Below are 55,870 nucleotides of genomic sequence, written 5' to 3' on the forward strand. Positions count from 1 at the left end.
ACCTCGTCGTCGCTGACCACTCGTTTGGGTCTGCCCCTGACCCGTCGAAAGGTTTGCGAAAACGTCACTCTTGACACATCCACTACAGTCGGGGACGTGACTGTAGCACCTGAAGGTAGAAAAATGTTGCGCATTGAGAAACGAAATGCGCAGACCCCTATTGAAACGAAACCGCGTTGGATCCGTAACGCTGTAAAAACCGGTCCTGAGTATGAGGACATGAAGCAGAAGGTCAAGGGCGCCTCACTGCACACGGTGTGCCAGGAGGCTGGCTGCCCCAATATTCATGAGTGCTGGGAATCCCGTGAGGCGACGTTCTTGATCGGTGGCGCGAATTGCTCGCGGCGCTGTGATTTTTGCCAGATTAACTCCGCAAAACCAGAACCGTTAGACCGCGGTGAGCCGTTGCGTGTAGCCGAGTCCGTGCGTGAGATGAATCTGAATTACTCCACGATTACGGGCGTGACTCGTGATGACTTAGAGGATGAGGGCGCTTGGCTCTACGCAGAGGTTGTGCGCAAGATTCATGAGCTCAACCCGCACACCGGTGTGGAAAACCTCACCCCGGATTTCTCCGGTAAGCCGGATCTTCTGCAGGAAGTGTTTGAGGCTCGCCCTGAGGTGTTCGCTCACAACTTGGAGACGGTGCCGCGTATTTTTAAGCGCATCCGCCCGGCGTTCCGTTATGAGCGTTCCTTAGACGTAATCCGCCAGGCTCGTGACTTTGGCCTGATCACCAAGTCCAACCTGATTCTGGGTATGGGTGAAACACGTGAGGAGGTTATGGAGGCACTGCAGGACCTGGTTGATGCTGGCTGTGACATCATCACGATTACCCAGTATCTGCGCCCGGGCCCCATGTACCACCCGATTGAGCGTTGGGTAAAGCCTGAGGAGTTCATCGAATACCGCGATGCTGCCTACGAGATGGGCTTTGGCGCTGTTATGTCCGGCCCGCTGGTGCGTTCCTCGTACCGCGCAGGCAAGCTCTACGTAGAAGCAATGGAGCACCGAGGGCTTGAACTGCCGGAGAATTTGAAGCACTTGGCGGAGACGTCGCAAGGCGAAACTGCTCAAGAAGCCTCGACCCTGCTGGCGAAGTACGGGGAGAGCAAAGAGCACCCGGTGACCACCCGCTAACATGAGTCGCATGGCTAAAGAGGATTCGAAGGCTGCTGCTAAGGCAGCCAAGAAAGAAGCTCGCGCCGCGAAGCGCGCGAAAGGCAAGCAGACGCGTGGGCAGTTGATCCAAGCGTTCAACATCCAGCGCAAGCGGGATAAGTTGCTGATCCCGATCATGCTTGCGTGTGTGTTTGGTGTAGCGCTTGCGTTCTTCCTCCTTGGCTTGCTGTGGAACGGCCAGTGGTACATGCTGGTGCTGGGCCTGCTGCTCGGCGTGGTGCTGGCCATGTTCGTGTTCTCCCGTCGCCTTGAGGCCTCGATGTATGACGAGGTTGGTGACACCCCTGGTGCTGCCGGTTGGACGCTGGAGAACATGCGCAACACCATGGGCATTGTCTGGCTGACCCAGACGGGCGTGCAGGCAAACACGCACATGGACACGGTGCACCGCGTGGTGGGCAACCCCGGCGTGGTGCTGGTGGGTGAAGGCAACCCGAATCGCCTGAAATCTCTGATGGCGAAGGAGCACAGGCGCGTGGACCGTCTGCTTGCCGGTGTACCTATTTATGAGGTGTATGCCGGTGAGGGCGAGAACCAGGTGCGCGTGCGTGATTTGCAGAAGCACCTGCTGAAGCTGCCGAAGAACTACCAGAAGAATGACGTGTACGGGCTGGCTGCAAAGCTGGATGCGATGGATGCGCGTACCCGTGGCGGCAATATGCCGGGCTTGCCGGGTGGTCCGTTGCCTCGTCAAGCACAGAACATGGCGGGTATGAACCGCAAGATGCGTCGTATGCAGGAGCGCAAGGGCCGGTAAAAATACCCGCTGTGAGCCGTCATGGCCGTCATGGCTACTGACTCCCGCATTACTTTCGCCGCCGAGGCCAACACTGCGTTGCGCCTCGGCGTTTTAATGCTGTCTGCAGGCGCGGCAGCGCCAATTAACCCCTAGAGCCTGATCACGGTGGTGTTGGTTGCGCGATCGTGCATGCCGCGCCCGTCAGCGTCGACAAGAGCCGCGGGCAAAATGAAACCTGTCAAGATGGTGCGTACCGCAGCCCGCCAGAAGCCCACGGGTGCCTCCGCATCGACGCGGGCTACCCCCATGCCCAGCACCATCATCCCCGGGGTACGGGCGAAGAGCCAGCCAAACAGAATCCCCATGGCTATCCACAACAAGTAGGTCAGCGTGGCCCTGTCCCCAAGCGCGTCGGTTTGGGTGACCGCAAAGCTTGCAATGGCAAGACAGATCAGCCAATCGATCAAAACCGCCACCATGCGTCGCATCACGGACGCCTGTGAGCCAGAGCCGGTTTTCGGCATACCCAAAAATTCACCCGGATATGAGGGCACCGCGTCATCTTCGTACATGTCTCACACCCTAGCTGGCCGCCTTTTGTCTAAAATTGATAGCACTGTTTTACATCTGAAGGAGACACACGTGGGCTTCGAAAACATCGAAGACGTTCAAAAATTCATCCGCGACGAAGAAGTCGAGTTCATCGATGTTAGATTCACCGATGTTCCGGGAATCGAGCACCACTTCTCCATCCCCGCCTCCATGTTTGATGAAGATGTGATGGAGGAAGGCCTCGCATTCGACGGCTCTTCAATCCGTGGTTTCACCACCATCGAAGAATCCGACATGACGCTGATGCCGGATCTGGCAACGGCACGCCTGGACCTGTTCCGTGCGTCGAAGACGCTGAACATGAAGTTCTTTGTCAATGACCCATTCACGCACGAGGCGTTCTCGCGCGACCCGCGCAACGTGGCAAAGAAGGCCGAGGAGTACCTAGCATCCACCGGCATTGCAGATACCTGCAGCTTCGGCGCTGAGGCAGAGTTCTACCTCTTCGACAACATCCGCTATGAGGTTGAGGGCAACCGCGCCTTCTACGAAATCGATGCCGAAGAGGGCTGGTGGAACCGTGGCAACGAGGTTGAGCCAGACGGCGGCCCGAACCTGGGCTACAAGAACCGCTGGAAGGGCGGCTACTTCCCTGTCCCGCCGCACGACAAGACGGTGGAAGTGCGCGACGCGATGGTGCACAACCTGGCCAAGAGCGGCTTCAACATCGAGCGTTTCCACCGTGAGGTGGGCAACGGTGGCCAGCAGGAGATCAACTACCGCTTCAACACGCTGCTGCACGCGGCCGATGACCTGCAGGACTTCAAATACATTGTGAAGAACACCGCTACGCAGTTTGGCAAGACGGCAACGTTTATGCCCAAGCCGCTGGCTGGTGACAACGGCTCGGGCATGCACGCCCACCAGTCTTTGTGGAAGGACGGGGAGCCGCTGTTTTATGACGAGTCGGGTTACGGCGGCCTCTCCGACATCGCGCGCTGGTACATCGGCGGCATCCTGGAGCACGCCGGTGCAGTGTTGGCGTTTACCAACCCGACGCTGAACTCGTATCATCGTCTGGTGCCGGGCTTTGAGGCGCCGATCAACCTGGTGTACTCCCAGCGCAACCGCTCCGCGGCGATCCGTATCCCGATCACGGGCACGAACCCGAAGGCCAAGCGCATTGAGTTCCGCGCCCCGGACCCGAGCGGCAACCCGTACTTCGGCTTCGCAGCGATGATGCTCGCTGGCCTGGACGGCATTAAGAACCGTATTGAGCCGCACGCACCGGTGGACAAGGACCTCTACGAGCTGCCGCCGGAGGAGGCCAAGGACATCCCGCAGGCACCGACCTCGCTGGAGGCATCCCTGGCCGCGCTAGAGGCGGACCACGACTTCCTCACCGAGGGCGACGTGTTTACCGAAGACCTCATTGAGACCTACATCCGTTTGAAGGTTGACAATGAGATCGCCCCGGCGCGCCTGCGCCCGACTCCGCTGGAGTTCGAGCTCTACTTCGACTGCTAGAGCACTCGATGCGCACCTAGTACGCGCTAGGTGCGTAACTTTGTGCGTGCGGCGGCCGCTAGTTCATCATCGATAGTGGTGGCCGCCGTCGCGCGTATGCCTACAAGGCCCATGAGTACGGCGCTGGCAACGAGTGCGATGAGGATGCCGCGCCACTGCCCTGTTGCGTCGTAGGCGGCGCCAACCAGGATCGGGCCTGCGCCTGCCAAGAGGTAGCCGTACGGCTGCACAAACCCGGACAGTTTCGCCGTGACCACGTGTGATCGGCTCCGAGCCGGGATCAGCGCGATAGCGGTTGGGAAGCAAAATCCGCCGATGCCCAGGAGGAACGCCCAGAGGTAGGGCAGTTGGGCGTCGGTAAGCAAAAGCCCCAAATAACCTATTGCCGTGGCTGCGGCGAAGGTGACCACAAACGGGGTGAGTGTGCGGGCGCGGGCAATGAGCATTGGCATGACCAGCCCGCCGATCACATTCAGGCTGCCGAGAAGCGCCAACGCGATCGTGCCGGTTGTGGCTGACGCGCCGGCGTCGCGGTAGATCTGCGGCAGCCAGCCCATTTGGATATAGGCGTTCATGGACTGCAGGCCGAAAAACAGCAGGAGGAACCGTGCTGTTGGGGAGCGCCACAAAGCAACGTCGAGGGCCTGGTCGGGCTCGGCTGCGTTTGTGTTGTGCTGGGGTGCGTCGCTACCAACCTTGGCCACAACCACGATCCACACAACTACCTGCAGCGCCGCTGGCACAGCCCAGACGGCAAGTGCCCACTGCCAGGCACCGTTGCCGGAAAATGCGAGCGCACTTAAGGGGCCCACGGCGCCAGAGAGGCCGAGGAGGGCGCCGTACACCGTCATCAATGCCACGAGGTGGCGCCCACCGTGCTGCTTAATCCACGCCGGCAGCAACACGTTAGCCACCGCGATGCCGGCAACCACGAAGCCGGTGAGCACGATGAACACCGCCATCTGGCCCACCCAGGGCCGCACTGCCAACCCGATAAACGTGAACGCGGCGCCGATCGCAATGGTGCGGGTGAGGCCAAGCCGCATTGCAACTGGCACCGCACTTAGGCCCATCAGCGCGAACAGGAATCCGGGCATTGCCGTGATCAGACCCGCCTGCGAAGCACCTGCACCGAAAGCGGCAAGTGTTTCCTCCAACACCGGGCCTACCGAGGAAATACCGGCGCGCAGATTGATGGCCACCACAACAACTGCAGCGAACAACAGCGGTGCCGACAGCAGCGCCGCTGTGCTGCGGCACCGAGAAGCAGGACGCTGAGAAGTAGATCGCTTGGACGAGTTCTCCATTCGACCATTAGGCACCCAGATCACAAAAACGTCAACCTTTAACCAAACAAAGCGAGTACGGTACCGGTTATGTCCGAGAGGTACGGCAAGCTTCCCCCGCCTGGTCCGGCGTGGGGTGGCAGCTTGATGGGCACGTCTATCGTTGCCCGTTTGTTGGTTGAGGTGGGCATGCTGCCTTTGGCGGGCATGTTCGCCGTGATCGCCTGTGCCATCTTGGTTGTCCTTACGGCGGGGTTTGTACGGTACCGCAACCCTGCCTTCCAACGGACGACGTTGGCGGCGTGGGCTATGTACGCCATGGGCATCCTCGCGTTGGGCGATGCCCTTTCGGGACTCAGCGGCGAGCCTGTTTTCCGGATGATCGGCTTCTGGATCGGTGCGCCACTTGCCGTGGTGGTTTATCTAACGCAGCTGCGAGGCTTCCACGGCCCTCCGCAGTTCGCGTGGGGCTTGCCCCTTGTCGGGCCAATGGTTTCTGCTTCCACTGCGGGTGCACTATCCCGTAACTTCGGGCACTTTTACCAGGTCACCGGCACGGTGCTGTTTTGCATGACTATTTTCACTGCTGTGCCGCTCTTCGTCTACGTATATTGGTCATGCTGGCGCGGCCGAGTGCCGCTCGAAGGTGCGACATCCGCCACCGCGTGGGTGCCACTTGGCGTAGCAGGCCAGTCAACGACGGCGATCCAGCTCCTGCACCCGGGAAGCTTTTCCATTTGGTATGGATACGTGGCACTGATCATTGCCATCCCGTTGGCAGGCTTTGCCATGGTCGTGTTCTACCCGAATGTGGCCCGCTGGGTTGACTACTCCCCTGCGTGGTAGGCATGCACGTTTCCCACAGGCACGGTCAGCATGGGTAGCCACCAGGTTGCTCTCCTCAACGGCTCGCAGTGGCTCGACGTTGTGGCACTGAGCATCCCGGCACTCCTCATTGCGCACTGGGTGATCTGCGCGGCGCGCTTCGTCTCCTGGACGGTTGGCGAGCGCCAACCTACCTAAACCAGCACACTTAACACCCCAAAGTTTTCCCACACACCCCAAAGGGATTACCATACTGGCGTGACTGACAAGTTCCGCGAACTTCCCCCACCCGGCCCCGCATGGGGCGGCAGCCTCATGGGCACATCTATCGTTGCCCGCCTGCTGGTTGAAGAAGAGATGATGGTAGCCGCCGGCTGTTTCGCCGCGATCGCGTGCGTCATCCTGATCGTGCTTACCGCAGGGTTTCTTCGCTACCACTTTCCCCGGTTCGGGCAAACCACCATGGCTGCGTGGTCGATGTATTTCATCGGCATCCTCGCCTTGGGTGCGGCACTTTCGGGGCTAACCGGCAACGGCGTCTACCGCCTTATCGGCTTTTGGATCGGCGCGCCGCTGACCATCCTCACCTACACAATCCAGCTGAGGAGGTTCGAGGGCAAACCGCAGTTCACCTGGGGCCTGCCCCTTGTTGGCCCGATGATTTCCGCGTCTGTGGCTGGTTGGTTGGCTCGTGATTACGGCCAGTTCTACCACCTAGTCGGCACTGTGCTGTTCCTCATGTCAATCCTTACCGCGGTGCCCACGTTTGCCTACGTCTACTGGGCTGCATGGCACAAGCGTGTGGACCTTACGGGTGCCAACTCCGCCACCGCTTGGGTGCCGCTCGGCGTAGTTGGCCAGTCCACTACCGCGGTCCAGATCATGTACCCGGGAACGTTCTCAATATGGTACGGCTATGTGGCACTGACGTTGTCCATCCCTCTTGCCATCTGGGCGATGGTGCAGTTCTACCCCAACGTGGCGCGCTGGGTGGACTACTCGCCTGCCTGGTGGTCGTGCACCTTCCCCACCGGCACGGTCAGCATGGGCGGCCACCAAGTAGCCCAGGTCAACGGCTCGCACTGGCTCGACGTGGTTGCACTGAGCATCCCGGCACTCCTCATCCTGCACTGGACGTTGTGCTCCAGCAGATTTCTCACATGGGCTCTTGCTTCACGACGCCCAAGCGCACCCTCCGAGTAATAAATTGCCCAAAAAGTTGCTGTAATTACCCACACCAAGCTATTCTGGCTTTACAGATCCCCCCTCCAAGCTTCTCGTAAGATCAGCGAAATATGAGAGGGGGGCTTGTTATTCTAAGACGATGAATCGCCGGAAGCCTTTTCTTCCCATTCCCCGCCAACTAGATTTGCTCACCAGCCGGGGTCTGACGCTCCCCGATAGAGAAGCTGTAGCCAGTTTTTTAATGCAACACAATTATTACCGCTTTTCTGGCTACATGAGGTACTTCCAGGTTGCTCCTTCACACGGCAATGAAGACTTCGAACCCAATACTCACTGGGGCGACATAGTGGAGATTTACAGTGGAGATTTACAGTGGAGATTTACAACCTCGATGTTCAACTCCGTGCCCTGTTGTTTGAAGGCATTCACCTCGCAGAAATATCAGCGAGAACGGCTTTCGCATACAGCGAAGCGAATATCCATTCCCCTTACGAAGAGTATTTAGCTACTGATGCTTACAAGCGCCCTCCTAACCCAACCATAAAGGCAACCAACGAGCTGATACTCAGCGAGCTGCACCGCTCACGTGAGCCATATATCGCAAAGTTTCGGAAAGGCTGCACAGACGTAAACCAGTTGTGGACCGACGACGTCCCCGTATGGGCTGCAGTAGAAACCTTGTCTTTAGGGACACTGTCTAAAGCGATCAGCTTCCGCAATGATGGGAATGCTGTTTATCAAGGAACCTGCAAGGCCCTCGGGGTCGGGCAGCCATACTTGTCGCCGCAGTTGCGTTCTTTCACGTTCATAAGAAACAAATGTGCCCACTCCTCCCGTCTTTGGAACTGTTTCGTTGTCGATCCTCCTCGGGTGCCGGAGGGGGTAAAACGGCGCGCAGAAAGGTTGAACGGTTCGTACGCAGGAAACTCAGTGTTTGCTGTGATCGTTGCACTCGATTATTTCCTGTTCACCACCAAGCTGCGTGAAGGCTTCTTGAACGAGTATCTACAGTTAGCCAGTACTTCAGAGTTATTTAGCCAGGGTATTTCTCATCCGCGAGCTTCATAACCCAAAACCAGTAAGCCCCTGCCTACCGCGCGGTGACACGCTCAAGCACCACGGATTCACGGCGCGCGGGCGCTTCGGCACTGATGGTAAAGCCGTCGCGCAAGACTTCCAGGGAACGCTCGAAGCGGTACTCGTCGTCGGTATGCAGACTAAACAGCGGCTGGCCTGCGCGAACTTTGTCGCCCTTGACGGCGTGCAACTCAATGCCGGCACCGAACTGCACGGGATCTTGCCTGCGGGCACGCCCCGCCCCGAGGCGCCAGGACGCCACGCCAACGGACAACGCATCAAGCTCAGCGAGGTAACCGTCCGCATCCGCGGTCACGGTATGCGTGTGCGCGGCAGTGGGCAGCGCGGCATCCGGATCGCCACCCTGGGCGCGGATCATCTTCCTCCACGTGTCCATAGCGCGGCCGTCTTTCAACGCAGCGGCGGTATCGGCGTCGGGGACGCCGGCGGCCTTCAACATTTCGTCGGCAAGCGAAAGTGTTAGCTCCACAACATCATCGGGACCGCCGCCTGCTAAGACCTCGACTGCTTCTTCCACCTCAAGTGCGTTGCCCACCTTGCGGCCGAGTGGGGTGGACATGTCGGTGATCAGCGCAACCGTGTTCGTACCGGCATCAGTTCCCAGGTCAACCATGGTTTGGGCGAGATCGCGCGCGGCGTCAATATCCTTCATAAACGCACCAGTTCCCACCTTGACGTCTAGCACCAGGTTCGCAGTACCCTCGGCGATCTTCTTGCTCATGATGGAGCTTGCGATCAACGGGATGCAGTCCACAGTCGAAGTGATGTCTCGAAGCGCGTAAAGCTTCTTATCTGCCGGGGCAAGCCCGCTGCCTGCGGCACAAATGACGCAGCCGGGGTCTTCGAGAATCTCCATCATGCGCTCGTTGGATATCGCGGCCTGCCAGCCGGGGATGGATTCCAGCTTGTCCAGCGTGCCGCCGGTATGCCCCAACCCGCGTCCGGAAAGCTGCGGCACCGCCACGCCGAAGGTGGCCACCAGGGGCGCTAGCGGCAGGGTGATCTTGTCGCCCACGCCGCCGGTGGAGTGCTTGTCCGCGGTAACGCGCGTAAGTGAGGCAAAGCTCATCGTCTCGCCCGAGTTGATCATGGCCTGGGTCCACTGTGCGATCTCTTCACGGCTCATCCCGTTGAGAAAGATGGCCATGGCCAGGGCAGACATCTGTTCCTCGGCAACCACGCCGCGAGTGTACGCATCCACCACCCAGTCGACCTGCTCTTTGCTCAAGGGCTGGTTGTCGCGTTTGGTGCGGATGACATCGACGGCGTCAAAGCGCTCGGCCATGGTGAATTCCTTCTGGTTATGATTTCGGTGTCAATCCATCACGGTAGTAGAAAACCAGGTGTTCCCATGGCCACCTCCGCAGTCACTGACGCCCAGCTCATCCAGCAGGCCCGCAACGCGCAGGCCCGTGCGTACGCGCCGTACTCCAAGTTTCCGGTTGGCAGTGTGCTGCTGCTTGATAACGGCCACGTGGTCCCCGGCTGCAACCTTGAAAACGCCTCCTACGGTTTGAGCATGTGCGCCGAGCGCAACGCCGTCGCCGGCGCGATCGTGGGCTCTGGACCGCGTGGGGTTGCAGACGCCGGGTTCACCATCGAAGCCGTGGCCATTGTGGGCAAACCTGGCGAGCCGTGCTTCCCCTGCGGTGCGTGCCGCCAGGTACTTCGAGAGTTCGGCTGCAAGCGCGTGATTGTTGAAGACGGGGAGGGTTTACGCTCATTTAAATTCAGCGAGGAACTGTTGCCCTACTCGTTTGGCCCGGAATCGCTCTAGACTCCATTTCGCGCTCTAGCAGCGCAAACATGTGCGAAGCGCTGCTTAGCCTGCCCTATGGAAAGCTACCCTGACCTGCACAAAGGCAGCCTTTGCTTGCTTGTTCAGGGGTTTTATCCCGTGCACCATGGGGTGCATGACCGTTGTAGTTGAACCCATCATCGGCTCTCACGTCGCGCAGGAGCCGGCCACTCCACCGCAGCACGAGGCTGGTCTTGGTGAGCGCATGAACCGACTGCGCGCAGGTGTCTTAGGCGCCAACGACGGCATCGTGTCCACCGCCGCCGTGGTGGTGGGTGTTGCGGGTGCCACCGACAGCCTCTCCGCTATCGCCACCGCGGGTCTTGCCGCGGTTGTCGGTGGCGCGATCTCGATGGCGCTGGGCGAATACGTCTCCGTGTCCTCCCAACGCGACTCGGAGCGAGTCCAAGGTTTAGCCGATCACCACTTAGTCAACCCGTGGTCCGCCGCGATCGCCTCCTTCTTGGCGTTCCTGTTGGGTGCGGCGCTGCCGTTCGCTGCAGCTGTGCTCACCCCGGTGTCGGCTCGCGTGGTTGCGATCTTTGCTTTGACGCTGGTGTCCTTGTCGCTCACCGGCGCGCTGTCCGCCAAGCTCGGTGGCGCGGCTGTTGGGCGCTCCGTTGCGCGTGTGGTGCTCGGAGGCACGTTGGCACTTGGCGCTACCTTCCTTGTCGGCTCCCTGTTTGGCAGCCAGCTGTAGTCGCCTGTGTACTCCCGTTGTAAGCTTTTGGCATTTACCAAGCTTATTTTTAACGTGAGGGGTGCGTATGTCTTCGCCGTTTAATCCGAACCAGCAGCCACAGTTTGGGGGTCAGCCGCAGTTCGGACAGGGTCCTGGTCCCACTCAAGGTCCTGGCCAGCCGCAGTTCGGTGGTCAACCGCAATTCGGCGGTCAGCCACAGTTTGGTGGCCAGCCACAGTTCGGGCCCGGCCCAGTCCAGCAGTTTCCCGGTCAACCGTTCGGCCAGCCAGCACCGAAGCGTCGCGGCCCGGGCTGGCCAACCTGGTCCTACTTGGCGTTGACCGTTGCGTCGCTTCTGGGCAGCTTCCTGCCGGTGGCGGCGGTCGCTCTTGCATGGGAAGGTCTCGGCAGCGCGGCGCTGACGTTCAACTGGTGGGGCTCGATGTCCTATGAGGGCACCGGTTTCGGCACGATTGGCCAGGAGTACTTCGAAGAGGGGCTCGGCGGTCCTGATGCTGGCATGCTGATCGGGTCCATCGCCGTGATCTTGTTGTACGTCGGCGCCACGGTTGTTGGCTTTCTTGGCCGTGACAAGATTGCGGCGATTGTCGCAGCTGTCGCGGGTGGCACACAGTTGCTGACCACCATCGTGACCGCGTTCCAGATTGACGGCATGTACGGTTCCCTGGCCGCCGGCTGGTACCTGTGGTTGCTGTGCTCCCTGATTGGCCTGGGCATTGCCGTTTGGATGTTGGTGAAGGGCACGCGTCCGGCGCCTGCACCACAGTCACCGTTTGGGCAGCCGCAGCCAATGCCACAGCAGGGTCGGGGCTGGTAAAGATGAAGCGCTTTGGGGCTTTACTCTTGACGACGCTCACGTTAACCCTCACCACCGCCTGCACCAACAACGGCGGGGTGGACCTTGAGGCGCCGGTCTACGTCACTGTGGACAGTCTCGACGGCGCGAAGGTGACCATTACCAAGCATCAGCCGCTCGTCGTCCCCGTTGGCGAGAACCTAGATCCGGATGCGTGGACTGAGGGCAGCGTTGAAGACGAGACGATCGCAACCTTTGAATCCGGCCCGAGCTTCCGCGCGGTAGGCGTTGGCACCACCAGCGCCCAGCTGACCAACCCGGATACGGGTGAGGTCTACACCTTCACCCTGGTTGCGAAGTAGTCCGGTGAAGGAGCTAACGCTTCTTCAGCCCAAAGCGGGGGGTAAATGAGGTGGGGTGTTTGCGCTGCGCGGCGGCGTCTCCAATCACCAAACGCCACTTCGGGTCGGTCACCGGCATGTTTGAGATCGGGAACCAGCCGACCTCAGTGGACTCGTCATCGCCTACAACGGGTATTTGGTTCGGATCGTCGGCCTCACAACGAATCTGCACCGACATGTAGCTGGCCTTGTCCCCGTTGTCATGGGTCACGGGCCCAACGGTTCCCACGCCCAGCAGTGCAGCGGCGCTCACGCGCACTCCGGTCTCTTCCAGGACTTCGCGAACAGCCGCGTCATGTGGCTCCTCCCCCGGGTCCGCAATGCCGGTGACCGGCGTCCACTTACCGTTGTCGGCGCGCTTGACCAACAGCACCTCGGGGACGGCCCAGACGGAATTATCCGTTGAGTCTCGCAGCACCACCGCGGCCACTGCGGGCAGCCACATTAGGTCGGTGCCGATCTTGGCGCGTGTCTGAACAATGAACTCCGGGATTGGCATGGTTGCCAAGTGTAGACTTCCTGTCATCATGAGCACGAACAAACGCATCCCCACCCCGATTTTTGTCATCGGCTACGGAGCAATCGTGCTCACCCTCATCGTTGCCATGGCCATGCTGGTGAGCTACCGCGCGGACGCAGAGGCGGATGCAGAAGCGAATGCCGGCGCTGCAGACGGCAGCGCCGCAACCGGTACAGCAAGCACCACAACCACAACCGAGCAGGATCCGCGCCAGGCGTGGAACCCGCCGCTTCGAGACGAAGCGAATGTCCTGGCCAGCATCCGCCCCTACCTGATCACGGACGTGGAATCAGCCGTCGGCGAAACCGGAGTCATCGTGCGCGGAAAAGCCACGGAAACCGCGATGGCGTCCACGGCAGAGTTCACCGGGCACCTCTCACGCCTGCTGGAGCAAAACTGCCTGGACACACTTGTGCTGACCACCCCAAACAACATGCGCATCAGCTTTTTGGGATTCTGCTTCTCCACGCTGCCGCCGGCAAGCATTGAGAAATACACAACGTTTGCTGTAGACGAAGACGCGGACTCGCTAGCGTTTGTGAACTACAACAGCGCGGCTGGGGTTGAGGTGGCGTTGGGGTGGTTGGACGTGGCGTCGGCAAGCAAGCTGAGCGAACTGGAGCAGACCTGGAAGCGCCTACCTCTGGAGCCTGGCTTGGACCGACTGCGAACCAGTGCTTACACCGACGAGGAGGTTGCTGCCGGGCAGCGCGTGCGCGGCACATACATGGAGATTCGCCGCGGCGAGCTGTTTACCACGACTGAGTAACCCACGCCGGCTCCGGCACCACCGCATGAATCACGCCCATGAGCTGCTCAATGTTGGAGTAACTCATGCGCTTCGGGTTGTCCATCCCCTCAAAGCACTCCTCATCGGAGCGGCCCGCCTCAGTGCCGGAAACCACGCCAATGATCACGGCGCGGCCGTTGACTTCACTAAATACCGGCCCGCCGGAGTCCCCCGGGGAGACGCACACGCCCGCAATGTCGCCGAAGGTGGGCAGCTGCTCCTCCACCATGGTGTCTACAATCTGCACGCGCTGGGTCTCTAGGAACTCACCGCACGTATAACCCGTGGTCCCGCCTGTCTTGCAAACGTGGCCCGGGGCGGGAATGTCCTGCGCAATACCGGTTGGGATGGGATCACCCACAACCTCCATGGCGCGCTCCGGGTCAGTGATCTCAATGATGCCAATGTCAACGCGCTCCCCACCCGGGTTAAACAGACCGGAGTAAATGAACCGGCCGGCCTCGCGCTCATAATCGGAGGCAAACGTAGCGTTCGTCGGCCACACCAAATCCCCCTCGTGCCCGCAATGCCCAGCGGTCACGGCGTAGTTGCGGCCGTGGATATCACTGAAGGAAAACGCCACCGTGCACGACTGCGCGGTAAAACTCTCCCCCGGCGCCGGGTAATGGTCCGTGGTCTGAATCTTCGTGCCCGGCGCCCACACCGCGTACTCCGGCACCAACACCTGGTTCGCTGGCTGCTGCGGCTCACCTTCCGGGTGCTCCTCACCGGGTGGCGTGCGTACCTCTTCAAGCGCCTGGCGCTCCTGATCCGTAGGACTTGGCACTTTGGACGTGGTCACCCCCAACCACACCACGCCCGCAACCAGCGCTAGTACGGCGACGACGGCAAACAGCCACGCCACGCCCGGCCGGCGGTGTGTTTGTTGGGCAGGCTGAGGCGGGCCCTGCTCAGGAAACGCCCACGCAGGGCCCGCGCCAGTCTGATACTTCCGGGCAGCACCAAACTCGTCGCGCTGACCCGGTTCCTGCGGGTACGTGCTTACTGCCCCGCCTTGTCCTCGTTCTGCGCCTCTTGTTGCGCCCCTTGTTGCGCTTCAGCCTTCTCCTTCGCGGCCTCTTCCGCCTGAATCTTCAGGTCACGGATGAACTTCTCCGGATCAAACTCCGTGTACTGCTCCGGGCCTGCGAACTGCTCCTGTGCCATGGTTAGACCTCCGTCTTATTAATAGCGTTGGCAATGAACTGCTTGACCGCCTCGGTGTCATTGGGCAGGTCGGTGACGTGGCGCTCAGCGTCCATAATCCCCTTGAAGCGCTCCGGCACCCTCGGGTATTCCTCAATCGCTTCATAAATGGTGCGGCTGAACTTCACCGGCAGTGCGGTCTCCAGCACGATCACCGGGGTATCCAGCTTGTATTGCTGCGCAGCCGACACGCCATCAGCCGTGTGCGGGTCCACCACAATCCAGAAGTCTTCCTTCAGCTGGCGGATGATCTCCAAACGGTCCTCATGGGTAGAGGTGCCGGAGAGGAACCCAAACTCATCACGAATCCGTGCCATGACCTCCTCGCCTGCCGCACCGAAGTCATCAGCATTGAAGCCGCCGTCTTTGACCTTGGTGCCAAACAGCTCGGCGGTAAGCGTGGGGTTGCGCAGGGTGGCATCAAAAATCATGCGCTCAAAGTTCGAGGCCTTGGAGATGTCCATCGACGGCGAGGAGGTTGCAAACGTCTCGGCCGCAGAGCGCGGGCGGTACTCGCCGGTGACAAAGAACTCATCCAACACGTCATTTTCGTTGGTGGCCACGATCAGCTTGTCAATCGGCAGCCCCATCTGCTTGGCAATGTGGCCTGCGCACACATCACCAAAGTTGCCAGTTGGCACGCTGAACGAGACCTGCTGGTCATTGCTCTCCGTCACCTTCAGGTAGCTGGAGATGTAGTACACAATCTGCGCGAGCAAACGAGCCCAGTTAATGGAGTTGACCGCACCAATCGAGTACTTGGACTTAAACGCCGCATCCCCGTTGACTTCCTTGACCACATCCTGGCAGTCATCAAACACGCCATCGAGCGCGATGTTGAAAATGTTCGGGTCATCCAGACCAAACATTTGCGCCTGCTGGAACGGCGTCATGCGCCCCGCCGGGGTGAGCATGAACACGCGGATGCCGTCACGGCCACGCATGGCGTACTCCGCAGAAGAGCCCGTATCACCGGAGGTGGCGCCCAGGATGTTGATCTCCTCGCCGCGGCGGCCCAACTCAAACTCGAACAGCTCGCCGAGCAGCTGCATCGCCATGTCCTTAAACGCCGCGGTCGGACCCTCAGACAGGTGGGCGATGTAGAGCTTGTCATCCTCCAGGCACGTCACCGGCACGATCTCTTCGTGGGCGAACTTGCCCCCCTCGGTGGTGTACGCCTTCGCGGTGAGCTGCTCAATCACCTGCGGCGGAATATCGTCCACGTACAGCTTGAGCACCTCGGCAGCTAGCGCTGCATACCCCTTCTGTGCCAGCAGCGTGCGCCACTGATCAAGCGTGTCGCCGCTGATCTGCGGGTAAACAGCAGGCATGTACAACCCGCCGTCTGGGCTTAGGCCCTGCAGCAGGATGTCAGTAAACGAATGGGCAGTCGAGTGCGGGTCGCGCGTTGAGATGTAATCCACAACGCAACAGTCTACGTGGTGCTAGTGGCGCGGTGGCTCTTGACGGCCGGTGAGGATGTCCACCACGGAGCGAATCGCGGCGTCTCCAAGCGGCGGCAACGGACGATGCGCCGCAACTTCCGCCTCCGGCTCCTCCTTCGGCGCCGTGATCGCAGGCTCTACCTGCAGGGTGAGCGTCTCGCCCTCAAGCGCAAGCTTCGCATCGGGGGCCACACCAGCAACGCGGGCGGCCTCCACCAACGCCACCAGATCCGTGTAGGTAGCGTCAGCCAGATCAATCGTCATATTCACAGCCATGGCACAAGGCTACTCGTGCTCCAGTGAGGGCGCCTCGCCCCAGAACACCTCCTCCACCACACGGTGCGCGCGGCGGGTAATGCGCAGGTAATCCTCCAGAAACTGTTGCTGATCATCCGGGTCATAACCAGCCGATCCGGCGACCTGCGCCAGGTGCGGGCCCGGCGCGGGCAGCTGGTCCGTGCGCTTTCCGGACACCAAGACCAGCGCGTTTCGGGCGCGCGTGGCGGTCAGCCATGCGGTGCGCAGCGTCCGGGCTTGGGCGGCGGGGAGCACGTCCGGGTCGTCCAGCTCCGCCAGGTAGTCCAGCGCCTCAAGCGTGGAGGTGGTGTGCAGCTGCGGGTGCTTGTGCGCGTGCATCATGGTCAGAAGCTGCACGGTCCACTCCACGTCCGCCAGCGCCCCGCGTCCAAGTTTGGTGTGTACGGAACGATCAGCGTTGCGAGGCAGCCGTTCATCATCCACACGCGCCTTGATACGCCGGATTTCGCGCACGGCAGATGGCGGGGTGCCGCCATCCGGGTACCTAAACGCATCCGCCATGTGCAGGAAACGCTCGCCGACCTCCTCATCACCGGCGATCACGGTGGCGCGCAGCAGCGCCTGGTACTCCCAGACCTCGCCCCACTCGGTGTAATAGCGCTCATAGGAAGCAATCGTGCGCACGACAGGTCCCGAGCGCCCCTCAGGCCGCAGGCCCAGGTCCACCTCAAGCGGCGGATCGCCCGAGGGCTTGGACAGGCGCGCACGCATCTGCTCAATCATGCGGCTCGCCCACGCCAACGCCTCTTCCTCATTCGCGCCTTCAACAGGTTCGGCCACCGCCATCACGTCCGCATCCGAGCCGTAGCCCAGCTCCCCACCGCCAAGCCGGCCCATGCCGATAATGGCAATGCGCGCAGGCTCCGCACTCACGCCGCGCTCCGCAAGATCAGTACGGATCTCCGCCAACAGGGCGGCTTGCAGCACGGCGTCCCAAATAATGGTCAGCTCCAGGCACACCTGGCGCACCTCCATCAACCCCAACAGATCGGCCGAGGCGATACGCGCAAGCTCCGCGCGCCGCAACGAACGCGCCACACTCACCGCCTTGTCCGCATCGTCCTGGTAGCGCTTTGAGGCTGCAATGATCGCCTTCTTCACCTGGTCCGGTGCGGGTTCGATGAGGCGGGGGCCCGCGGAGCCGTCTCCAAGCAACTTGACCACTTCCGGCGCCGCAATGATCAGATCAGAGGTGTACGGCGAATTGCCCAGGATCTTCATCAGGCGCATGGACACCACGCCCTCATCACGCAGCATCCGCAAGAACCACGGCTTATCCTCCGCCGCCTCAGACAGCTTGCGATAGTTCAACAGGCCCGCGCCGGGATCCGCGGTGCTGGCCAGCCACGTCATCAACGTTGGCAGCAAAATCGCCTGCAGCTTCGCCTTGCGCGACGTGCCCTTCACCAGCGCCGCCAGGTGATCGTAAGCGCGCGCCGGGTGGCGGTACCCAAGGGCCGCCAGACGCGCCTTCACGTCTTCCGCCGACAGCGCCGCCTCGCCCACCGTCAGATCCACCACAGCGCCCAGCAGCGGCCGGTAGAACAGCCGCTCATGCAGGGTGGACACGGTGTCGCGGACGCGCTTCAGCTCAGCTTCCATCTCACCTATGGCACTTTTGCTTGTCGACGCCACAAACCCCGCCGACCTTGCCAACCACCGCATCCGGCGCTCATCATCAGCCTCCGGCAACTGGTGCGTGCGCTTAAACCGCTGCAACTGCAGCCGGTGCTCCAGCAGGCGCAAAAACTCATACGCACCAATCAGCGCCTTGGCGTCCTCGCGGCCCACGTAGCCGCCTTGAGAAAGTGCTTCGAGTGCGTCGATGGTGTTGCGGGTGTTGGGGGTGCGCAACGTGGCGTCGATACGCCCGTGCACCAACTGCAACAGCTGAACCGCAAACTCCACATCGCGCAGGCCCCCGTAGCCCAACTTCAGCTCGCGCGAACGCACCCCCTCCGGCACGTTATCCAGCACGCGGCGGCGCATGGCCTGGACGTCCTCAACGAAACTGTCGCGCTGGGACGCCTCCCACACCATCGGCCCCACCGCGTCCACATACTGCTGGCCAAGCTCCATATCCCCCGCCATCGGACGCGCTTTGAGCAGCGCCTGGAACTCCCACGTCTGCGCCCACCGCTTGTAATAGGTCACGTGCGAATCCAGCGTGCGCACCAACGCGCCCGCCTTTCCTTCAGGACGCAACCCCGCATCCACCTCAAAAAACGCCGCCGAACCAATCTTGATGAACTCGGATGCCACCCGCGTGATCTTCGTTGTCACCTCATCAGCCACAAAGATCACGTCCACGTCAGAGATGTAATTGAGCTCCCGCGCGCCACACTTACCCATGGCGATCACGGCCAGCGTCGCGTCCGGCTCCTCCTCGCCATACACCCGCTCAGTGGCAAGCGTCAGCGCGGCCTTTAACGCAGCATCCGCAATGTTCGTCAGCGCCTCCGTCACCGCGTGATACCCCAACGGCTCGCCTTCACCAAAGCCCTTAACCGCCGCAAACGTACCCGCCAAATCCTTGGCGGCCACCCGCATCACCAACGACCGATGCGCATTCTTCAACGCTTTTTCATCCGTGGCGGCCTTCGCCATGAACTCGTCCGCTTCCTGTGCGCTTGGCAGCGGCAGCGTCAGCGTGTCTAGAAGCTCAGGATGTGCAATCAAGTGATCCGCCAAGGCGGTGGACCCGCCCATGAGCGCGAAGAAGGGGGTACGTTGGGCGTCGTCAAGCAAAAGGCTCCTGCCGTTGGCGAAGCGATGCGCATTGTTTAAGGCAAGGTCAGGATCGGCGGCGCCTGCAAGCGTCCACAAGGAAGCCTCATCTTTTAGGCCAAGGGCTTCGAGGTCCTCGGCGGCGCGGCGGCTAGTCAGACCAAGTTTCGCGGGGCTGATCATAGATCCAACCCAGTCTCAATCTCCCACGGCGTGACCTGCGACTGATACTCATGCCACTCATCCCACTTCGTGCGCAAAAAGAACTCAAACACCTGCTCACCCAACACCTCCGCCATAAACTCAGAACGCTCAAGATGGCGAAGCGCCTGATCAAGAGAACCCGGCAAATCCCGATACCCCATCGCACGACGTTCACGACGCGTCAACGCAAACACATCATCACGCGCCGGCTCATCAAGCTCATACTCACCCTCAATACCCTTCAAACCCGCCGCCAACACCGCCGCAAACGCCAAATACGGATTACACGCCGAATCCAACGAACGGACCTCAATACGACGCGAATCCGCCTTATGCAGCCGATACGTAGGCACACGCACCATCGCCGAACGATTCGAAATACCCCACGTAGCAGCCGTCGGCGCCTCAGAACCAAACTGCAAACGCTTATACGAATTCACCCACTGATTCGTCACCGCCGAAATCTCCGGCGCGTGCTCAATAATCCCCGCAATAAACTGACGCCCCACCCGCGACATACTGATCTCATCATCCGGATCATGAAACGCATTCGTCTCACCCTCAAACAACGAGAAATGCGTATGCATCGCCGAACCATCCAAATGCGGGAAAGGCTTCGGCATAAACGTCGCATGCACACCCGTCGCCTCCGCCACCGTCTTCACGATGTACCGAAACGTGACCACATTATCCGCCATAGTCAACGCATCCGTATGCCGCAGATCAATCTCCTGCTGGCCCGGGCTCGCCTCATGGTGCGAAAACTCCGTAGTGATGCCCATGTACTCAAGCGCAGCAATCGCCTGCCTGCGCAACTTCGGCGCCTCATTACGCTTCGCCTGGTCGAAATACCCACCCTTATCCGCCGGCGTGATCTTATCCTCACCCGGCTTGACCACATAAAACTCAATCTCAGGACTTGCGAAAAACTCAAAGCCCATCTCACGCGCCGCATTCATCTGACGCCTCAGCACCTGCCTCGGGTCAGCGAAGAGCGGATCCCCATCCGGCATCGTAATGTCACAAAACATACGCGCCGTCTGCAGGCCCGCGTCCTCATCAAACGGCAAAATCTGGAACGTAGACGGATCCGGCCTCAACAACGTATCCGACTCAGACACACGACTAAACCCCTCAATCGAACTCCCATCAAACCCCACCCCCTCCTCAAACGCCGACTCCAACTCCGCAGGCGACATCATCACCGTCTTCAAACTCCCCGAAATATCCGTAAACCACAGACGAATGAAAGCGATGTCCTGCTGCTCCACCAAGCGCAGCACGTTATCCGTTTGAGAGCTCATGGTGGGAAGTTTAGCTTTGGTTGGGGGTGGGGTTGAGTGGGTTTGTGTGGGTTTGGAGTGTGCGGTTGGGTCGGGCCCGACACCGTCCCCGGCCGCCTCGGACGCCGTTCCCAGCGCCGTTTTTGGCGCCGCCACACCTAAACCCCGTTTAGTGGACCCCGTTTCCGCTGCGATTCTACGGTCTAAACGGGGTCCTCCGAACGGGTTTTGGCCACTCGACCTCTACGGCAATGCCAGAGCTAACACATCGAAGTCAGGAAATGAACCACCCTGCCCAAATCCCTCGCTGAAACCACCCCTGTTGTGGCTCCCGACGCCGCCACACCTAAACCCCGTTTAGCGGACCCCGTTTCCGCTGCGATTCTACGGTCTAAACGGGGTCCTCCGAACGGGTTCTGGCGCATAGAAAGACGCATCCGGATGCTCGGATCGACAAAGCAAGACGGAAAACAGTATTTCCATGCGAATGCGGTGGTGCGACCGCGCCTGCATGCGTTAAACTCCCCTCAACGCAGCAACATTTTCGGGGGGAAATTGTGGACATTTACGCACTCATTGATCGTCTGATCCGTCCTGGCCGGGCGGACCAGCAGGTGTGTGAGAAGTTGTCGGCAACCAAGTTCATCGCAACGTCGGATTGGCAGGCACTAAAACGCCACGAGCAGGAGTTTCTTCGCTGCTATGCCGTGGGGGCGGCCACGCGAAGCGCAGTCTTGATCGGTCGTTCAGCTGCGGCTATTCACAGCATTTGGACGCTTCCCGACAACGATGCGCCTGTCCATCTTGCACACCCGAAACCCAGGGGTCCAAAATTCTGGCCCCAAGGTGTGACTTACTCCAGTATGCACATCCCGGACATGGACACCATCGCATTCACCCCCACAGGAACCACGGACAAACTCCGCGTCACCAACCCCGTTCGAACCGCAGTAGATATTGCACGCATCCACGGGGTACGCCACGGGGTCATAGCTATAGACTCGTTGTTCCACAAAGCACAGAAGCCGTGGGAGCGACAGAAGATACGTGAAGATCTCGAAGCCACGATTCGGCGGATGACCGGGAAGAAGGGCATTGACAAGGCAAGGCAGGCGTTGGAGTGGAGTTCGACCTGCTCAGAGTCGCCGTACGAATCGCTCTTCCGCGTCGTGCTGCGAGAACACGGCATTGTTGTCCAGGAGCAGATGTGGATTGGCAAACACGTCCGGCCAGACTTTGTATGGGGCCAAGCTGTGGCCGAAATTGATGGCGCGGTCAAACTCGACGAAGACCCCAAACGAGCGGCCCTCGAACAACTGCAGCGTGAAAACTGGATCCGTTCCCAGCTCTATGAAGTGCTTCGCATCACAGTGCCCGAACTCCTCCGCAATGAAGCAGAGTGTGTCCGCCGCTTCCTTGAAATCAAAGCGCGATCCGAGCTACTCGGCGAACCGCTAACCAAAGCAACACGCGAACGCCCACACATCGGCGAGCACTGGCGCTACCCGGCCACCGGATAACCGGAACGCCAACCGCCACCCGCACCGCCACACCACACCCCGGGCGACTCACACCGCCCGCGACTATCGTTGTAGCTAATACCCAATCAAAGGAGGCCACCCCATGGGCGAGAAGAAAAACAAGCAGGCAGAGCGCCACCTGGAGGTGGAGATCAAGCTTGCCGTGGATGATTCGACGGCGGTGCCGGATTTAACGCAGCTGCCGGGGGTGAGCGCGATGAAGGACACCACGGAGCACAACTTGTCCGCGGTGTATTACGACACGCCTGATCTGAGGCTTACGCGGCAGAAGGTTACGTTGAGGCGTCGTAAAGGAGGCGCCGATGACGGCTGGCACTTGAAGTTGCCGGCGGACGGTGATGGTCGTCAAGAATTGCGCGCACCGTTGGATGATCCGGCCACGATCCCGGCTGAGCTGCTGGATCAGGTGCGTGCGATTGTGCGCAATGTGCCGCTAGAGCCGGTGGCGCAGGTGGATAACCGCAGGGTGGAGTCCAAGTTGGCCAACGAGGAAGACCAGGTCATCGCAGAGTTTTGCGACGATCACGTCACCGCCTGGTCACTACTTCCCGGCGGCGAGCGCACCTCGTGGCGCGAGTGGGAGCTTGAGCTGGCGGAGTCGATTGCGGCTACTGAGGAGGGTCACGCGATGATCCGCCAGGCTACGTCTTTCCTTATTAATAGTGGTGCGAGGAAGTCGTCGTCGCCGTCGAAACTGGCCACGGCGCTGGGTGAATCGGTGCGCACCGCTCCCCTGCCGCCGCATTTGCAGGAGCCGGAGTTGGAGGAGGGTTCGCCGGCTGCGGCCGTGATCGCGGCGGTGCGCGCGCAGCGGGATGAGATTGTGGCGTGGGACCCGAAGGTGCGCGCCGATGAGTTTGATTCGGTGCACCAGCTGCGGGTGGCTACGCGCGAGATGCGCTCGCTGCTGGAGACGTTCGAGGGCATCCTCGAAGGCGAGCAGCTGGAAAACCTCGAGGCGGAGCTGAAGGAAACTGCCGCGGTCTTAGGCGTTGCGCGCGACGCGGAGGTGGTTGAGGAGCGTTTCATCGAGCTGTTGGAGACCGATGAGAGCGGGATGATCGATGAGGCCACCCGCACCCACATCGCGGGCGACATGCGCGCGGACTACACCGCAGCCCACGCGGAGATTGTCGCGATGCTAGACGGTGAGCGTTTCCTGAACATGCTGGATGCCATCGATGACCTGCTGGCCGCCCCGCCGGTGCACACCCACACCGAAGAAGACGAGGAGGACGCCAATGAGGGCGAGACGGACACAAAGATCCTCATGGAGCATCTTGAGAAGGCGTTTAAGAAGGTGCGCAAGCGCGACGCGAAGGTGGCGGAGCATTACCACGACACGGATTTGCCGCTGCACAAGCGCGAGGATTACGTGCATGACGTGCGCAAGGCCGTGAAGAAGTTGCGTTACGCCACGGCGGCCGCGGAGGCTGCGGGCATTAAGACGGGGCGCTTGGCCAAGGCGGCGAAGGCGCTGCAGACCGTGTTGGGTGATTTCCAGGACGCGGTGACCTCGCGCGATCGCATTTTGCGCCTGGCTGATGAGGCCCGCGAGCGCGGCGAGGACACCTTCGCTTACGGTTTGCTCTACCAGCGGGAGCTCATGCTTGGCGACGCCGCGTTGTCCTCCTACGACGCCTCCATGCGAGAACTGAAGAAGGCCTTCAAGAAGATCTCGAAGTAGCCGCACCCAAACCCTGCGGGATTACTTCTCCCAGGAGGCGGGTTCGCCCCAGTTGTCGTCGGCTTGGTCGGCGGCGTCGGCAAGCCGGGTGCGCTCTTTCGCAATGGCGATGGCGTGCTCGGCGGCCTCGCGGGTGTCGTACGGGCCCATGCGGTTGTCCCAGGACGCAACCTTGCCTTGGGTGACTTCGCCGGTTTCGGGGTTGTAGTAGAACTTGTCGTCGCTCATGGCCGAAAGTGTACCTGCGTGAGTTGGTACTGTAGGCCGCATGGCAAAGCTGACAGAGGCGGCAAAGGCGACAAAGGCGGCAGAGAAAGTTCGCGCACTACACACGCAGCGCACGGGAGCCCAGCCTGCGCATGTGGCTACGGCACCGGCAACCTGGGTGTTGATCGGTGAGAACGTGGATCACTTCGGGGGCGTGACCGTTGTTGGTTTGGGGGATCTGCGGGCGGCGGCTGCGGTCAGCCCGCGTGAGGACGACCTGATTACGCTGCACGCCGAAAGCCTGCATTCCCCCGTGGCGACGGGTGAGGCGACGCTTGCGCAGCTTGCAGAAGGCGTGATTGAAGATCCGCTGATGCGGCGTGTGGTTGGTTTGGTGCAGACCATGATTACGCGCCAGGTGCTGTCGCGAGACACGGCCGGGTTGGACATCACGGTGGTCTCCGAGATCCCGGTTGGTGCTGGTCTTGGCGCGTTGTATGCGGGGGACGCGGCGATTGCGCTGGCGCTTGCCGGCGGCAACGCGGAGGTGAACGATCCGCCGATGCGCACGCGCCTGGCGGAGGTCTGTTCCCACGCGGTTGGTACGTATTCCTCGCTTGCGGTGTTGCGCGCGCGTCACACGGTGGCGCTTCGCGGCACGCCGGAGCAGGTCACGGTGGTGGATTACGCCGACGGCTCAGTCGCACCAGCCCCACACCCGGGCAAGTTGGGGGTACGCATCTTTTCTATCGCGAAAGCGTGGGGCCAGCCGTACGGCGAGCAGAAGGAACGCATTGCCACGTGGCGTGGGTTTATTGATGATGCGGTGGGTAACTTTGGCGTGGCGTCGTTACGCGAACTGCCCGACAACGTAGACCGGGTGGTTGAGTGGGTGGAGGCGCGGCGCGACGCGGGCGATGAGACGGCGCCGGAGCCGCAAACCGCGCGGCGCTGGGTGCAGTTTTGTGAGACGGAGACGCTGCGCAGCCTGGCGGCGGCTAAGGCGTTGCGCTCGCGGCGTGGCAATGAGTTGTTTACCCTACTGAACTCGCCCACTGAGGCACACGACTTGGAAACACCGGACGCACTGGTAAAGCTTGCGCTGCAGCGCGGGGCGACTGCGGCACGTCCAGCGGCGGCGGGTACCTCGCAGGCCGTCATCGCGTTCGTCCCGGTGCAGGAGGCAGACGAGTTTGCCAAGGTCTTTGCCAAGGACTTCCACGTGCTGGAGATCCGCCCCGGCGAGGCGGCGCGGCTGGAAGACCAGGTGGATAACGCCTAGTCAGCAGGCCAGGCGAACTCCACCTCGCGTGCTTGAGGGTCCGCGCGGATCAGGGAAAACACGCTTTGGGTGCCTTCGGCCGGCCCGCCTATGGAAGGCGCAAGCAACGGCGGCTGCGTCACAAAAATACGTGCACGCTGCGGCCGGTGTTGCAGCACCACGCCCTCAAAATTGTGCCCCACCCAGGGTTTGAGCACGGTCGCCTCCGTCAGGTTCAGCGCCGCCTTATCCACGGTGTTGGCCAGTTGGGAGGTCCGCGACATGGTTTGCAGGACCACCTCGGCGTCATCGGTAACCCAGCTCGGGATCTCGTAGCCGCCGCAGATGGCCAGGCACACTTCGGTTGCGTAGCGGTCTATCAGCCTGCGCAAGGGTGCGGTGACATGCGAGTAATACCCGCCGATGCCCGCATGTACCTCGGGCTCACCTTGGGACAAGTCCACGTAGCCCGAGGAACGCAGCAGCTTCTGCGCCTCGCGCATCACGGCCGCACCGCGCGGGGTGTCTGCATCAACGCTGGCCAAAAACGCGCCGATCTCCCCCTCCACCTGAAAGCCAAGGTTGTGCGCCTCCGAACGAAACTCCGCTTCTGCTTCCTTGGACGCGGGCTTGAGTGTACGCAGGAACCCCACGCCTGCGTCCACCATCATGCGCCCAGCCACCATGCCGGTGAGCAGGGAGATTTCAGAGTTGTAGTCCATCGCGGCGTACCTGGGTTCAATGACCAGCTCAAAAGTGCCGTCCGGGTTTTCCACCACGCGCACCGCCGGCAGCCGGAGGTTTATCGCTTGGCGCCTAAAAGAAGACTGCTGCCTCAACCTGCCCACCTCGGGCAGGAGACGTATCTGCGCCATCACGTCTCCCCCATCAAACGCGCGCTGCACCTGCGCGTAATCCAACCTGGCCACGGAGTGGATCAGGGCGCGCTCAACGTGGGCGCGTTCGACTTCGCCGGCGGCGTCAAGATCAAACGTCCATAAGACAGCCGTGCGATCAACATTGGGAAGCAGGGATGCGCTGCCTTCTGAAAGCGGCGCTGGGTGCAGGCGGGCCGGCTCATCCGGCAGGTAAATCGTTTGCCCGCGCTTCAGGGACTCCTGCTTGACCAGCGAAGACGGCTCCACAAACGCCGCCACATCCGCAATGGCGTAGTACACGCGGTAGCCATCCCCGCGCGCTTCAATGCACAGCGCCTGGTCCAAATCTTTGGAGCCGGGTGGGTCGATGGTGACTAGGGGGATGCCGCGGGCGTCGATACGCTTGTGCTCAGGCGAAAACTTCAGGCGCTGCGCCTCTGCCGTAACCTCCTGCGGGAAATCCGTGGGCACATCGAACTCTTGCGCAAGTGCACGGAAATTCAGCGGCGCGGCATAGAGCTTCATGCTTTGCCAGCATGCCAGACAAAAGGCGAATGAGTCAGCCTATGAGCCGGATTCTGTACCCTTTCGGGCGGCGATCATCCATCTGGACCACCCATTGCTGGGCGGCCTCAAGCAGCTACCTTCGGACTGGGCGGGCAGCCTCATCACGTCCGACAACCTCCGCCTTAAAGGCGGGGGCTCTTGCCTTGCTCCCGGTGGGGTTTACCTGGCCGCCTGTGTCACCACAAACGCCGGTGCGCTCTTACCGCACCCTTTCACCCTTACCCCTGCCTTACGGCAGTGGCGGTTTGCTCTCTGTTGCACTTTCCCGCGGATCGCTCCGGGTTGCCGTTAGCAACCACCGTGCCCTGTGGAGTCCGGACTTTCCTCGACCTGCGCCTACCCCAAGTTTAGGGCGGTTCACAACGCCGCGATCACCCAGCCAACTCATTCGCGGTAGCTCATTCTAGTGCGCGGGCTGCGCGTGCGCCCAATCGGTGTTTGCAGCTACCTACATGCAGCTACTAAACGATTTTTTTGGTTGGTAGCCGGGTGTAGGTAGCTACAAACTTGCCGTGGGAGACGGTTAGCGGTGGTGGGCGACGTCGTTGAAGGTGCGCACCACGCCGAAGTCGCCGTAGAACTCCACCACGGAAATGCTGGCCAGGTCCAGGAACATGTGGCGAAACGTCTCCGCACTCGCCCCGAGCGCCTGGCGGATCACGGACTTAATCGGCGTCATGTGCGTGACCACCAGCACCGTCTTACCCTCGTGCGCCTCCTGCACTTTCAGCCGTGCGCGGGTGACGCGTCGGTGCAGCGCGGTCGTGGATTCACCCTCTGGGGGGCTCGTGCTAAACGACGCCTCCCACTGCCCAAACTCTTCCCCATACCGCTCCATAGCCTCCGCGCGGGTCAGGCCCTCGAAGGCGCCGAAGTTGAGTTCGCGGAAGCCGTCCATAATCTCCACGTCCAGGCCGAGCGCGTCCGCGCAGTACTCGGCAGTCTGGCGGGCGCGGGTCTGCGGGGAGGAAACGATCACGTCGATCTTGCCCATCGCCGCGATCGTGCCGGCGGCGCGTTTCGCCTGTTCACAGCCGATGTCGGTCAGCTCCGGGTCGGAAGAGCCCGAGTATCGACGCTGCGCCGAATGCTCCGTCTGCCCATGTCTTAACAGGACGAAGCGGGTGCGCGGGGCGTCCGTGCCCGACCAGTGCGCGGGGCTTGCGACAACATGCGACTTCGTCGCAGAACTGGAATCCTTGGCGGCGGGTTTCGCGGCGGGCACGCCGCTGTCGAGGATGCGCGGCGTGCCGTCTTTCGCGGCGGCGTCCATGGCAACGTTGGAAAGCTCGTCGGCCTTCTTGTTCTTGGCGCGCGGCACCCAGGTGTAGGTGACCTTGTCAAAGGATGTGGCTACGTCGCGTGCGTCGCGGGCCAGCTTTTGCATGTCGGGGTGCTTGATTTTCCAGCGGCCCGTCATTTGTTCGACGACAAGTTTGGAGTCCATGGACACGTCCACGCGCGTGGCACCCAGGTCGCGGGCGGCTTCAAGGCCGCGCAGCAGGCCGTAGTATTCGGCGACGTTGTTGGTGGACTTGGCGCCCACAACGTAGGCGATCTCCGCCAAAGTGTCGCCGTCCTCGTTATAGAGGACGGATCCGGAACCGGCGATGCCGGGGTTGCCGCGGGAGCCGCCGTCGCAAAACAGCGCAACACGCATGGCTAGCGCTCCGTCACGCGCACTAGGAGGGTGCCGCAGTTGGGGCAGGTCGGCAGCTCATCATCCGCAACGGCCATGACCTCGGCGCGCTCAGAAGGCGGCAGCTGCAAAAAGCAGCCACCGCAGGTGCGGCTGTTAAAGGACGCCGCGCCCACGTTGTCGTACACCTCCAAAATGTCTGCCGGCAACTGAGCACGCAGCGCTCCGGTGTCCACGGGCGTTTCCTCCGGCAGGGCGTCTACGGCGCGTTGGGCGGCTTCGAGTTTGCGCGTGGCCTCATCAAGCTGCGCACCGTGGACCTCACGGTTGTTGCGAAGCGCCGCGATCTCGTTGTGCGCCTCTTTAAGCTCATAACGCAGATCCGTCAGGCGCGCCTCCGTGGTGGACAGGTCATGCTGCAGGTCACGGCGCACCTCAACGTCCGTTGCTGCGCCAAGCTGGGCGATGTTGTCTTTCTTGCGGCGCTCAAGCTTGCGCTGATCCTCCTGAATACGGCGGATCTCCAGCTCCATGTCATCTACCGCCATCTGCGCGGCAGAAGACGCCGCGGCAATGCGCTCGCGGTCCTTCCCGGCGCGCTGAAGCTCCGCAACCTCCGGTCGGGTGACCGGGCGTGTGGCGGCCGCTTCAGCAATGGCCAGCTTGAGCAGCACGGGTTGTAGTTCCTGCGACAGGTGCATGGGTGTTAGTCCTCCACGTTTGGGTTGTCGGCGGGGTGTGCGGAAACGGTCCACGGGTCGGTGCGTACCGGCAGGATGACGGTTTCCACGTCTAGCTCTGCCACGATACCCGCGGCCTGCTCGGTCCACGGAAACTCGCTGGCCCAGTGGGCGGTGTCAATGACTGCTGGCCCGCCGGCGCGCAAGTGTTCGTCAACTGGGTGGTGGCGCAGGTCTGAGGTGACGTAGACGTCGACGCCGAGGCGTGTGACGTCGTCAAGAAAACTGTCCCCTGAGCCCGAGGAGACCGCAACGCGCTTGACCATCTGGTCTGGGTCGCCGGCGGCGCGCACGCCCCAGACGGTGGTGGGGAGCGCGTCGGCGACTTGCTGGGTGAACTCTCGTAGCGTCATGGCCTCAGGCAGCTCCCCGATACGCCCGAGCCCCGTGGCCTGGGATAAGTCGGTGGTGTCGGCCATTTGGACAACGTCAAAGGCCGGTTCCTCGTACGGGTGGGCTTCACGCAACGTGTCAATGAGCGTGCGGCGTAGACGGGTCGGAGCGACGAATTCCACGCGGGTCTCGGTGCTGCGGTGCAGCTCGCCGGGGGTGCCGGTAGTGGGCGACGCGGCGCTCATAGGCAAAAACTGCCCCTGGCCCTCGAAGGAAAACGCACACTTACGGTAGTTGCCAATTTCGCCAGCGCCGGCCTCGAACAGCGGGCCCATCACCGCGTCTACATCGGCCGGCGGAATGTGGATGCCCCAGTGGTCAATGCCGTCCAGCAGCACCGGGCGAATCGGTCGGCCGGGTTCAATGCCAACCAGCTCAGCCAGCTTGTCGGAGACCCCCGGGCGCGCGGAATCCGCGTTCGTGTGCGCCGCAAACAGCGCCACCCCGCCTTGAAGCAGCGTGTGGATCACCTTGCCCTTCGGCGTGTTCGCCGCCACCGAATGCACACCGCGTAGCAGCAGCGGGTGGTGCACAACCAGCATTTGCACTTGCTTCTCGACGGCCCGGCGCGCCACCTCCAACGTACAATCCAGCGCAAACGCCACCTTGGTCACGGGGGCTTCGGGGTCGCCGCAAATCAGGCCGACCTTGTCCCAGCTTTCTGCAAGCTGCGGCGGGTAGGCGGTTTCAAGGGCGCGTACGCAATCAGCAACGGTGACAGTCATGGCACCCAGCCTACAAATCCGGCATGGTGGTTTGGTGTGGTGAGCATTCTTGTAGACGTAGACGGCACCCTCATCGACTCTTACCCCGGCATCCGCGCGGGATTTATCAGGGGCATGGAGGCCCTCGGGTTGGAGGTGCCGGGTGAGGATTTCTTGCGCAAGATTCCGGGTCCGCCGATGCGTGATTCCTTTGCGGCCGCGGGTCTGAGCGCGGCAGAGGTTGAGCGTGCCATGCAGGCATATTCGGACTACATGTCTTCTGTTGGCTGGCGTGAGTTCACGGTCTTTCCTGGCGTGGGCGAGCTGCTCAAGGGGTGGAAGGCGCTGGGGCTGCACATCTGCACGGCGACGAGCAAGAGCGAGCGCTTTGCCCGCCTTGCGCTGGAGGATGCCGGACTGATGCAGCACGTGGATTTCCTCGGCGCCGCTAATCATGAGGTGGGCCGCGCCACGAAGATCGAGGTGATTGAGTACGTCCTTGCGCACGCCTCCCCGTCCCACCCGCTGATGGTGGGCGACCGCATGCATGATTTCGATGGCGCGGCGCACTTCGGTTTGCCGTCGGTTGCAGTGACGTGGGGCTACGGTGATGAAGGTGAGTGGGCGCGTGCCACGTATGTGGCGCGCACACCTGAAGATTTGGACGCGATTGTGAGGACACATGCTGCACATTGATTTTGTCTGCACGGGCAATATTTGCCGCTCCCCCATGGCGGAGGTGATTGTGCGCGACAAGCTGGCCGAAGCGGGTTTTGGCGAGGACGCTGTCCAAGTGACGTCCAGCGGCATTGGCAACTGGCACGTTGGCCACCAGGCGGATCACCGCGCGCTTGCAGAGCTTGCCGCCCACGGCTACAACGGTGAATCCCACCGCGCCCAACAGTTCGGCGCCGAGCAGTTCGACGCTGACCTGATCGTTGCACTGGACCACAACCATGTCTCTGAGCTGGTGGCGCGCGGCGTCCCGGAGGACAAGGTGTGCCTGCTGCGCTCCTTTGACCCGCAGGCTGACGCCGATGATCTGGGCGTGGCGGATCCCTACTACGGCGGCCCGGAAGGTTTTGCGGTGACGCGAGAGCAGATTGAGGCCGCGGCGGACGGCATTATTGCTTGGGTGCGCGCCGCACTAAGGTAGTCACTGTGAAACAAACCGGTAAACCGTGGTGGAAGACGTTTTTAACGCCTGGCTGGGTACTGTCCGCCGTGCTGATCATCCTGTTTTCATACTTCGCGTTTACCACGCTCGCGCCCTGGCAGCTGGGCAAAAATGAGCGGCTTGAGCAGCGCAATGAGCACATTGTGGAGGCCTTTGACCAGGACCCGGTGCCGCTTGATACTCGCGTCAACCCGGACGGTTCGCTTCCCGATGGCGCCGATTGGTCCCGCGTTGTTGCCACGGGCCATTACGCCCAGGGTGCTGAGGTGTTGCTGCGTCTGCGCTCTGTTGATCGCGTCGCCGCATTCCAGGTGCTCACGCCATTTGAACTCAACGATGGCCGCACGGTTCTAGTCAACCGCGGTTGGGTGCCCGCCAAAGAAGCCTCACACGTGCCACCTATTGAGCCCGCCCCGAGCGGCGAGGTGACGATCACGGGCATGCTGCTTGCAGACGAAGGCGTGCACCCCACCGAACCCAACATCATCGAAGGCCACCAGATGGTCTATTCAGTAAGCCCCGGCCAGATCGGCGAACTCACCGGCACGGACCTGATCAGCCCGTACATCCAGCTGCTCGGCGGCTCCCCCGGCGTGATCAACCCGATCCCGCTGCCCCAGCTTGAGACCGGTAACCACCTGTCCTACGGCTTGCAGTGGATCGCGTTCGGCCTGCTCGCCCCGGCTGGCCTGATCTATTTCATTGTCAGCGAGACGCGCGAGCGCCGCCGCTTCCGCGAGGAGCAGGAGGAGCTTTTGCTTAGCGACGCCACAACGCCCTCCCCCACCCCCGCCCCCAAAACTGCTACCGCTTCGGCCGCTGCTGCTGCGCCAGCTCCTGCGCCGGCGCGGAGTCGCTATGGCGGTGGGCGTCGCAACCCTTGGGCAACTGACCGAGACGAGGAGCGCTAGCGGGCCTAGGATGAGGGGCGTGACTGATCTTCTTCGTAATGCTTTGGCCCTGTATGCCCAGGCAGGCGTGACGCTTGCGCCTGGTGTTGAACCGGATGACGTGGAAGATGCCGTGTTGGATGAGCCCGCTAGCTTCCGCAGCTTCCCGCTGACCACGCTTGCTGGCCTGACGTGCCCGGATGGCGAGCCCCTGCTCGCTGGCACGGTGATCAGTGCTGGTCTTTCCGGTGCTGCGGACTTCACCCCCGCTATCCACCAGCTTGCGCGCGCCGCAGGCACCACTGCTTCCGACATCGCCGTCATGCCGGATCCCGGCACGCGTGGCGCAACCGGTTCCTTGCGCGTACGTTTCGGCGATTGGGACGTGGCCGACATCAACTACAACTTCGACGACGCCACCCGCGCTTTCGAACTCGACCTAATTTCCGCGGTGTTGCCTATGGACGCCACCGCCGCCACCTTCCCTACCCCCGACGGGCGCGACGTCACCGTGTTCCTTCCATCCAACGCCGACACGGCAGGTGTGAACGCCTTGATGGACGCGATTGAAACCGAGTTCGCCAAGGCTTAACTTCCGCTAAGCTTCTCCCTAACTTGAACACCTTTAGGGGGAAGGAAATACGTATGGGGTGGGCCCAACATCTGCCAGGCTTTGAAGCGTTCGCACCACGTTTTAGCGCCGGCGGCTCGGTTGCTCTCATAGAAAGCAGTGCGGATCAGCGCAAATCCTGCCAGAAGCGGCTTAGTGATGTTGAGGATGACCTTGCCAGCGCCATGTTTGGTGGCAGCGACGGTGAGGTGTTCAACGCCATGCGCGCCCACGCGAAGCGTCTGCGGGATGCCGTGGATTCGGTTAGTGATGCCCAACAGGTACTGAGCAAGAAGATCTCCCGCTACGCCGACAAGGTAGATGGCACGCAGCGCAAGCTGGATAACCTGCGGAGCTTGGCGCACAGCATTCATTCGCGACACCGAGCTGCAGTAGACGCGTACAACCTTGCCTACCAGCTCCGCTTGGTAACGAACTCCCCTGCGACACTGCTTAACCTCAACGCTTGTGCCCAGGCGCTGTTCGGGATCCAGAGGGAGTGGGACCAGACACTTGGCGTCGTTGAACGAACCCGCGAAAAACACGCCCACGCCGTTGATGGCATTGCAAGCGACATCAGCGCGGCCAAGGCCCCCAGCTCCCCCATCTCTTTCGAGGCACCCGGCAAGGTGACGAATTGTAAGGTTGATCAGCCTGGCGCCGAGGATGCAATCCACAAACTTGCTACGGCCATTCACGCACTTGGCCCTGCCATAGACGCGCTTCAAGAGCTTGCCGGTGAAGACACCATTCGCGGCCAGCACATCCTCCAAGCCGTGCAGGACTTTGATGAGAAGTGGACGCCCTACCTGGTGTTAGTCCGGGGTGCCATCACGGAGTTTCAGGAAAACGCCCAGCGCTTCATAAACAATGTGCGTACGACTGACCAGGCGGCGGCCTTCGACTTTTCTTCAATGCAGCTGGATAACCCAGCAAATTTCCAAACCTTTGCAGCACGCCACGGCCAAGGCATTGCCACCAACGCATTCGTTGGCACCTTTGCACTTGGCTTCGACATGGCCGATGCTTCCCACAAGGAAAGCCTGAAGCACGCCAACCGTTTCTCCCACCTGGCGGAGGCAGACAACCTAAGCAAATTTGTGGCACGCGGCGGCGGCGGCGCAGTCACATCCATTGGCGGTGCGTTGTTTGATTACAACGTGTCGCGTAATGAGGGCTACTCGCAGCAAACATCTGCCATTGCTGCGGGGTTGGGCGCTAGTGCAGGCATTGGCACCGGTGCTGCATTGGCACTAATCGGAGGATCAGCAGTTCTCACCCCGCCAGGGATGCTCGCGTTATTGGCAGTTGGAGCGTTCTCCTCCTATGCAGGTAACGAAATAACCAAGAAAGGCTTGGGATACTAATGCGTACATCACACTGGATAAAGTTGGTATTGATCTGGCTGTCTCTGCTCGTCCCAACAGTCATCGGGGTATATCTAGCGATCAGTGAGCGCAGGGACATCGGCGTTCTCGGCGTAGCGGGCGCTATTTTCCTAGGGGTCCACGTCATCATCGCGCCGTTCTTCGGCCCCGCGATCAACTCCAGCGGCAAGAAATACACACTGAAGGCGGTACAGCCAGTCCTCCACGTATCCGACAGTGGTTATCAATGGTCCGTGACAGCCCGCAACGAATGGATCCGAGCATGGTTCGCTGGCCCCCTACTTCTGGGCTTAGGGATAGTGTCTTTAACCGCGTTTCGCTCCGACACCGGACGCGGTCCCATCATGCCGTACATCGGGGGGCTGTTGATCTTCCTAGCACTGTATCTCGTAGTGAAGCTCCTAGCCACGGATGTGGCCGCTGAAATGCATGACAACGCCTTCACCTACAGCTCTCGGGGGTTCCCATTCCACCGCCAGGAGCACCGCATTTTGCGTATCGACGCCACACATTTCTGGCAGCACGACGACCCAATGCCCGTCGCCTGCTTCCTACGCCTCTACGGCAACACCGAGACAACCTCCTACTGGCGCGGCAAACCGTACCGGACAACACGAAGCAGCAGCGTGAGAATCCCCGTTCCCTATTTCAAAAACGCGACCGTTCATCAGGTCGAGTCCATGTTCAACAGCTTCCACACGTCACCCCGGCGCTAGCCCAGAGACTGCAGGAAGCCCCCTCTATTTGGTTCTCTCGCATACCGTCTGTTAGTCTTTCCTAGCGCGCGCCGTTAGCTCAGCTGGAAGAGCAACTGGTTTACACCCAGTAGGTCGGCGGTTCGAGCCCGTCATGGCGCACCACTTCCCCCGGTTTCAACGCCGGGGGTTTTCTTTTGCGCGCCCTGACGTGGGGGGCCGGGCCCCGCCCGCAAACGGGGGTTAAGCGACAAAATGTGTGCTTTTCTCGGCGTGTCGATTTAAGTGACAAAATGTGTGCTTTTCGGGGGTTGGAATGGGCCGGGCCCGGGGTGCTGTGCTGGGGTTATGAGCGTCCTGCCCAGCCGTGTCGGATGGCCCAGGAGGGGTTGAAGTCGGTGTCGATGCCGGTGTCGTAGACTTTCGGCCGGCCGTCGGGTGAGTTGGCTTGGTCGCGTTCACGCATGTGTGCCTGGCGGGCGTGTGCGTAGCCTTTGCGGCCGAAGTCTTGCTCGATTGCTAGCGCCAGCGGGTCATCGTGGTGTTGGGTGTGCAGGTAGAGCCACCAGTCCATGATGATTCGTTGATGTTCGTCAAATGCGCCGCGGTGGGCTCGGGCAAGGTGTTTCAGCTGTGCGTTCACGCCGCCTTCCAGGCTGTTTGTGGTGGTCTTCAGCTCGGTTGTGGTGCGGTGTGGTGGGTTGAGCCAGACGAAGAGGTGGCCTTGTTGGTAGAGACGCTCGAACCGGCGGTAGGCTCTGCGGGCTCTGGGGTGGGTGTACCACCATTGCTGGTTGTCGCGGATGCGTTTTGGGATCTCTTCTGGGGCGACTTGGTTGCGGTAGGTGCGGTCTTTGAGCCAGTCACCGTAGAGGTCATGGAAGCGGTTGAGGCGAAGTACCCAGGTAATTGCCTGGTCACGGGTGGTGATGTGGGTTAGCTGGTTGCCGAGGCGAAGGAGTGCTTTGTGCGCGGTGATTGTTGGTTGGCGTGTGGTGTCTTTGATGGTGTCGCGGCGTACGTGGACGAGGCAGCGTTGGATGGAGGCGTTTGGCCAGCATTGTTTGATGGCCTTGTTTGCGCCACCGGAGCCGTCTGTGGTCACGACTAGGGGTTCGGCGATCAGGTCGAAGAGTTTGGCGTAGTCGTAGGCGGTTTCTCGTGTGCACCAGTGCCAGGCAACGACGTGTTCGCTGGTTGCAGCGACAAGCAGGCATTTTTTGTGGAAGTAGGTGCCGTCAATAAACAGCTGGTCGTAGACGCGGTACGGGTCTGGTTTGCATGGGACGATGATGAACCAGAAGTAGGTGAACCAGCGGATCAATGTGCGCCTGGAGACGTTGTGTGCAGCAGCCACAGCGTCGAGGGGACGCTGGCCGGTGATCCAGTCGATGAAGATGGCAAACCGATATGCGCTGGTCTTAGCCGTGTTCGGGTTGGTGAAGGTGTGCCCGCAGTGTGTACAGCGCCATCGCTGTTTTCCGCTGGAGGTGGTGCCCATTTTCGTGGCGGTGTGCTCGCATGCCGGGCATAGGGGCCTGTTGTGTTTTCTCTTCCTGTGTTGAGTTGGCATGCAGCTGGTTTAACAGCTTGCTGTCGTAGCACATCCAACGCCTGAAGTGGTGGACCTTCCGGTCTATGGTCGGGAATCCCGATTCAACGAGCACTCTCCCGCCGTAGGCCCAGGCAGGCCCGGGAATCCATATCCAAAAAAGCACACATTTTGTCGCTTAACCCGCAAACGGTCCGACCGCCCCGCCACACCAAATGCAGCTACCTACATGCAGCTACCTGCCATTTTTTCGCTTGGTAGCCGGGTGTAGGTAGCTGCAAACGCGGAAAAGGCGCCGCGCCGGGCGCCGCCAAACGCCCCCGCCGGCCCGCGCAGGGCGAAGCTGGGGCGCGTCCGCCCCAACCACGGACGCGCCCCAGCAACCGCCTACTTGCGGCTGTGCGGCGAGGTCAACAGGGAACCCTGCCACTGGCCAAAACGGTCCGCCTTGGTCTGCGCCAATCCGGCGAGCTGGGCGGATTCGGAGATTTCGCCAGCTGGGATGACGCCGGGCTTGCCTGCGCCGGGGGTCATGAGCCAGATGCGCCCGCCGTCGGCAAGATTGCGAATGGCGTCTACCAGGGTGTCTACGAGATCCCCGTCCTCGGCGCGGTGCCACAGCAAAATCGTGTCGCAAAGGTCGATGGAGTCTTCATCGAGCAGTGCCTCACCAATGGCGTCTTCGAGCGCTTCGGAGATGGAAGAGTCTGCGTCTTCATCCCAGCCAAGCTCCTGCACAACCTGGCCTTTGATTACTCCTAGGCGTGCGGCGTAATTGTCTCCCCCGGTGGCTACCAAGGTGGGCGTCCTCCTTATTTTGAATGTTTGCTTCCCATACAGCTTAGCGCCGCCCTCCACCTTTAGCCTTTGGTACAAGGTATGACTTTTCACCCCCGCCAGGCCCCCGTCACGCCCCCGCCGCGCCCCCGCGACCGCCAACAATCCAGCACGCAGCCGCCCTAACGCCACCCCACGCGTAGTCGGATGTGACTGAAACACTCTAGACTTGGCCGGAGAACGTTACCTACAACACGAAGAGGAGTGCACGTGGCTGAGAACGCTGATCACGCTGCTAATGCCGAGAAGGTGGAAAACACTGACGTTTACGGCAACCAGCATGACACTAATATCCCCCTGCTTCGGGACGGTGTTGCGTCCTACCTCCATGATTCCGATCCGGAAGAGACGCAGGAGTGGATGGATTCCCTCGATGGTCTTCTGGAGGCTTCTGATCCGGAGCGCGCCCGTTACCTCATGTTGCGCTTGATTGAGCGCGCGAATGCACGCCGTGTGCCGTTGCCGGCGTTGTCGTCGACGGACTTGGTGAACACGATTCCGACGAAGTTGGAGCCGGAGTTCCCGGGTGATGAGGAGATTGAGAAGCGTTACCGTCGTTGGATTCGTTGGAATGCTGCGGTGATGGTGCACCGTGCACAGCGTCCGGGCATCCAGGTGGGTGGCCACATTTCCAGTTACGCGTCTGCGGCTGCGCTGTATGAGGTTGGTTTCAACCACTTCTTCCGTGGCAAGGATGCGGAGCAGGGCGGTGACCACATTTTCTTCCAGGGTCACGCGTCGCCGGGTGTGTATGCCCGTGCGTTTATGGAGGGTCGTCTGACGGAGGATGATCTGGACGGTTTCCGTCAGGAGCATTCGCGTGAGCAGGGCGGTTTGCCGTCGTATCCGCACCCGCATGGCATGCCGGATTTCTGGGAGTTCCCGACGGTGTCCATGGGTCTTGGCCCGATGAATGCGATTTACCAGGCTCGTTTTAACAAGTACCTGCAGGATCGTGGCATCAAGGACACGGACAAGCAGCATGTGTGGGCTTTTCTTGGCGACGGTGAGATGGACGAGCCCGAATCCCGCGGCCTCCTCCAGATGGCGTCGCTGTATGGCTTGGACAACTTGACCTTTGTGATCAACTGCAACCTGCAGCGTCTTGATGGTCCGGTGCGTGGCAACGGCCAGATCATCCAGGAGCTGGAGAGCTTCTTTGTGGGTGCTGGCTGGAACGTGATCAAGGTTGTGTGGGGCCGTGAGTGGGATGAGCTTTTGGAGAAGGACACTGAGGGTGCCCTTGTTCACATCATGAACACCACCCCGGATGGTGATTACCAAACGTTTAAGGCCAATGACGGCGCGTATGTGCGTGAGCACTTCTTTGGCCGTGACCCGCGCACGCTGAAGCTGGTTGAGGATCTGAGCGATGAGGAGATCTGGGCGCTGCGCCGCGGCGGCCACGATTACCGCAAGGTCTACGCCGCTTACAAGAAGGCGCTGGAGACCAAGGGCAAGCCGACGGTGATTCTTGCGCACACGGTGAAGGGCTACGGCCTGGGTCACAACTTTGAGGGCCGTAATGCTACGCACCAGATGAAGAAGCTGACGTTGGATGATCTGAAGCTGTTCCGCGATAAGCAGGGCATTCCGATCTCTGATGAGGAGCTGGAGAAGGATCCGTACCTGCCGCCGTACTACCACCCGGGCCAGGACGCGGATGAGATCAAGTACCTGCAGGAGCGCCGCAAGGAGCTGGGTGGGTACCTGCCGGAGCGTCGTGAGAAGTTCACCCCGCTTGAGCTGCCGGACTTTGAGAAGTCCTTTAAGGCCATGTTCAAGGACTCTGGCTCGCAGCAGGTTGCGTCCACCATGGCGTTGGTGCGTACGTTTAAGGCGTTGATGCGTGATAAGGAGATTGGTCGCCGCGTGGTGCCGATCATCCCGGATGAGGCGCGTACCTTCGGTTTGGACTCTTGGTTCCCAACCCAGAAGATCTACAACCCGAACGGTCAGAACTACGTGCCGGTGGATCATGATCTGCAGCTGTCCTACCGTGAGGCAACGGATGGCCAGATTCTGCATGAGGGCATTAATGAGGACGGCTCGTCGGCGTCGTTTATCGCAGCGGCTACGTCCTATGCCACCCATGGTGAGCCGATGATCCCGATGTACATCTTCTACTCCATGTTTGGTTTCCAGCGCACGGGCGATAACTTCTGGGCTGCCGGTGACCAGATGGGTCGCGGTTTCATCATTGGCGCAACTGCTGGCCGCACCACGCTGTTTGGTGAGGGTCTGCAGCACATGGATGGCCACTCCCCGATTCTGGCGTCCACGAACCCGGCGATGGTTGTGTATGACCCGGCGTTTGCGTATGAGATGCCGTACATCATCTCCAAGGGTATTGAGCGCATGTATGGCTCGAACCCGGGTGAGGATGTCATGTACTACATCACCGTGTACAACCAGCCGACTCACCAGCCGGCTCGTCCGGAGAACCTGGATGTTGAGGGTCTGCACAAGGGCATCTACCTTTACGACGCTGGCGATACCTCCAAGGAGCACCGCGTCTCCCTGCTGGCGTCCGGTGTTGGCATGCAGGCTGCGCTGAAGGCGCAGGAGATCCTGCAGGACAAGTTCGACGTCGGCGCTGCAATCTACTCGGTGACCTCGTGGGTTGAGTGTGCTCGCGACGGTGCACGTCTGGCTAAGGAGCAGCTGCTTAACCCGGGTGAGGACGTTGGTACGCCGTTTGTCACCGAGAAGCTCAAGCAGACTGAGGGCCCGTACATTGCTACGAGCGATTTTGCTACGGACCTGCAGGAGCAGATCCGCCCGTACGTACCGGGCCAGTACATTGTGCTGGGTGCGGACGGCTTTGGCTTCTCCGATACCCGTGAGGCTGCACGTCGCTTCTTCAACATTGACGCTGAGTCCATGGTTGTCGCGGCGCTGATGGGTCTGGCTAATGAGGACAAGATCGACATGTCCGTGGCAGCGCAGGCTGCGAAGGACTTCAAGATTGATGATCCGACCGCGGCTAAGCCGGACCAGAAGGGCGAGGAGACCGGCCCGGAGAACGCGGCTGAGTAGCAACCACATCCAGTAGTCGCTCGATCGCCGCGGCCACCGCGCCCGGCGCATCGAGCGGCGGCATGTGGCCTGAGCCGGGCAGTACCTGCAGGTACGCAGATGGCCACATTGCCGCCAACCTGAAGGACTGCGATACGGGGGTGACGCGGTCCCTATCTCCCACCAGGATGTAGCCCGGCATACCTTCCAGCACCTCAGCCGCGCCGACTTCGGAGTGCGTCAACAGATCGTCAAAGAAGCCGCGGTAGGTGCTCAGCGGGGTGTTTTGGATCATGTCTGCGTGCAGACGAATCACGCTTAGCGGCACCGGCCTGAAGTAGAACCCCATCGCCAGCACCGGCGCAATCGTGCGCGTGATTCCGCGACGCATGCCTTCGGCAAAGTGCGGGGTAAAGCGCACAACGTATTCCAAAAGCCGTCCCAAAGGACCAGCCAGCATCTGCGGCAGGCCGTGGACGGTAAACGGCTCCACCGCCGAGGAGATCTGCACGCTACCCGCCCAATGGAAGGCGTCCGGATGCCTGCGCATCAGCGACAACGACACCGGCCCGCCCAACGAATGCCCCACCACAATCACCGGCCCCGTCACCTGCAGGTGGGTGAGGACGTTGATGAAGTCATCGGCAGCGTCGTCAATGTTCAAAAGCTCCGGCGGGCACGGACCGGAAGCGCCGTGGCCGCGAAGGTCTACCAGTACCTGCCGCACACCCAGCGGCCGCAGGCGGTCCACTACCAGCGCGAACGATTCGGAGGCGATGTTAAACCCGTGGACGTACAGGATCGTCGGACCCGCATCAGGCCCGATGTCGTAGTAGCGCACGCGGCCAACCACACCTGTTCTGTCGGGGTTTAACATGGCATCCACCCTATTATGTAAGGCATGCTTTCAGAGCTTTCGCTGCTTATTCAGGACCACTTCGACATCACCCCGGACCCCGCCGCTGCGCTTCGCGACTCGGAGCTGACCTCCCTTGACATGATCGAGCTGGCCGTGCGTATTGAGGACCGCTTTGGCGTTCGCATCACCGAAGAGGCCTACGCGCAGTGCGAGACGCTCGAAGACCTAGCCGGCTACATCGAGCAGCACGCTAGCGCTGGATAAACTGCTCGATCACCGCGTTGACGGCCGCCGGGTTGTCGGCGTTAGTGTTGTGCGCAGCCTCCGGAATCACGTGCAGCGCCAGGCCCTCGTCCGCCGCCCAGCGCTTGCCCATCTCCCCAATCCCGCCGGTCCGATCAAACTCCCCCACCACCAGTGCTGCCGGACAGGGTAGCTCCCAGGGCTTTTGCTTACCGACGCCCCTCGCCACCGCCTTAAACGTCACATCCGCAAGCGCCACGTATTCGCTCTTGGTGTATTCCTTGAGCATCGTGCGCGTGAGTTCTTGGGCTTTGGGGGTGTGGGAGGTTTCGCGTGGGGCGTCGTCAAGAATCTTGTCCCAGGTGCGCAAGTGGAGGAGCGGGCCCACGTGCTTGAGGCCCGCGATGAGTAGCGGGTTCCAGTATTCGCGGGTGAGTGGCATGGTGCCGATGCCGATGAAGCCGCTGGCCAGCGCTGGTTCGAGTTGCATGACGCGCTGGGCGACGACGCCGCCGAAGGACTGACCGACCAGCACCGGGCGCGTGATGTTCTCGGCGGACAAAATTGCGATGAGTTCGCGGGCGATGCGGTCCACGCTGATCGCGCTGAGTTCGTATGGACGCGACATCCCATGCGCCGGCCCATCCCACACAAACGTGTTGGCCTTGCCTGCGAAGTGGGCAAGCTGCGCGCCGAAGAGCCGGTGATCCGTGAGCATGCCTGGCAGAAACACCAGCCAGGGGGCGCTTTCTCCTGCAGCGCGCGATACCCAGTAGCGGATGTCCCCGTGCGGGGTGCGATGCGTTTCCATGCCAGCGTTCATGCCTGCGTTCATGCCTGCGTTCATGCCCGCTAGCTTTCCACACTGGAGACTGCGCATACAGGTTCCCTCCTTCTTATCCTCTACTTCTAAAGTTGCCGGAGTTACCCATTCCCCCTATACTTTTGACCACAGTGGCGGCGTTGAAACACACGTACCGCGCTAATTCCGGCGGCCGGATCACTTCTTGTGGTTTGGCCGCTGAGCTTTTCAAAGGAAAGTACATGCTTATCGCCTACCTCGATGAGTTCGGACACCAAGGCCCCTACATTCGTCACGACCATCGCAAATACAACACTCACCCGTGTTTTGGCTTTGCCGGTTTCCTCTTGCCAGCAGACGATGTCAGACGTATGGGCGGATACTTCAAATACGTAAAAGAAAAGCTGCTTGCCTGGGAAATTGAACACTCCGACATTCCCGCCGATCGGTGGGAAAAGAAAGGTTCGGCTCTCCTGACGACTGCGAACATCAGTCAGTACAGTGATGAGATTTTTCCAGCTCTCAGTCGCATCTACCGCAAACTTGGAGAGCTCAATGGCCAAATATTCTTCTACGGTCAGCAGAAACCCATTGGGCCGGTAAGCGAGACAAAAGAAACCTCTCAAGATCGTGAAAACCACTGTCTCATCCAAGCTATTAATCGGCTTGGAAAACTAGCCTCCGATAAAGGAGAGCGTCTCATGGTCATAATGGATGCCACCGACACAGACAACCGGGAGCGTGCCGTAGCCACACTCGCAGCCACGATCTATTCGCGGAATAACAAAGAGAATCGCAGCGTAATCGAAGTCCCCCTCCAAACTGAAAGCCACCTATATAACACTGTCCAAATGGCGGACTGGACATGCGCGCTTCTAGGGAGACTTACCGATTACCACTTTGCGGAGAGTTCCGAATTCTCCTGGGCAGTCGACTTGGGACGTGATGTGTTCAGGCTATCCGAGCCCACATTAAACTCCATCATTTGGTCAAACCTTGCCTCTAAGGATTCTAAGTGTTTTCCTGAACAACTCATCAACACCACTCGATTCTGGGAAATCGAACAACGCAGAGAGTCCCAACGCGAACGCAGGGACCTCAAAAACAGGGGAATGCTCCAGCGCCTCATTTCAGCAGGAACACCCGAATTGCATGCAAAACTAGAGCAAATCCGGAGCGAAGCAGAAAAACAAACGCCTTACCAGCCGGAAGCCACGTGAATTAAGGCCTAGGGATGCGAGCCAGCTTCTCGGTGTCTACAGTTGTTCGGTTGACGATGAGACCTCGAGGGGACTCAGAACCCGCTCCTGCCTCACGCAAACGAAAAATCCCGCGGCCACCTGGGAAGGAGGTGACCGCGGGATTTCCGCTGTTTTATTAACCGCCGAATCAGTTGAAACGGAGAATCTGATTCCGCTTGGAAGTGGGCTACCAACTCCGCTTCCATGGGTTAGCTTAGCCTAACCTGACTGTCCGGCAACAGGGGGTAAGGCTGCCCTACCCCCGCCAACTAATCCGCCACGAAGAAGCGCTGGTAGTTCACAAACTCGTCCATACCCACTGGGCCAAGCTCGCGGCCCAGGCCAGAGTTCTTCACGCCACCAAACGGCAGCTCGGCGCCTCGGGCCTGCGGGATGTTCACGTGGATCCTGACTTAGGCCAATTTAGTGCGGAAGTTCGTAGCCGGTGATTGCTTGGATGGTGGCGGTGAGTTCGGGTGGCAGTGGTACTGCGGCGTGGACGGTTTCGCCGCCAACGTCGAGTTGAAAGCTGCGGTATTGCTTGAGTGTTCTCACGAAGCGTTTGATGGATTGTCCACTGCGGGTTTCTATGAGATGCGCAACTGCTAGCGCGGCCATCACAATATTGAGGTGTGCGGTAATCGAGTCTTGTTTCCGCGCGTAGATCGGGCGGGCTTTTAAGTCTGATTTCGACATCCGAAACGACTTCTCAATATTAAACAACCTGCGGTAATGTCCGATGACTTCCTCGGCGGGAAGCGTCATCAAGTCGGTTTCGTAGCCTTTGATTCCCGCTAACGCACGGTGCTTGGCAGCCAGTGCGTAGTTGACTTTCTTGTTCGGGGCAGAAAGGTCAATGTAGCGGTTACGTTTGATGGCAGTCTCGCCGGCGACGGCGCGTTTGGCTTTTATGATTTGTTCTTCAATACCTCGTAGGCTGCGCCTAGCCCGATCGTGGGAGTACTGGTAATGCGTCACCGAGTTCGCGGTGGCGTGTTTGCGGCCATCACTTGCCGAACGTTGTGTCCAGATCTGGCCGTGGGTGTATGCAGTGTCTGGGTGCTTGCGGCGCCAGGTGTCGATTACTTCGGGCACTGTTGGAGTTTTCACAGACAGGATGTAATGCAAACCCGCATCGATCAGTGCTTGTTTATTCGCCGCGGAGAACATTCCCGCATCTGCGACCACGGTGACCTCATCAAGCTGGTAGGCATCTTGGAACCGTGTAATCATCGGCAGCATCGTGTGTGTTTCTGCGCTGTTGCCAGCAAACGCCCCAACATGCAAAGGAAACCCACGATCATCGGTAAGCAACCCCACAAGGATTTGCGGCTCGACGCGACGTTCCTTGGAAAACCCGGGTTTACGAAGCTGATCAGGGGTATCTGTTTCGAAATACAGTGTGGTCACGTCGTACAAAATGAATGCGCCCGGCCCAATCCCGGCATGATGCGCCAACGCCTGGGACAGGATCTCCCCAAACGATTCGCTCGCGAAGAAGGGAAGACGCCTTTGGATAGTGCGATAACTTGCGCTAGTGACTCCAACCTCAGCAAGCGTTTCGATGGAATCGAGCTTTGAACCGGGGCGAATAATGCGGGCACGCACAAGATCGCGAAACACCGGATCATCACCGGTGGCAGCAGCAAGGCCTAACTGATCGAAACACCAATCAATACAGTCCAGCAAGTAACCAGCACGCTGAGCGACTACCGGTAGCGGATTATCCACACTGCCCGTTGCAGATGGAGTGTGATCAACTTCGCCGAAATCCAACGCGAGTTGGTCACCATCAACGATACGTTGAGCTTCAGCACGTAACAGCGCAAGCTCAGACTCCGAATGTGCGGAGCCGACATGCTTCATCTGTTTGGTGCCTTTGCGTTCAGAGAACACGACCTGCACCGCTGTTGCCCCAGAGGCGGTAGTGACGGTGCGGATATAAGGACTCACAAAAATCAGACTACTGATCACCCCCGCCACTACCCACTTAGTGCGGAAAATTCTCACCCTGACAAAGAAAACCACCAGGTAGCAGTGTCAAGAGTGACGTTGCTCACCCACCCATGGCCTAAGTCAGGAACTAGCCTCCGATAAAGGAGAGCGTCTCATGGTCATAATGGATGCCACCGACACAGACAACCGGGAGCGTGCCGTAGCCACACTCGCAGCCACGATCTATTCGCGGAATAACAAAGAGAATCGCAGCGTAATCGAAGTCCCCCTCCAAACTGAAAGCCACCTATATAACACTGTCCAAATGGCGGACTGGACATGCGCGCTTCTAGGGAGACTTACCGATTACCACTTTGCGGAGAGTTCCGAATTCTCCTGGGCAGTCGACTTGGGACGTGATGTGTTCAGGCTATCCGAGCCCACATTAAACTCCATCATTTGGTCAAACCTTGCCTCTAAGGATTCTAAGTGTTTTCCTGAACAACTCATCAACACCACTCGATTCTGGGAAATCGAACAACGCAGAGAGTCCCAACGCGAACGCAGGGACCTCAAAAACAGGGGAATGCTCCAGCGCCTCATTTCAGCAGGAACACCCGAATTGCATGCAAAACTAGAGCAAATCCGGAGCGAAGCAGAAAAACAAACGCCTTACCAGCCGGAAGCCACGTGAATTAAGGCCTAGGGATGCGAGCCAGCTTCTCGGTGTCTACAGTTGTTCGGTTGACGATGAGACCTCGAGGGGACTCAGAACCCGCTCCTGCCTCACGCAAACGAAAAATCCCGCGGCCACCTGGGAAGGAGGTGACCGCGGGATTTCCGCTGTTTTATTAACCGCCGAATCAGTTGAAACGGAGAATCTGATTCCGCTTGGAAGTGGGCTACCAACTCCGCTTCCATGGGTTAGCTTAGCCTAACCTGACTGTCCGGCAACAGGGGGTAAGGCTGCCCTACCCCCGCCAACTAATCCGCCACGAAGAAGCGCTGGTAGTTCACAAACTCGTCCATACCCACTGGGCCAAGCTCGCGGCCCAGGCCAGAGTTCTTCACGCCACCAAACGGCAGCTCGGCGCCTCGGGCCTGCGGGATGTTCACGTGGATCATGCCGGTATCAATCTTGGCGGCAACCTTCTTCGCACGCTCCTCATCCTGCGACATCACGGCGCCACCCAGGCCGTAGTTGGAGTCGTTCGCCACCTCGATGGCCTCCTCTTCAGAAGACACCTTGTACACGGCAGCGACGGGGCCGAAGAACTCCTCGTAGTAGATGTCTGAGCCCACCGGGATATCCGTGATCACGGCTGGGGCGAAGTAAGCGCCCTCGCCGTCGATGGTGCCGCCAACGTGCAGGTTTGCGCCAGCGTCGACGGCCTTGCCCACCTGCTCAACTAGCGTCTCGGCTGCGTCGCGAGACGAAAGCGGGTAGTACTCACGCTTCCCCGCCGCACCTGGGTTCAGCGGGTCACCCTTGACGTACTCGCCGACCAAACGCACCAGCTCTGCCACGAAGTCGTCGTAAATATCGTCCATAACAATCATGCGCTTGTTGGAGGTGCAGGCCTGGCCAACGTTGGAGATGCGCTTCTTCCACGCCGTCAGCGCGGCCTCGGCCGGGTCAGCTGCGTCTAGCACCACGTAGGCATCCGTGCCGCCGAGCTCCAACACGCACTTCTTCAAGTGCTCGCCAGCCTGCGCGCCGATGATGCGCCCGGCGCGCTCAGAACCGGTCAGCGAAACGCCTGCGATGTGCTTGCTTGCAATCAGGCCCGCCACCTGGTCGTGGTTTGCGTACACGTTGGTAAACACGCCCTTGGGCAGGCCGGCTTCTTCCAAGATGTCCTGGATGATCTGGCCGGAGCGCGGGCAGATCTCGGCGTGCTTCACAATCACCACGTTGCCGGCCATGATCGCCGGCGCCGCAAAGCGCGCTACCTGGTAGTACGGGAAGTTCCACGGCATGATGCCCAGGATCACGCCCAGCGGCACCTTGCGCATGACGGCGGTGCCGCCCTTGTCGGTGGGGATCTCCTGGTCCGCACCGAACTCGGCACCGTGGTCGGCGTAGTAGTTGAAGATCTCTACAACGTCATTAATCTCGCCGTCGCCTTCCTTGACGGACTTGCCCATCTCCGTTGCGATGATCTTCGCCAGCTCACCCCTGCGCTCATCAAACAGCGACGCCGCCTTCTTCAACAGCGGTGCCCGATCCTCGTAGGACAGCTCACGCCACTGCCTGAAAGCGCTCACGGCGGTGTCCACCACTTCTTCTAACTCGGCGTCCGTGATGTAGCCGAAGGTCTCCTCAACCTTGTTGTTTGCGGGATTTTGTACTCGATACTCTTTAGACATACGCCCAAGCGTACGTGCGCTGCGTCACTCTCGCTACGAAGTTCCCACGCTCGGCCAACGCCTCCACACCCGCCGCAAAGGCCTCGATTTCCTCGGCAGTTCCCACGATTCGCTCGCGGCAGGAGTAGGTCCCGTCGGGCGCGCGCCGCCAGCGCGTGAACCACACCTCGCCAGGTTCCCCTTCAGGCAACAGGAGCATTTGCTTCTCGACGCCCCAACGCTCCCCCCTCCCCATCCCCTCCACCTCAAACACGTACTCCAGCACAGGGGGCTGCCCTTTCGTAACGCGCTCTTCCACGGAACTTTCCGCCTCCGGGCGAATCGTAGCGTGAGACAGAGCGTGCGTCGGGGTGTTCTTCGGCCGTGCTTCCTGGGTGTTCTTCGGCCGTGCCTCATGGGGCGCCACAAGTGTGGTTGTCATGGTTGGGGACCTTCCATTTGCTTCATTCATTTCCGTGCGCGCCAAACCACCGGCAACTGCACCAGCTACGGTGCGTGCTTCCGCACCTGTCTGGCGTATGCACCCACACCTGTTCGGTGCGTGGTTTTAGCGCGAGACGAGAGGTTCGTCTTCCCCAACGGCCTCTACAAGCTCTACAAACGTGTTGCTTCTCTGTGCTGATATTGCGTCACACCCGCCCCGCCAGCAACCCTCAACCACAGCTTGACGCCCCCGTTTACTGAACCTCAACTTCAGCTTCACCCACCCCTGGTCTTCCGCCTTGCCACCAGCCCAACCCCTACTTCGCCACCAGCCTGCCGCCGAGACCCCACTGCCCTGCCGCCAACACCCACCGCGTACACGAGTCCGTGTGCCGTCGGAACCTCTGGGGGTCCTTTTCGGAAATGCGGCAGCATGTTGCCAAACCGGGAATAGTTGCATTCACTGCCAGGTATTTGCCAGGGACGGCCTCAGGTATGGCCCCGGCCCGGGACCGAGCCCCGAGCTCGACGAAAAGTCGTCTAGCAGGCAGCAAAACCCTGCTAGACGACATTGAAAACTGTCCTCCATTTCCCCACGTCGAATGTAGGGACATTTGGCAGATTTTGCGTTGTCGTCTAGCAGTGAACTCGGAGCGCTAGACGATAACGACAAAAGCACAGGTCGCGGCTCAAAGCTAGAGCATCCGCACCATCAGCACGCCGGCGAAGATAATCGCAAGGCCGACAAGTCGTACTCCGTCCATGGGCACCCGGCGCGCGCCGAAGGCGCCAACTGATTCCATCAACTGACCGCTGGCGATCGTGCCCGCGTTGAAAGCGATGACCGTGGTCGCAGTACCCAGGATCGGGGCCAGTCCCGCGCCGCCGATGACAAAGATCGCTCCGACAACACCACCGAGCCACATCCACCACGGCGCGGGTTTCAGTGGCGTGACAAGTTGCCGCGGGCTGGTGCACAACACGGCGACTAGGAGGATGACCGCGCCCACCAGCAGGTTGATCTCGCTGGCAAACAGGGGCGAGCCCGCAAGTGTACCTACGTAGCCATTGATGGCAGCCTGCATTGCGCTGCCCACGCCGATGGCTACGCCGAGTAGTCGGTAAACCCACACGCTGGCGCCGAGATCCGGGTCTTCGCTAATCGCGGCGGGGGCTGTGCCGCGCTTCAACGGAAGCACACGCAACACCACGGCAATGCCCAGCAGCACAACCAGCGCGCCGCCAAGCCGGAACACAGACACGTCCACTTGGCGGCCGCGGAAGAGCCCGAAATGGTCGATGGCCAGGCCCATGATCACCTGGCCCAAAATCGGCAGCACCACGGTTTGGACTGCGCCGAGTTTGGGAAACAGCAAAATGTTGCCAATGACAAACGTGGCCCCGAAGAGGCCGGAGAGGTAGGCCCACGGTGGTGGCGTCGATAAGAAATGGGGCACAACGTGACCCTGCAGGATGAGCGTGGCCAGTGCGGCGAGGGTGAGTGCCACCGTAAACGAGATCAGCGCGGAGACAATCGGCCGGTTGTTCACGGCTAGGCGAAGCCGCGCGTTCGCCGCGGTCTGGACGGGGATGAGCGCGCCGACCAGCAGCGCGAGAAACAGGTAAAGCATCTGGCGCTAGGCTACGCCAAAAATCTTATCCATCCATACATCGAGGAACGAATGCCGCGGCAGGTAGTCCTGCAGACGAGGCTTTTTGAGGAACTTGTCAGCGTACGACTCAAAATCCTGCTCCATCAAACGAACGTTCTCGTTGAACTCATTAACCGGTGTCACAGATGACATAGGGGTTGCAGGGGTCATTTTGTATCCTCTCCTTCCTCAGTTTCAGTCGGTGGCTCTGATTCTAGCTGTCCGCCACGCTTCGGGACGAACAACGGCACACTTTTTGTAACGGAAGGATCCGCAACCATTACAAGGAGTAGCAAAGTGGACAAGTAAGCAAGACTTTTGCGATCACGCTCAAGGTCTAGTGACCCAGGATCCACAGCGTCAATTGCAAAGAAACCATAGAGCTTGCCTGTTTTTGAAATGATTCCGCGACTCATGTAGCACCCATATGGCTCATCACCTGCGGTGTCTGCACAGTAAATAATGTCGCCGTCACGTAGCCTTTTCCAAGTCTCTGAATTCTCATCAAGATTCTTTGGGACGATACTTCGCGGCGATGAATCCCCATCCCGTGTGGCATCGCAGTAAAGAAATAGCGCCCATCCGAGTCTTGATCAACCACGAACACTTGTGCTCGAACCTGAACCGGGAACAGAATTCTGCATAGTCCCATGATCGGGTCCCACGCCACACCAATTCTCGAAGAAGGTTGCGCCTCACCTTGATTTTCAAAAGCCGAAGCCAAACTCGACAAAATGAACTGGCTGTTCTCCCGAACCTGTAGCTCTACGTCCAGCTGTTGTTTTGCATCAGCTTCTTTAATAAGACGCGCGCGTGATGAAAGGCGATTTACAAAAACCAACAACAATACCGCTATCACCGCGAGAAGAATCCCCCACGGCAACGACGGAAGCACAGAAAACGCCGGAGATACAGCAAATGCGAGGGCTAAAGCAAAGCTAAGTGCGACACCGCCACTAGTATTGACCAGCGCAATGGTGACCGGGCTGCTAAAGAGAGCGAGCAGCCGAGACGGTTTAGATGGTCTAGTCACGCAGCAAGCTTACCTTTCACTAAGCGTTCTCGTAGCCGAATCAAAGCTAGTGCAGTTCGCGCCAGATCGCGGTGTTGGTTTCCTGCCAGAGGGGTTTCGCCCAGTTTCCAAACTCGCGATCCGTCAGCGCCACCATGGCGTAGCCATCCGCCACCCACAGGTAGGTGCCGCTCATGCCGAAGTGGCCGAAGGTGGTGGGCGGCATGCCGTCGCCAGTCCAGTGCGGGGCCTTCTCCCCCTTCAGCTCAAACCCGAGGCCCCACGGGCACGGCTTCTGCATGCCGTAGCCCGGCACCACGCCGCGCAGGTCACCGAACTGGTTGGTGGTTGCCTCACGCAGGGTTTCCGGGCTGAGCAGTTGCGGGTTCAGCAGTTCTTGGGCGAACAGGGCCAGGCTGCTTACCGACGCCACCGCCCCATGCCCAGCACTGCCCCCCAACACCGCATCCGTCATCCCCAACGGCGCAAAGACCCCTTCGCGCAGATACTCAGGAAACGGGATGCCGGTGGTTTCCTCCAGGTAGTCTGCGAGGATCTCGAAGCCGGCGGAGGAGTAAATGCGGCGCTCACCAACCGGCTTCTGCGGCTCACGCGTGTCAAAGCCGACCCCGGAGGCATGCGCCAGCAGGCGGCGGACGGTGGAGCCTTCCGGACCACAGGGACTGTCTAAGAGGAATGCCTCTTCCTCCACGGCCATCAGGAATCCGTACGCCGCGAGAAGTTTGGTCACGCTGGCCAGTGGGTAGGTGCGGTCTTGGTCGCCGAGGGTCTCCACGTGGCCGTTAGCATGCACAAGCGCTGCAGAAACGTTGTCTACCGGCCAGTTTCCAAGAAGTTTATTCAGCATTGTTGCCTCCTCGCCTCGCATCCTGCCAACGACGCACCAACCACCACGTAGCCAACACAAACGCACCCGCGAGCAGGCCGGGCCAGATCGCGGGGTTCGGCGAAAACAGGTTGATCACCGCCTGGATCAGCGCGAGCAGCGCGAAGAACCCGACGAACCCGATCAGTGTTTGCCACATGAGGTCACGACGTTGATTCACGCAGGTAAGTGTACTGATGCGGTCTACTGGATCCTGAGTAGCAATCAGTTGGCGTTTTTCTGCGCTTGCATAATCGCATCAAACAAGCTCGGCATGGCAGTCGATGGGTTAGGGCCGACACTTCCAGGCGAAACTAGTGCAGCTTTCTTCGCTCGCTCACATGCATTCAAAAAATTCTCAATTGGAAACTCGGTGGAGATGTTCTTGCCTTCCACGAACCCAAGCTCCGTGGCTTGAGGGGTCAGCTTCTCCGCAGCGCTGCTCGGTGATGCTTTGTCATGATGCCAGATCAACCAAACTTCGAATTTATGGTTACTTACGATCAAACTGATGCCTTCATCAGCAGCGAGCGAAATCGCCTGTTGCAAAACAGTCGGTGATTTCCCAACATCACGGCCGTCAACATCAACCACAGCGAAGCATCGCGTGAATTCTGGTACATCCCGTTTGCTTTTACGTGAGCGTGCTGCTTCCTCATCTCGCTTCTCCACGCATTTTTTGACCACATGAAGCGGATCTGACTTCCAGTTACCTCCGCGGGCGTTTCCCTTGTCGGTTCTGGGCATTGAAACCAGCTGCACCCCATAACGCTGCTCAACGATGGGGCGCAGCCGTTCAAAGTACTGAGGTTCCGTCAGCACACCCTCAGTAACAATCAGGAATTTCGTTTTCCGTTCAACTCGGGTGCGGCTTTTCTTCGGTCGATATCCACGCGCCGGATATTTGCGCTTAGGAGCCATCAGCCGCCTCCGGCCCTTCGCCCACAGCCTCAAGTACCAAACCTCGAATCAGCGCGGGTGACACCCGAGGAAGCGCACCATACCTGCCATCCAGATAACGACGCTCGTAATTCGCGTCCTTCCGCTTCTCAAAACCAGATAATGGGAACACCTCGGATGCACCGCTCTGCAGCTTCTCTACAAACCAAAACGCGTCCGTATCCAAACCTAACGCACGCATATGCTCCAGGAGGTTCGTGTCGTGGGAAGAGAAAATGAGCTGAGCACCGTTTACGTTGATGCTTTCATCAGTAAAGGCCTTTACCACCAGCTCTAGCAGCTGGACGTGCAAGCTCGAATCAAGCTCATCCGCAATCACCACATGGCCGTTCCGCAGAGCATCAACGATGATCGGGGCAACCGATAACCAGGTCAAAGTGCCATCTGACTGTGCTGCCATTTTCAGCGTGTGATTCGAGTTGTCACCCCGGTGAGTGAACATGAGCTGGTAAGCGATTGCTTTTAGCTCAGCGTCAGAAATATCAATGTACGCGCCAGGCTCGTGAGCCATGTGGAAGCCTTTCAGGCTTCCCTTTTCATCCTTGCTCACGTCTTCCAGCCTTTGAGTAAGAATCTTTGCCAACTCGGCCAAGGCTGGTGACAAATTCTCCTCATCAATACTGACGTCAACAATCCCGGTATCAGCAGCCTGCATCATCTGCGTGACTTCAGAAAGCTTCACTTGCCCTTTACGCATCGCACGCGCTAGTTGGCTCAAGCGCTGATCTTTCTGACTATCACCGAGCGGAAGATAATTCACTCCGTCCAAGAGAGCCGATACCGATTCATAGATCAGACCGAGTTTGCCTCTGAGCGCGTGGGAAACCGCAAGTTCACGCACGTCTGCACGTTCTATCTCACGCTGGAGAGTTCTAGATACTGCAGAAGAGTTCCACTCCCATTCAACTTCCGGCTGTGCAGTCCGGTTAAACACAGAGGTCCAGCGAACCGAGGGGACATAGGACATCCACTCTTCAACAACCCCTGAGCGGCCAAATGTAAAGCCGTAAAGGTATCGCCTGCCTTTGGCAACGAAGTCGAATTCAAAAAAGCTTGGCTTACCTTGAGAATCCTGGTCCAAGGAGAACGGGGTTGGGATGGTGGAATCGTATTCGTAATGGTCCTCATCCAGCCAAGCCGTAGCCGAAAGCTTCATTGCCCGAAACGCGAACACCATGGCTTCAAGGAGGTTACTTTTGCCAGACGCGTTGGCTCCGAGCAGGACAGAGACCGGCACTGGCCTCGGCTGCTTGGAATCCAACGGCCCATCGGCAAATTCAAGCGTCTGGATCTCCCGGATGCTCTTAAAGTTGCCGACACTGAAACTTAGCAAGTTAACGGACACGCCTTAACCATAACGGGATATTGAACGATTTGCGCGATAAACCCGTCTTAAACTCCACATCCCCCACACTTTAAGGTCAGAACTGCGGAGCAACGCAAGCACCCCCAATGCGATACACCCCCCGCCACCCCACGAAACGAAAAACCCCGGTCCCTGCGGGGACCGGGGTGGTTGCTCCTCCAACTGGGCTCGAACCAGTGACCCTTCGATTAACAGTCGAATGCTCTGCCAACTGAGCTATGGAGGAATATTTTGTTTTTGTTGCTCTCAAGCAACGAGTCATAAGAGTAGCGCCGTATTTACAAAACGCAAAATCGCGAGGTCATTGGCGCTAATTGGCGTTATTGTAGAAGCATGAAGAAACCATTGTTAGCACTCACCGCAGCCGCAGCACTCACGCTTGCGCCCGTAACCGTCACCCCGGCGGTGGCCGATACGCCGCCGGCGGATACCGAGACAGACAACTCTTCTAGCGGTTCCTCGGACTCTGACCTGAGCGCAGGTGAGATCGCCGGCATTACCATCGGCGTCCTCGCTCTTGTTAGTGCAGGCGTGGCCTTCGCGCTGCAAACAGGCCTGATCAACATCCCTGGCCTGGATATGTCCAAGTGGCCAAAGATTAACGTTCCGGGTATTACGCCTCGTCCTCAAGCTTCCGCGACGCCTGGCGACTGCTCCCCTGCCACTTTCGACGCCATCGTTCCCGGCTGGCCGAACTTCACCGGCACGACGGTGAGCTACTGCGACGGTCAGTGGGCCAAGGCCGGCGCCAACCAGACGGACTGGAACGAGTCCTTCCACAAGGTCAATGGCCAATGGACGCGTATCCAGCCTGCCGGCAACGTGAACGGTTTCAAGTGCTACGACGTTGCGGACCTCCAGCGCAAGGGCGCACCGCGCGCGTTTACGGACCAGGTTCTCAGCTGCCGGTAGTTCGACGCCACGGCCTGAGCACAAATGAAAGCGGGCCTGAAGGTGAAAACCAACAGACCCGCTTCCGATCTCCGACTCAAAGAGCCTTTTCGATTGCTCACACTACAAGATCTACCCGACTGTGTGAATCACGTCGGCTCCGGCAATCTGAGCACTAACCGTTCAGCCCGCCTCGCAAGAGTGCGGGCTGGATTTCTTTACCTGCCCTAAAGATCTAAGATTTACCTAAAATAAAGCAGCGCGTGAGTCTTAGAATTCCCCATGACAGGAGAAGTTGTGAGTAAGAGTGTCTACGAGGTTGGGCGACCCGCAACATTCTTTTGGCGTGAGGAAACACAGGGCAAACATATCGAATCCGCCGCGGCAAAAATCATCGCCAGGTTGGGCGAGAGATACGACTTGAACCAGTTTCTGATCGATAACCTGACAACAGAAATTGAGCAACGGCTTAAACGAGCAGAACGGGGGAAGCTGCGGCCCATCCTGGAGGTAAGGAAAATCGTGGGCCAGGGCGCTGGTACAATTTTCGAGATTAAGTGGGATAATCTCACGGTCTCTTACAAAGACCCCATAACCGGCCTGTACGAGCAGGAATTGGTGTTCGTACGTCTTTACTATTACCAATCCAAAAACGCACTCAGCCACATTAATCTATGGGGTGTGGGGCTCTGGGTCCACGAAAAAGAGATCGTCCCGGGCAATGATGAGGAGACTAGACGGCTGCAAAACAAAGAAATTTCCAAAGCCGCCGAATACCATTCAAATCACTTTGAACAGCGGTGGAACGTTTCTGAACTGCAACATGATCAGCAAGAAAATGGAGGTCTGAAATGGCAAATG

General features: G+C 59.9%; 58 protein-coding genes, 2 tRNA genes, 1 other RNA gene and 1 pseudogene (3 of these 62 running past the window's edge). 30 read left to right on the top strand and 32 right to left on the bottom strand.

Annotated features, from left to right (window positions below; all coding sequences use genetic code 11):
- The 3 genes in view from lipB to I6I71_RS11400 are tightly spaced (at most 22 nt apart) and all read left to right on the top strand, a layout consistent with a single transcriptional unit that may run on beyond the window.
- Positions 1 to 74: the final stretch of a lipoyl(octanoyl) transferase LipB gene (gene lipB / locus I6I71_RS11390; RefSeq protein ID WP_201821158.1), read on the top strand. The gene continues 712 nt to the left of window position 1, outside the view; 74 of the gene's 786 nt are visible here — the last part of the coding sequence; the start codon falls outside the window, past its left edge; the stop codon is at positions 72 to 74.
- 22 nt (positions 75 to 96) lie between these two features.
- A complete protein-coding gene (gene lipA / locus I6I71_RS11395) occupies positions 97 to 1,140 on the top strand; it encodes a lipoyl synthase (protein ID WP_201821166.1) in 1,044 nt (347 codons plus the stop codon).
- Between the two features lie 10 nt (positions 1,141 to 1,150).
- Entirely contained in the window at positions 1,151 to 1,939 is a 789-nt protein-coding gene (locus tag I6I71_RS11400) for a DUF4191 domain-containing protein (RefSeq protein WP_201821169.1), read from the top strand.
- Between the two features lie 131 nt (positions 1,940 to 2,070).
- Here the strand turns inward: I6I71_RS11400 and I6I71_RS11405 are convergent, their stop codons facing one another.
- Positions 2,071 to 2,493, bottom strand: coding sequence for an RDD family protein (locus I6I71_RS11405; RefSeq protein WP_201821171.1), 423 nt, complete (start codon positions 2,491 to 2,493; stop codon positions 2,071 to 2,073).
- Positions 2,494 to 2,563: 70 nt separating this feature from the next.
- On the opposite strand from I6I71_RS11405, the gene glnA reads away from it, so the two are divergent.
- Positions 2,564 to 4,000, top strand: a complete 1,437-nt coding sequence (gene glnA / locus I6I71_RS11410) for a type I glutamate--ammonia ligase (protein ID WP_052203545.1) — start codon at positions 2,564 to 2,566, stop codon at positions 3,998 to 4,000.
- A 26-nt stretch (positions 4,001 to 4,026) separates the two neighbouring features.
- Here the strand turns inward: glnA and I6I71_RS11415 are convergent, their stop codons facing one another.
- Positions 4,027 to 5,307: an MFS transporter gene (locus I6I71_RS11415; RefSeq protein ID WP_201821183.1), complete on the bottom strand. Its 1,281-nt coding sequence runs from the start codon at positions 5,305 to 5,307 to the stop codon at positions 4,027 to 4,029.
- A 69-nt stretch (positions 5,308 to 5,376) separates the two neighbouring features.
- Between I6I71_RS11415 and I6I71_RS11420 the strand changes: the two genes are divergently transcribed.
- The 4 genes from I6I71_RS11420 to I6I71_RS11430 all read left to right on the top strand — a co-directional run bounded on the left by I6I71_RS11420 (position 5,377) and on the right by I6I71_RS11430 (position 8,364).
- Entirely contained in the window at positions 5,377 to 6,132 is a 756-nt protein-coding gene (locus I6I71_RS11420; protein ID WP_462101427.1) for an SLAC1 family transporter, read from the top strand.
- A gap of 30 nt (positions 6,133 to 6,162) precedes the next feature.
- Positions 6,163 to 6,309 carry a hypothetical protein gene (locus I6I71_RS12290; RefSeq protein ID WP_462101428.1) on the top strand — a complete coding sequence of 49 codons (147 nt, stop codon included), beginning with the start codon at positions 6,163 to 6,165 and terminating at the stop codon, positions 6,307 to 6,309.
- 60 nt (positions 6,310 to 6,369) lie between these two features.
- The gene (locus tag I6I71_RS11425) at positions 6,370 to 7,314 is read left to right on the top strand and encodes a TDT family transporter (RefSeq protein ID WP_201821184.1); all 945 of its coding nucleotides are present in this window, start codon (positions 6,370 to 6,372) and stop codon (positions 7,312 to 7,314) included.
- Between the two features lie 354 nt (positions 7,315 to 7,668).
- Positions 7,669 to 8,364 (top strand): Abi family protein, encoded by a 696-nt coding sequence (locus tag I6I71_RS11430; RefSeq protein WP_236587321.1) that lies wholly within the window; start codon positions 7,669 to 7,671, stop codon positions 8,362 to 8,364.
- Between the two features lie 22 nt (positions 8,365 to 8,386).
- On the opposite strand, the gene I6I71_RS11435 is transcribed toward I6I71_RS11430, so the two are convergent.
- A complete protein-coding gene (locus tag I6I71_RS11435; RefSeq protein WP_201821188.1) occupies positions 8,387 to 9,679 on the bottom strand; it encodes a thymidine phosphorylase in 1,293 nt (430 codons plus the stop codon).
- Positions 9,680 to 9,745: 66 nt separating this feature from the next.
- Between I6I71_RS11435 and I6I71_RS11440 the strand changes: the two genes are divergently transcribed.
- The 4 genes from I6I71_RS11440 (at position 9,746) to I6I71_RS11455 (ending at position 12,053) form a co-directional block, all read left to right on the top strand.
- The gene (locus tag I6I71_RS11440) at positions 9,746 to 10,171 is read left to right on the top strand and encodes a cytidine deaminase (protein ID WP_201821190.1); all 426 of its coding nucleotides are present in this window, start codon (positions 9,746 to 9,748) and stop codon (positions 10,169 to 10,171) included.
- A 136-nt stretch (positions 10,172 to 10,307) separates the two neighbouring features.
- Positions 10,308 to 10,892 carry a VIT1/CCC1 transporter family protein gene (locus I6I71_RS11445; protein ID WP_201821192.1) on the top strand — a complete coding sequence of 195 codons (585 nt, stop codon included), beginning with the start codon at positions 10,308 to 10,310 and terminating at the stop codon, positions 10,890 to 10,892.
- Between the two features lie 67 nt (positions 10,893 to 10,959).
- Entirely contained in the window at positions 10,960 to 11,712 is a 753-nt protein-coding gene (locus I6I71_RS11450; RefSeq protein ID WP_201821193.1) for a hypothetical protein, read from the top strand.
- 26 nt (positions 11,713 to 11,738) lie between these two features.
- Positions 11,739 to 12,053, top strand: coding sequence for a hypothetical protein (locus I6I71_RS11455; RefSeq protein WP_157045271.1), 315 nt, complete (start codon positions 11,739 to 11,741; stop codon positions 12,051 to 12,053).
- A gap of 13 nt (positions 12,054 to 12,066) precedes the next feature.
- Here the strand turns inward: I6I71_RS11455 and I6I71_RS11460 are convergent, their stop codons facing one another.
- The gene (locus I6I71_RS11460; protein WP_201821194.1) at positions 12,067 to 12,591 is read right to left on the bottom strand and encodes an NUDIX hydrolase; all 525 of its coding nucleotides are present in this window, start codon (positions 12,589 to 12,591) and stop codon (positions 12,067 to 12,069) included.
- 28 nt (positions 12,592 to 12,619) lie between these two features.
- Here I6I71_RS11460 and I6I71_RS11465 point away from each other — a divergent pair, with 28 nt between their 5' ends.
- A complete protein-coding gene (locus I6I71_RS11465) occupies positions 12,620 to 13,381 on the top strand; it encodes a hypothetical protein (protein ID WP_201821195.1) in 762 nt (253 codons plus the stop codon).
- On the opposite strand, the gene I6I71_RS11470 is transcribed toward I6I71_RS11465, so the two are convergent.
- The 6 genes from I6I71_RS11470 to I6I71_RS11495 all read right to left on the bottom strand — a co-directional run bounded on the left by I6I71_RS11470 (position 13,365) and on the right by I6I71_RS11495 (position 20,606).
- Complete coding sequence (locus tag I6I71_RS11470; protein WP_201821199.1) at positions 13,365 to 14,267, bottom strand: trypsin-like serine protease; 903 nt, start codon at positions 14,265 to 14,267, stop codon at positions 13,365 to 13,367. The two genes, I6I71_RS11465 and I6I71_RS11470, sit on opposite strands and share 17 nt — an antisense overlap.
- 137 nt (positions 14,268 to 14,404) lie before the next feature.
- Entirely contained in the window at positions 14,405 to 14,569 is a 165-nt protein-coding gene (locus tag I6I71_RS11475; protein ID WP_168156384.1) for a hypothetical protein, read from the bottom strand.
- Between the two features lie 2 nt (positions 14,570 to 14,571).
- On the bottom strand, positions 14,572 to 16,032 hold the full coding sequence (gene thrC, locus I6I71_RS11480) for a threonine synthase (RefSeq protein WP_201821200.1): 1,461 nt from the start codon (positions 16,030 to 16,032) through the stop codon (positions 14,572 to 14,574).
- Between the two features lie 21 nt (positions 16,033 to 16,053).
- The gene (locus tag I6I71_RS11485) at positions 16,054 to 16,329 is read right to left on the bottom strand and encodes a hypothetical protein (protein WP_052203524.1); all 276 of its coding nucleotides are present in this window, start codon (positions 16,327 to 16,329) and stop codon (positions 16,054 to 16,056) included.
- Positions 16,330 to 16,338: 9 nt separating this feature from the next.
- Positions 16,339 to 19,281, bottom strand: a complete 2,943-nt coding sequence (locus I6I71_RS11490) for a bifunctional [glutamine synthetase] adenylyltransferase/[glutamine synthetase]-adenylyl-L-tyrosine phosphorylase (protein WP_201821202.1) — start codon at positions 19,279 to 19,281, stop codon at positions 16,339 to 16,341.
- The gene (locus tag I6I71_RS11495) at positions 19,278 to 20,606 is read right to left on the bottom strand and encodes a glutamine synthetase family protein (protein ID WP_201821204.1); all 1,329 of its coding nucleotides are present in this window, start codon (positions 20,604 to 20,606) and stop codon (positions 19,278 to 19,280) included. The genes I6I71_RS11490 and I6I71_RS11495 overlap by 4 nt, the downstream gene beginning before the upstream one ends.
- Before the next feature lie 536 nt (positions 20,607 to 21,142).
- On the opposite strand from I6I71_RS11495, the gene I6I71_RS11500 reads away from it, so the two are divergent.
- Together I6I71_RS11500 and I6I71_RS11505 are read left to right on the top strand one after the other, a co-directional pair.
- Positions 21,143 to 22,105, top strand: a complete 963-nt coding sequence (locus tag I6I71_RS11500; RefSeq protein ID WP_201821205.1) for a hypothetical protein — start codon at positions 21,143 to 21,145, stop codon at positions 22,103 to 22,105.
- Positions 22,106 to 22,208: 103 nt separating this feature from the next.
- On the top strand, positions 22,209 to 23,813 hold the full coding sequence (locus tag I6I71_RS11505) for a CYTH and CHAD domain-containing protein (RefSeq protein ID WP_201821207.1): 1,605 nt from the start codon (positions 22,209 to 22,211) through the stop codon (positions 23,811 to 23,813).
- A 21-nt stretch (positions 23,814 to 23,834) separates the two neighbouring features.
- Here I6I71_RS11505 and I6I71_RS11510 read toward each other — a convergent pair whose 3' ends face one another.
- Complete coding sequence (locus I6I71_RS11510) at positions 23,835 to 24,041, bottom strand: hypothetical protein (protein WP_052203518.1); 207 nt, start codon at positions 24,039 to 24,041, stop codon at positions 23,835 to 23,837.
- 40 nt (positions 24,042 to 24,081) lie between these two features.
- Here I6I71_RS11510 and I6I71_RS11515 point away from each other — a divergent pair, with 40 nt between their 5' ends.
- Entirely contained in the window at positions 24,082 to 25,302 is a 1,221-nt protein-coding gene (locus I6I71_RS11515) for a galactokinase family protein (protein WP_201821209.1), read from the top strand.
- On the opposite strand, the gene I6I71_RS11520 is transcribed toward I6I71_RS11515, so the two are convergent.
- The 5 genes from I6I71_RS11520 to I6I71_RS11540 form a co-directional block, all read right to left on the bottom strand.
- Positions 25,299 to 26,684: an RNB domain-containing ribonuclease gene (locus I6I71_RS11520; RefSeq protein WP_201821211.1), complete on the bottom strand. Its 1,386-nt coding sequence runs from the start codon at positions 26,682 to 26,684 to the stop codon at positions 25,299 to 25,301. The genes I6I71_RS11515 and I6I71_RS11520 overlap by 4 nt on opposite strands.
- A gap of 26 nt (positions 26,685 to 26,710) precedes the next feature.
- An RNA gene (rnpB, locus tag I6I71_RS11525) (RNase P RNA component class A) lies at positions 26,711 to 27,113 on the bottom strand.
- A gap of 136 nt (positions 27,114 to 27,249) precedes the next feature.
- The gene (locus I6I71_RS11530) at positions 27,250 to 28,386 is read right to left on the bottom strand and encodes a bifunctional RNase H/acid phosphatase (protein WP_201821213.1); all 1,137 of its coding nucleotides are present in this window, start codon (positions 28,384 to 28,386) and stop codon (positions 27,250 to 27,252) included.
- A 2-nt stretch (positions 28,387 to 28,388) separates the two neighbouring features.
- Complete coding sequence (locus I6I71_RS11535) at positions 28,389 to 29,066, bottom strand: zinc ribbon domain-containing protein (protein WP_201821216.1); 678 nt, start codon at positions 29,064 to 29,066, stop codon at positions 28,389 to 28,391.
- Positions 29,067 to 29,071: 5 nt separating this feature from the next.
- Positions 29,072 to 30,223, bottom strand: a complete 1,152-nt coding sequence (locus I6I71_RS11540) for a Nif3-like dinuclear metal center hexameric protein (RefSeq protein ID WP_201821223.1) — start codon at positions 30,221 to 30,223, stop codon at positions 29,072 to 29,074.
- 39 nt (positions 30,224 to 30,262) lie between these two features.
- On the opposite strand from I6I71_RS11540, the gene I6I71_RS11545 reads away from it, so the two are divergent.
- The 7 genes from I6I71_RS11545 (at position 30,263) to I6I71_RS11575 (ending at position 35,127) form a co-directional block, all read left to right on the top strand.
- Positions 30,263 to 30,898, top strand: a complete 636-nt coding sequence (locus I6I71_RS11545; protein WP_236587322.1) for an HAD hydrolase-like protein — start codon at positions 30,263 to 30,265, stop codon at positions 30,896 to 30,898.
- Positions 30,885 to 31,358 (top strand): low molecular weight protein-tyrosine-phosphatase, encoded by a 474-nt coding sequence (locus tag I6I71_RS11550; protein ID WP_201821227.1) that lies wholly within the window; start codon positions 30,885 to 30,887, stop codon positions 31,356 to 31,358. Before I6I71_RS11545 ends, I6I71_RS11550 begins: the two co-directional genes overlap by 14 nt.
- Positions 31,359 to 31,363: 5 nt before the next feature.
- Entirely contained in the window at positions 31,364 to 32,290 is a 927-nt protein-coding gene (locus I6I71_RS11555) for an SURF1 family cytochrome oxidase biogenesis protein (RefSeq protein ID WP_101734550.1), read from the top strand.
- A 19-nt stretch (positions 32,291 to 32,309) separates the two neighbouring features.
- Positions 32,310 to 32,861, top strand: a complete 552-nt coding sequence (locus I6I71_RS11560; protein ID WP_141738237.1) for a hypothetical protein — start codon at positions 32,310 to 32,312, stop codon at positions 32,859 to 32,861.
- Positions 32,862 to 32,914: 53 nt separating this feature from the next.
- Complete coding sequence (locus I6I71_RS11565; protein WP_201821229.1) at positions 32,915 to 34,246, top strand: hypothetical protein; 1,332 nt, start codon at positions 32,915 to 32,917, stop codon at positions 34,244 to 34,246.
- Positions 34,246 to 34,983, top strand: coding sequence for a hypothetical protein (locus I6I71_RS11570; protein ID WP_201821231.1), 738 nt, complete (start codon positions 34,246 to 34,248; stop codon positions 34,981 to 34,983). The genes I6I71_RS11565 and I6I71_RS11570 overlap by 1 nt, the downstream gene beginning before the upstream one ends.
- Before the next feature lie 68 nt (positions 34,984 to 35,051).
- Positions 35,052 to 35,127 (top strand) — tRNA-Val (locus tag I6I71_RS11575).
- Positions 35,128 to 35,308: 181 nt separating this feature from the next.
- Here the strand turns inward: I6I71_RS11575 and I6I71_RS11580 are convergent.
- Both I6I71_RS11580 and I6I71_RS11585 read right to left on the bottom strand, forming a co-directional pair.
- Positions 35,309 to 36,535, bottom strand: a complete 1,227-nt coding sequence (locus tag I6I71_RS11580; RefSeq protein WP_269090332.1) for an IS1249 family transposase — start codon at positions 36,533 to 36,535, stop codon at positions 35,309 to 35,311.
- Positions 36,536 to 36,901: 366 nt separating this feature from the next.
- The gene (locus tag I6I71_RS11585) at positions 36,902 to 37,312 is read right to left on the bottom strand and encodes a DUF3052 domain-containing protein (RefSeq protein ID WP_201821235.1); all 411 of its coding nucleotides are present in this window, start codon (positions 37,310 to 37,312) and stop codon (positions 36,902 to 36,904) included.
- A gap of 288 nt (positions 37,313 to 37,600) precedes the next feature.
- On the opposite strand from I6I71_RS11585, the gene aceE reads away from it, so the two are divergent.
- On the top strand, positions 37,601 to 40,390 hold the full coding sequence (gene aceE, locus I6I71_RS11590) for a pyruvate dehydrogenase (acetyl-transferring), homodimeric type (protein WP_201823712.1): 2,790 nt from the start codon (positions 37,601 to 37,603) through the stop codon (positions 40,388 to 40,390).
- Here aceE and I6I71_RS11595 read toward each other — a convergent pair.
- Positions 40,338 to 41,246, bottom strand: a complete 909-nt coding sequence (locus tag I6I71_RS11595; RefSeq protein WP_201821237.1) for an alpha/beta fold hydrolase — start codon at positions 41,244 to 41,246, stop codon at positions 40,338 to 40,340. The genes aceE and I6I71_RS11595 overlap by 53 nt on opposite strands.
- 24 nt (positions 41,247 to 41,270) lie before the next feature.
- Between I6I71_RS11595 and I6I71_RS11600 the strand changes: the two genes are divergently transcribed.
- A complete protein-coding gene (locus I6I71_RS11600; RefSeq protein ID WP_052203495.1) occupies positions 41,271 to 41,492 on the top strand; it encodes an acyl carrier protein in 222 nt (73 codons plus the stop codon).
- Here the strand turns inward: I6I71_RS11600 and I6I71_RS11605 are convergent.
- Positions 41,479 to 42,318, bottom strand: a complete 840-nt coding sequence (locus I6I71_RS11605) for an alpha/beta fold hydrolase (protein WP_201821239.1) — start codon at positions 42,316 to 42,318, stop codon at positions 41,479 to 41,481. The genes I6I71_RS11600 and I6I71_RS11605 overlap by 14 nt on opposite strands.
- Before the next feature lie 107 nt (positions 42,319 to 42,425).
- On the opposite strand from I6I71_RS11605, the gene I6I71_RS11610 reads away from it, so the two are divergent.
- Positions 42,426 to 43,493: a DUF3800 domain-containing protein gene (locus I6I71_RS11610; RefSeq protein ID WP_201821240.1), complete on the top strand. Its 1,068-nt coding sequence runs from the start codon at positions 42,426 to 42,428 to the stop codon at positions 43,491 to 43,493.
- Positions 43,494 to 43,783: 290 nt separating this feature from the next.
- Here I6I71_RS11610 and I6I71_RS11615 read toward each other — a convergent pair.
- Both I6I71_RS11615 and I6I71_RS11620 read right to left on the bottom strand, forming a co-directional pair.
- A pseudogene (locus tag I6I71_RS11615) lies at positions 43,784 to 43,918 on the bottom strand (aldehyde dehydrogenase family protein); the annotation flags it as partial.
- Between the two features lie 19 nt (positions 43,919 to 43,937).
- Entirely contained in the window at positions 43,938 to 45,467 is a 1,530-nt protein-coding gene (locus I6I71_RS11620; protein ID WP_425545159.1) for an IS1634 family transposase, read from the bottom strand.
- A 166-nt stretch (positions 45,468 to 45,633) separates the two neighbouring features.
- On the opposite strand from I6I71_RS11620, the gene I6I71_RS11625 reads away from it, so the two are divergent.
- Positions 45,634 to 46,143 (top strand): hypothetical protein, encoded by a 510-nt coding sequence (locus I6I71_RS11625; RefSeq protein WP_201821242.1) that lies wholly within the window; start codon positions 45,634 to 45,636, stop codon positions 46,141 to 46,143.
- Positions 46,144 to 46,433: 290 nt separating this feature from the next.
- On the opposite strand, the gene I6I71_RS11630 is transcribed toward I6I71_RS11625, so the two are convergent.
- From I6I71_RS11630 to I6I71_RS11675, 10 genes are all read right to left on the bottom strand, one after another.
- Positions 46,434 to 47,819, bottom strand: coding sequence for an NAD-dependent succinate-semialdehyde dehydrogenase (locus I6I71_RS11630; RefSeq protein ID WP_201821244.1), 1,386 nt, complete (start codon positions 47,817 to 47,819; stop codon positions 46,434 to 46,436).
- On the bottom strand, positions 47,812 to 48,084 hold the full coding sequence (locus I6I71_RS11635; RefSeq protein ID WP_201821246.1) for a hypothetical protein: 273 nt from the start codon (positions 48,082 to 48,084) through the stop codon (positions 47,812 to 47,814). Before I6I71_RS11635 ends, I6I71_RS11630 begins: the two co-directional genes overlap by 8 nt.
- An 853-nt stretch (positions 48,085 to 48,937) precedes the next feature.
- A complete protein-coding gene (locus tag I6I71_RS11640; protein WP_201821248.1) occupies positions 48,938 to 49,873 on the bottom strand; it encodes a DMT family transporter in 936 nt (311 codons plus the stop codon).
- A 6-nt stretch (positions 49,874 to 49,879) separates the two neighbouring features.
- Entirely contained in the window at positions 49,880 to 50,065 is a 186-nt protein-coding gene (locus tag I6I71_RS11645) for a hypothetical protein (RefSeq protein WP_052203486.1), read from the bottom strand.
- Positions 50,066 to 50,306: 241 nt separating this feature from the next.
- On the bottom strand, positions 50,307 to 50,927 hold the full coding sequence (locus tag I6I71_RS11650; RefSeq protein ID WP_201821250.1) for a hypothetical protein: 621 nt from the start codon (positions 50,925 to 50,927) through the stop codon (positions 50,307 to 50,309).
- A 46-nt stretch (positions 50,928 to 50,973) separates the two neighbouring features.
- Positions 50,974 to 51,774 carry a serine hydrolase domain-containing protein gene (locus I6I71_RS11655; protein ID WP_201821252.1) on the bottom strand — a complete coding sequence of 267 codons (801 nt, stop codon included), beginning with the start codon at positions 51,772 to 51,774 and terminating at the stop codon, positions 50,974 to 50,976.
- Entirely contained in the window at positions 51,764 to 51,973 is a 210-nt protein-coding gene (locus I6I71_RS11660; protein ID WP_371327067.1) for a hypothetical protein, read from the bottom strand. The genes I6I71_RS11655 and I6I71_RS11660 overlap by 11 nt, the downstream gene beginning before the upstream one ends.
- A 44-nt stretch (positions 51,974 to 52,017) precedes the next feature.
- Positions 52,018 to 52,713 (bottom strand): RloB family protein, encoded by a 696-nt coding sequence (locus tag I6I71_RS11665; protein WP_083278871.1) that lies wholly within the window; start codon positions 52,711 to 52,713, stop codon positions 52,018 to 52,020.
- Positions 52,703 to 54,097 (bottom strand): AAA family ATPase, encoded by a 1,395-nt coding sequence (locus I6I71_RS11670; protein ID WP_201821254.1) that lies wholly within the window; start codon positions 54,095 to 54,097, stop codon positions 52,703 to 52,705. Before I6I71_RS11670 ends, I6I71_RS11665 begins: the two co-directional genes overlap by 11 nt.
- Positions 54,098 to 54,271: 174 nt before the next feature.
- Positions 54,272 to 54,344 (bottom strand) — tRNA-Asn (locus tag I6I71_RS11675).
- Positions 54,345 to 54,451: 107 nt separating this feature from the next.
- Here I6I71_RS11675 and I6I71_RS11680 point away from each other — a divergent pair.
- A complete protein-coding gene (locus I6I71_RS11680) occupies positions 54,452 to 55,030 on the top strand; it encodes a hypothetical protein (RefSeq protein WP_201821256.1) in 579 nt (192 codons plus the stop codon).
- 261 nt (positions 55,031 to 55,291) lie between these two features.
- A protein-coding gene (locus tag I6I71_RS11685; protein WP_201821258.1) for a hypothetical protein crosses the window boundary here: on the top strand, positions 55,292 to 55,870 show its 5' portion. Its footprint extends 6 nt past the window's final position; only the first 579 of its 585 coding nucleotides appear in the window; the start codon lies at positions 55,292 to 55,294; the stop codon falls past the right edge of the window.
- Positions 55,861 to 55,870, top strand: partial view of a helix-turn-helix domain-containing protein gene (locus I6I71_RS11690; RefSeq protein WP_201821260.1) — the 5' portion only. The gene runs 398 nt beyond the window's last position; the window shows 10 of its 408 coding nt (coding positions 1–10); its start codon is at positions 55,861 to 55,863; its stop codon lies off the right edge, out of view. The genes I6I71_RS11685 and I6I71_RS11690 overlap by 16 nt, the downstream gene beginning before the upstream one ends.

Origin of the sequence: Corynebacterium riegelii, from assembly GCF_016728505.1 — a bacterium.
Lineage (GTDB): Bacteria > Actinomycetota > Actinomycetes > Mycobacteriales > Mycobacteriaceae > Corynebacterium > Corynebacterium riegelii.

What these genes read in the sequence shown, in the direction of transcription:
- I6I71_RS11655 (WP_201821252.1), bottom strand. Translation starts at nt 51,774, where the DNA reads ATGCTGAATAAACTTCTTGGAAACTGGCCGGTAGACAACGTTTCTGCA.
- I6I71_RS11645 (WP_052203486.1), bottom strand. Translation starts at nt 50,065, where the DNA reads ATGACCCCTGCAACCCCTATGTCATCTGTGACACCGGTTAATGAGTTC.
- I6I71_RS12290 (WP_462101428.1), top strand. Translation starts at nt 6,163, where the DNA reads ATGGGTAGCCACCAGGTTGCTCTCCTCAACGGCTCGCAGTGGCTCGAC.
- I6I71_RS11450 (WP_201821193.1), top strand. Translation starts at nt 10,960, where the DNA reads ATGTCTTCGCCGTTTAATCCGAACCAGCAGCCACAGTTTGGGGGTCAG.
- I6I71_RS11505 (WP_201821207.1), top strand. Translation starts at nt 22,209, where the DNA reads ATGGGCGAGAAGAAAAACAAGCAGGCAGAGCGCCACCTGGAGGTGGAG.
- I6I71_RS11540 (WP_201821223.1), bottom strand. Translation starts at nt 30,223, where the DNA reads ATGACTGTCACCGTTGCTGATTGCGTACGCGCCCTTGAAACCGCCTAC.
- I6I71_RS11625 (WP_201821242.1), top strand. Translation starts at nt 45,634, where the DNA reads ATGGATGCCACCGACACAGACAACCGGGAGCGTGCCGTAGCCACACTC.
- I6I71_RS11520 (WP_201821211.1), bottom strand. Translation starts at nt 26,684, where the DNA reads ATGAAGCTCTATGCCGCGCCGCTGAATTTCCGTGCACTTGCGCAAGAG.
- I6I71_RS11600 (WP_052203495.1), top strand. Translation starts at nt 41,271, where the DNA reads ATGCTTTCAGAGCTTTCGCTGCTTATTCAGGACCACTTCGACATCACC.
- I6I71_RS11680 (WP_201821256.1), top strand. Translation starts at nt 54,452, where the DNA reads ATGAAGAAACCATTGTTAGCACTCACCGCAGCCGCAGCACTCACGCTT.
- I6I71_RS11580 (WP_269090332.1), bottom strand. Translation starts at nt 36,535, where the DNA reads ATGCCAACTCAACACAGGAAGAGAAAACACAACAGGCCCCTATGCCCG.
- I6I71_RS11475 (WP_168156384.1), bottom strand. Translation starts at nt 14,569, where the DNA reads ATGGCACAGGAGCAGTTCGCAGGCCCGGAGCAGTACACGGAGTTTGAT.
- I6I71_RS11465 (WP_201821195.1), top strand. Translation starts at nt 12,620, where the DNA reads ATGAGCACGAACAAACGCATCCCCACCCCGATTTTTGTCATCGGCTAC.
- I6I71_RS11550 (WP_201821227.1), top strand. Translation starts at nt 30,885, where the DNA reads ATGCTGCACATTGATTTTGTCTGCACGGGCAATATTTGCCGCTCCCCC.
- I6I71_RS11510 (WP_052203518.1), bottom strand. Translation starts at nt 24,041, where the DNA reads ATGAGCGACGACAAGTTCTACTACAACCCCGAAACCGGCGAAGTCACC.
- I6I71_RS11445 (WP_201821192.1), top strand. Translation starts at nt 10,308, where the DNA reads ATGACCGTTGTAGTTGAACCCATCATCGGCTCTCACGTCGCGCAGGAG.
- I6I71_RS11640 (WP_201821248.1), bottom strand. Translation starts at nt 49,873, where the DNA reads ATGCTTTACCTGTTTCTCGCGCTGCTGGTCGGCGCGCTCATCCCCGTC.
- I6I71_RS11415 (WP_201821183.1), bottom strand. Translation starts at nt 5,307, where the DNA reads ATGGAGAACTCGTCCAAGCGATCTACTTCTCAGCGTCCTGCTTCTCGG.
- I6I71_RS11485 (WP_052203524.1), bottom strand. Translation starts at nt 16,329, where the DNA reads ATGGCTGTGAATATGACGATTGATCTGGCTGACGCTACCTACACGGAT.
- I6I71_RS11405 (WP_201821171.1), bottom strand. Translation starts at nt 2,493, where the DNA reads ATGTACGAAGATGACGCGGTGCCCTCATATCCGGGTGAATTTTTGGGT.
- I6I71_RS11665 (WP_083278871.1), bottom strand. Translation starts at nt 52,713, where the DNA reads ATGGCTCCTAAGCGCAAATATCCGGCGCGTGGATATCGACCGAAGAAA.
- I6I71_RS11495 (WP_201821204.1), bottom strand. Translation starts at nt 20,606, where the DNA reads ATGAGCTCTCAAACGGATAACGTGCTGCGCTTGGTGGAGCAGCAGGAC.
- I6I71_RS11630 (WP_201821244.1), bottom strand. Translation starts at nt 47,819, where the DNA reads ATGTCTAAAGAGTATCGAGTACAAAATCCCGCAAACAACAAGGTTGAG.
- I6I71_RS11605 (WP_201821239.1), bottom strand. Translation starts at nt 42,318, where the DNA reads ATGAACGCAGGCATGAACGCAGGCATGAACGCTGGCATGGAAACGCAT.
- I6I71_RS11535 (WP_201821216.1), bottom strand. Translation starts at nt 29,066, where the DNA reads ATGCACCTGTCGCAGGAACTACAACCCGTGCTGCTCAAGCTGGCCATT.
- I6I71_RS11400 (WP_201821169.1), top strand. Translation starts at nt 1,151, where the DNA reads ATGGCTAAAGAGGATTCGAAGGCTGCTGCTAAGGCAGCCAAGAAAGAA.
- I6I71_RS11435 (WP_201821188.1), bottom strand. Translation starts at nt 9,679, where the DNA reads ATGGCCGAGCGCTTTGACGCCGTCGATGTCATCCGCACCAAACGCGAC.
- I6I71_RS11570 (WP_201821231.1), top strand. Translation starts at nt 34,246, where the DNA reads ATGCGTACATCACACTGGATAAAGTTGGTATTGATCTGGCTGTCTCTG.
- I6I71_RS11440 (WP_201821190.1), top strand. Translation starts at nt 9,746, where the DNA reads ATGGCCACCTCCGCAGTCACTGACGCCCAGCTCATCCAGCAGGCCCGC.
- I6I71_RS11490 (WP_201821202.1), bottom strand. Translation starts at nt 19,281, where the DNA reads ATGATCAGCCCCGCGAAACTTGGTCTGACTAGCCGCCGCGCCGCCGAG.
- I6I71_RS11530 (WP_201821213.1), bottom strand. Translation starts at nt 28,386, where the DNA reads ATGCGTGTTGCGCTGTTTTGCGACGGCGGCTCCCGCGGCAACCCCGGC.
- I6I71_RS11420 (WP_462101427.1), top strand. Translation starts at nt 5,377, where the DNA reads ATGTCCGAGAGGTACGGCAAGCTTCCCCCGCCTGGTCCGGCGTGGGGT.
- I6I71_RS11515 (WP_201821209.1), top strand. Translation starts at nt 24,082, where the DNA reads ATGGCAAAGCTGACAGAGGCGGCAAAGGCGACAAAGGCGGCAGAGAAA.
- I6I71_RS11595 (WP_201821237.1), bottom strand. Translation starts at nt 41,246, where the DNA reads ATGTTAAACCCCGACAGAACAGGTGTGGTTGGCCGCGTGCGCTACTAC.
- I6I71_RS11565 (WP_201821229.1), top strand. Translation starts at nt 32,915, where the DNA reads ATGGGGTGGGCCCAACATCTGCCAGGCTTTGAAGCGTTCGCACCACGT.
- I6I71_RS11460 (WP_201821194.1), bottom strand. Translation starts at nt 12,591, where the DNA reads ATGCCAATCCCGGAGTTCATTGTTCAGACACGCGCCAAGATCGGCACC.